Source organism: Pseudomonas soli (assembly GCF_900110655.1).
Taxonomy (GTDB): domain Bacteria; phylum Pseudomonadota; class Gammaproteobacteria; order Pseudomonadales; family Pseudomonadaceae; genus Aquipseudomonas; species Aquipseudomonas soli.
Map to the genome: position 1 here is coordinate 57,672 of NZ_FOEQ01000004.1, position 56,951 is coordinate 114,622.

The following is a 56,951-nucleotide window of genomic DNA, read 5'->3' on the forward strand; positions in this document are numbered from 1 at the left end:
CGGGGCAGCGCCAGGGGCAGGGTGTGCAGGCGCAGGCCGGGGTCGCGCTCGACCGCTTCGATGGCCAGCGAGCGCAGGCAGGTCAGCAGCAGGTCGGTGCCGCGCACCAGACGCGTAGGGGCAATGAAGCTGGACAGGCCGGCCACCACCCGACGTTGCCGACCAACAGCCCGCAGGGCGTGATCGACCCGGCCATCGAGGTCGCCGGTGAGTGTGGTCAGCAGGTGCTCGCAGGCCAGGAACGCCTCCAGGCTCATGCCCTCGGTCAGGTGTGGGTTGTCGGCGGCGGCCAGTACCACGAAGTCCTCACTGAGCAGGCGCTGTTGATGGAAGGTGTCCGGCAAACCGTTGTAGAAACCGGCGATGGCCAGGTCGCAGGTGCCTTTTTCCAGCGCCTCGCGTGGCAGGTTGCCCTGGGTGTTGTGGGTGATCAGGGTCAGGTTCGGTGCCTGGGTGCGCAGGATCGGCAGCAGCCTGGGCAGCAGGGTCTGCTCCAGGTAGTCGGTGCTGTAAAGGTGCACCTGGGTCGGGCGGGAGAGGAAATCATCGCCGTCGCAATCCCTGTAGAAGTCCTGTAGCTGTGCAACCAGCTGCTGTATCCGGGGCGCCAGCTCATGGGCCCTGGGCGTTGGCGTGAGACCACGCGGCGCACGCACGAACAAGGGGTCGCCGAACTGCTGGCGCAGCTTGTTGAGCTTGTGGCTCAGGGCGGGCTGGCTGAGGGCCAGCCGTTGCGCTGCATGGGAGGCATTGCGCTCTTCATAGAGCACCTGGAACAGGTGCAGCAGGTTGAGGTCCTTGTTGCTGATATTCATAAAACGAATCACAGGAATAAGTGCTTTCGAATTATCGAATCATAACGCGATGGTTAGGATGGGCCCAACTTGTTGAGGGAGACGCCCCGTGACCATTGCCATCTTCGCCACTATCCAGCCGCATCCTGAACACCGTGAGGTCACAGAACAGGCCTTGCGCCTGATGGTGGGGCAGACCCGCGCCGAGCCCGGCAACCTGCGCTATGACCTGTTCGTCCGCGAGGGCGAGGTGCTGGCGTTCGAGCTGTTCGAGTTGTATGTCGATGCCGCCGCCGTCGAGGCCCATCGCAACAGTGCCCATTACCAGGCCTATCGCGCCGCCAGCGCCGGCTGGTTGGCCGCACCGACTCAAGTCCAGCTTGCCCACGGGCTGGATATCGCGCCATTCAACTGATCAGGAAGACACCATGAACATGATTGCTCCCGTCGCGCTGGCACTGGCTGGTACTTTGCTGGCCGGCCAGGCCGCCGCCGCTGCGAAGGGTGAGGTACTGGTGCTGTTGTCCAGCGAGAACCAGCTGCAGCTCAAGGACGGCAAACCGTACCCCACCGGTTACTACCTCAACGAATTCGGCGTGCCTGCCGACCAGTTGCTCAAGGCCGGCTACAAGCTGGTGCTGGTGACGCCCAAGGGCAATGCGCCGAGTGTCGATGAGCGCTCGATCGATCCGATGTACTTCGGCGGCGATGCCCGCGAAATGCAGCGTATCCGCCAGGTGGTCGATAGCCTGCCGGATATCGACGACACGCTGTCGGTGAAGGAGGTATTGGCTGGCGATATGGGCCGCTATGCCGGGATCTTCATCCCGGGTGGCCATGCGCCGCTGATCGACCTGGCCAACAACCCCGACGTCGGTGCCCTGTTGCGTCATTTCCACCAGGCCGGCAAGCCCACGGCCGCCATTTGCCACGGCCCGATCACGTTGCTGTCGGCGCAGCAGGACCCGGTCGCCTACCGCGCCGCGCTCGCCCGTGGCGAAACCCCGGCGGCCAGCGACTGGACGTACCGGGGCTATCGCATGACCATTTTCTCCGACCCTGAGGAGCAGGTGTTCGAGGGCTCACTCAAGGAGCAGCGTCTGCAGTTCTATCCCGCCAAGGCCATGGCCGGTGCAGGAGGCGACATGAGTTATGCCCAGGCCTGGCAGCCCCATGTAGTGGTCGATCGCGAGTTGATCACCGGGCAGAATCCGTTTTCCGACAAGGCGTTGGCCAAGGCGTTGCTTGAGCAGTTGGAGAGTGTCGGTAGCCGCAAGAACTGATCGAGTGCAGCTGATTGAGGCCTTGCGGATGCTGGCAGGGCCTCGGTCATTCAGGTGCGCAGGCTTTGTCTCGCTTGGGGCGGCCCGCGGTACGGCCCATTGGCGAGGCGGGATCAGCGTTTGCTCGGCCGGGTAATGCCGTCCACCACCAGCACCGTGGCGCCGGCCATGATGGCGATGTCGGCCAGGTTGAACACGCCGGTGTGCAGGGTGCCGATATTGAGGACCAGGTAATCGACCACGTGGCCGTCGCGAAAGACCCGGTCGATCAAGTTGGACAGCCCGCCCACGGCGATGAACCAGGCCGCGCTGGCCTTGACCGGTGCCGATTGCCAGTGGCGCCAGGCCCAGACCATGGCCCAGGCGCACACCACGCCGACGGCGACCACGAACACCAGTTGCTTGAGCCACGGAGCCAGCCCGGCGCCGAGGCTGAGGAACGCTCCGGGGTTGAGGCTCAGGGCCAGGTCCAGCCAGACGCTCTGGTTGCCATAGACATAGCTGTGATCGTTCAGGGCGACCAGGGCGATCAGTTTTACCCACTGGTCGAGAATGATGAAGGCAACGCCCAGGGTGAGGACGAGGGTACGGCTGGAAAACATGCTGACAGTTCCTTTGGGCATCGCGAATGCGGGTAACGATCTGCCGGTGCGGGGCAAGCCCGCTGCCACAGACAGCTCCTAAACAGAAGGGGCGCCATCTGGCGCCCCTTCGTCGTGCAGCTTAGGCTTCAGCGTCCCACGGACGATCGCCTTTTTCATCCTTGACGCGGGTCGGCAGGCCCATCACGTCCAGCGCCTTGAGGAACGGCTCGGCCGGGAGCTCCTCGACGTTGACCATGCGCCCGGCATCCCACTGGCCACGGGCAACCAGCAGCGCGGCGGCTACCGGAGGCACGCCTGCGGTGTAGGAAATACCTTGGCTGTCGGTCTCGGCGTAGGCTTCCTCGTGGTCGGCCACGTTGTAGATGAACACCTCGCGCGGCTGGCCGTCCTTGGTGCCCTTGACCAGGTCACCGATGCAGGTCTTGCCGGTATAGCCCGGGGCCAGCGAGGCCGGATCCGGCAGCACGGCCTTGACCACTTTCAGCGGTACCACTTCCAGGCCTTCGGCGGTCTTCACCGGCTGCTCGCTGAGCAAGCCGAGGTTCTTCAGCACGGTGAACACATTGATGTAGTGTTCGCCGAAGCTCATCCAGAAACGCACGTTCGGCACGTTCAGGTTCTTCGAGATCGAGTGCACTTCGTCGTGGCCGGTCAGGTACAGGTTCTGCGAACCCACTACCGGCAGATCGTCGGTGCGCTTGACCTCGAACATGGTGTTGCTGGTCCACTGGCTGTTCTGCCAGCTCCAGACTTGCCCGGTGAACTCACGGAAGTTGATTTCCGGGTCGAAGTTGGTGGCGAAGTACTTGCCGTGGGAACCGGCATTCACGTCCAGGATGTCGATCGAGTCGATCTGGTCGAAGTACTGCTGCTGCGCGAGTTTCGCGTAGCTGTTCACCACACCCGGGTCGAAGCCGACGCCGAGAATGGCGGTAATGTTCTTTTGTTGGCACTCTTCGAGGTGTTTCCACTCGTAGTTGCCGTACCACGGCGGGGTCTCGCAGATCTTGCCCGGCTCTTCGTGGATGGCGGTGTCAAGATAAGCGACACCGGTATCGATGCAGGCGCGCAGCACCGACATGTTGAGGAAGGCGGAGCCAACGTTGATCACGATCTGCGATTCGGTCTCGCGGATCAGGGCCTTGGTCGCCTCGACATCGAGGGCGTTGAGCGAGAAGGCCTGGATGTCGGCGGGAACCTTGAGGCTACCCTTGGCCTTGACGCTGTCGATGATGGCCTGGCATTTGGAGATGTTCCGTGACGCAATCGCAATACGACCCAGTTCGTCGTTATGCTGTGCGCACTTGTGGGCCACCACCTTGGCGACACCTCCTGCACCAATGATAAGAACGTTCTTCTTCAATTCAGCTGCTCTCCTTCATGAAAGCCTGTCTTACGACAGGCTCGAAACGTAGTCTTCGAAACCGAACTCGCGCACCACTTCGACGCTGCCGTCGAGTTGCTTGACCGCGATGGAGGGCATTTTCAGACCGTTGAACCAGTTTTTCTTGACCATGGTGTAGCCCGCCGTGTCGATGAACGACAGCCGGTCACCGATGGCCAGTGGCTTGTCGAATTGGTACTCGCCGAAGATGTCGCCGGCCAGGCACGACTTGCCGCAGACCATGTAGGTGTGCGCACCGTCGTTGGGGGCCATCTTGGCGTTGAGGCGGTAGATCAGCAGGTCGAGCAAGTGCGCTTCGATCGAGCTGTCGACCACGGCCAGGTGCTTGCCGTTGTACAGGGTGTCGAGCACGGTCACTTCCAGCGAGGCGCTGTTGGTGATGGCCGCTTCGCCCGGCTCCAGGTAGACCTGCACACCGTAGGTTTCGGCGAACTGCTTCAGGCGCGCGCAGAAGGCGTCCACCGCGTAGTCCTCGCCAGTGAAGTGGATGCCGCCGCCGAGGCTGACCCACTCGACCTTGTGCAGCAGGTGGCCGAAACGTTCCTCGATGTGCGTGAGCATCTTGTCGAACAGGCCGAAGTCGCCGTTCTCGCAGTTGTTGTGGAACATGAAACCGGAGATCTTCTCGATCACCTTCTCGATCTTTTCTGGATCCCACTCGCCGAGGCGGCTGAACGGGCGCGCCGGGTCGGCCAGCAGGTAGTCGGAGCTACTCACCTGCGGGTTGACGCGCAGGCCGCGCACCTTGCCTTCGGACTGCTCGGCGAAGCGCTCGAGCTGGCCGATGGAGTTGAAGATGATCTTGTCGCAGTTTTCGAGCATCTCTTCGACTTCGTCGTCGGCCCAGGCCACGCTGTAGGCATGGGTTTCGCCGGCGAACTTCTGGCGGCCGAGCTTGAGCTCGAACAGCGAAGACGAGGTGGTGCCGTCCATGTACTGCTGCATCAGGTCGAATACCGACCAGGTAGCGAAGCACTTGAGGGCAAGCAGTGCCTTGGCACCGGAGTGTTCGCGCACGTAGGCGATCTTCTCCATGTTGCTCAGCAGCTTGGTTTTGTCGATGAGGTAGTACGGCGTCTTGATCATTTAAAGGCCCCCGGCCAGGCCGGCCAAAAAAAGGACACGCATTGTGCCTTCACTTGCCGCGGTACGAAAGGGCGCGAGGCGCATTTCGTCAGAGTCGTGCCGCGTTTTGCAAGGGAAACCCCACCGGTTCCATGGTCCGGTCCTCGGTGCGAGCTGTACTTGCCGCGGGTCGTGACCAAGTTGACCAGATCAAGATGACCATGCTGGTTGGCGACGAGGCATACCAGGAAGAATCCGATGGACGCGACATGTTGTGCAAACGGTCTACCGACGTCGGTTCAGGGGCTGGCTCGCACACGCCGGTTCAGGGCTGACTGGCGGGCAGCAGGGGCGCTGGTGGAGTAGCTTGCTGATCAGGACGACCCATCATGGTGGAAAAGGTGGGCATGTTGTTATCGTCCAGAAACTTCTGCGCCTCAGCCAGCGTTACCGGTGTTTCATCTACCCATGGCTGTTCCCAGAGGCTGGAAATGTAGAGTTGTGGGGCCCCTGAAGGCTGAAGGCGGCCATCGCTGAAGACGAATGACTGCGTGACATGCAGGTGTTCGCTGACAAAGCTCGCGCTGTCCACGACCCAGGAAAATCGCAGTAACTTGCGCTTGCCTTCGATCTGTACGGCAAAGCCGTTGGCGAACGTGACGGGCGTGGTGTCTCCGCTGATCAGGTCTTTCATGACACCGGTGCTGCGGTAGGCACTGTAGGGTGACAGCGCGCCCGTGCGCAGCCCCTCAACCTCAGGGGGAACGGGCGTGCCACTGAGCAGCCGGCCCCGCGGGTCGACGATCAGGACATTGATCAGCCGGTCATCGTGAAGGGAGTAAAGCTGATTGGTGAGTGTCAGTACCACCTCGGGGATGTCATCGTCATCCAAGTCCAGGACTTGGTATCGGACGTTGGTGGGGATCTGGTGGTAGGTCAATGGGGCGGTGGGTGGATAGTCCCGGAAACGCTGATCCTTTGCGGTATGTGCAACCTCCAGGGTTTTCACCGGCACGCGGTTCAACAGGAGCGTGACCAGGTCAGGTTCCCCCACGAACATCTTGTCCTGCGCTTCCCATTGAGCGCCTGTTGTGCGGCCTGTCTTGATCTCCACTGCAAGGGGTTGCCTGAGTTCGGCGACCTGTTGCCAGTGTTCCATCATGGGTTTGAACAGGTCCTGGAAAAGGCCGGCCCATAAGCTCAGTGCAGAGACGCTCAAGACGATTCCGCCAACGGCGGCGGCGCGATGCCGACTGCACCACGCAATCAAGGCCCTAAGCAGATTCGCGCACATCCGTCTCATTGTTTTCTGTTCCCTTGATCCTGGCCGGTTCTGCTGCTGGTGCTTGAAAGGCGCAGACTATCACAGGGCAACATCGGCTCTATTAGACCTCTGCCCAGGCTCGGCTAGTCTTTCTGCTGGTTCCGTGAAAAGCCGGCGCACAGGCGTGCCCGGCCATAACCGACGAGGGGCAGGCGCGTTTGGCGAACGCCTGATTCAACACCTGGCAGCGCAATGACAACAACGCCCGGAAATCTGAATTGAACCGACCCAAAAGGTAGCAGCAGATGGCGAACGAATCGAAATGCCCGTTTCACCAGACCGCCGGTGGCGGCACCAGCAACCGTGACTGGTGGCCTGACCAACTCAACCTGAAGATCCTCCACCAGCATTCGAGCAAGTCCGACCCGATGGACCCGGACTTTGACTACGCCAAGGCGTTCAAGAGCCTCGACTTCCAGGCACTCAAAGCAGACCTGACAGCCTTGATGACCGACTCCCAGGACTGGTGGCCGGCGGATTTCGGCCACTATGGCCCGCTGTTCATCCGCATGGCCTGGCACAGCGCGGGCACTTATCGCATTGGTGATGGCCGAGGTGGTGCTGGCTCTGGCCAGCAGCGTTTCGCCCCGCTCAACAGCTGGCCGGACAACGTCAGCCTGGACAAGGCCCGGCGCCTGCTGTGGCCGATCAAGCAGAAGTACGGCAACAAGATTTCCTGGGCCGACCTGATCGTGCTTACCGGCAACGTGGCCCTGGAGTCCATGGGCTTCAAGACCTTCGGCTTTTCCGGTGGCCGCGCCGACGTATGGGAGCCGGACGAAGACGTGTACTGGGGCTCGGAAAAGGTCTGGCTGGGTGGCGACACCCGCTACGGCAAGGAACAGGTCAAGGCCCAGCCACCCGGCCAGGGTGACCTGGTAGCCGAGCCTGCCAAGCATGGCGAGGAGCAGAACCGCGACCTGTCGGCCGAGCGCAACCTGGAAAACCCGCTAGCGGCGGTGCAGATGGGCCTGATCTACGTCAACCCGGAAGGACCGGAGGGCGAGCCGGACCCGGTGAAGTCCGGCCAGGACATCCGTGAGACCTTTGGCCGAATGGCCATGAACGATGAGGAGACCGTGGCGCTGATCGCCGGCGGCCATGCCTTCGGCAAGACCCACGGCGCCGGCCCCGCCGACAACGTCGGCGCCGAGCCGGAAGCGGCGGGCCTCGAGCTGCAGGGCCTGGGCTGGAGCAACAAGTTCGGGACCGGCAAGGGCGGCGACACCATCACCAGCGGCCTGGAAGTGACCTGGACCTCGACCCCGACTCGATGGAGCAACGAGTACCTGAACAACCTGTTCAACTTTGAATGGGAGCTGACCAAGAGTCCGGCCGGCGCCCATCAGTGGCGGCCGAAGGATGGCAAGGGCGCCGGCACCGTGCCTGATGCCCATGATCCCGGCAAGAAGCACGCGCCGTCGATGCTCACCTCTGACCTGGCGCTGCGCTTCGACCCGATCTACGAGCCGATCGCCCGGCGTTTCAAGGACAACCCCGACCAGCTCGCCGATGCCTTCGCCCGTGCCTGGTACAAGCTGATCCACCGCGACATGGGCCCGCTGGCGCGCTATCTCGGGCCGGAAATGCCCAACGAGGAGCTGCTGTGGCAGGATCCGTTGCCCAAGGCCGGGCCTCAACCCAGCGACGCCGATATCGCCGCGCTCAAGGCCAAGGTGCTGGCTTCGGGGCTGAGTGTCGGTGAACTGGTGTCCGCCGCCTGGGCCTCGGCCTCGACCTTCCGCGGCTCCGACAAGCGCGGCGGTGCCAACGGCGGTCGCCTGCGCTTGGCACCGCAGAACGGTTGGACGGCAAACCAGGGGCTGGACAAGGTGCTGATGGCGCTGGAGAAGATCCGCAGCGAGGGCGGGAACCAGGTCTCCCTGGCTGACCTGATCGTCCTGGCCGGCAATGCAGCGGTGGAAAAAGCCGCCCAGGATGCCGGGCACAGCATCAGCGTGCCGTTCCACCCGGGGCGTGTGGACGCCTCGCAGGAGCAGACCGATGTCGAGTCGTTCGCCGTGCTCGAGCCCCTGGCCGACGGTTTCCGCAACTTCAGCAAGGCGCGCTACAGCGTCAAGGCCGAGAAATTGCTGCTGGACAAGGCCCAGTTGCTGACGCTCACCGCACCGGAACTGACCGTGCTGATCGGTGGCCTGCGGGTGCTGGGCGCCAACCATGGCGGCAGCAAGGAGGGGGTGTTCACCGACAAGGTCGGCGTGCTCAGCAATGACTTCTTCCGCAACCTGCTGGACATGGGCGTGGAATGGAAACCGACTTCGGCGGACAACGAAGCGTTCGAAGGCCGTGACCGCAAGACCGGCCAGGTGAAATGGACCGCCAGCCGGGTCGACCTGGTGTTCGGCTCCCATGCGCAGCTGCGTGCCTTGAGCGAGGTATACGGCAGCAGCGATGCCAGGGAGAAGTTCGTCAAGGACTTCGTCGCGGCCTGGGTGAAAGTGATGGAGCTGGACAGGTTCGACCTGGCATAACGCCGATCGCGGGGCATGTCGCATCGGCGCTTCGATGCGGCATGCCCCGCGATGTTTGCTAACCCAGGCTTAAAGCCCCTGGGATCCCTGCAACGGGTCGGTGCCAGGGTTTTCCTCATGCAACGAAACCTGCGCGGTCTCCGGCAACGCCAGCCCGCCGATCAATGCCAGCAAGGCAATCACCACCAGGTAGAACGCCGGGGCCAGGCGGCTGCCACTTTGTTCGATCAACCAGGTCGCCACCAGCGGCGCGGTGCCGCCGAACAGGGTATAGGCGACGTTGTAGGTGATCGCCGAGGCGGTGTAGCGGCTGCGGGTGGGGAAGCATTCCGACAGCAGCGCGGCGGTGACCACGCCACTCATCAGCGCGCCGATGGCCAGCAGGATCACTCCCAGCAATGCCCCCGCCAGCGACCCCGAGCTGGCCAGCCAGTAGGCCGGGAACACCGCGACCATTACCCAGAGGCAAGTGAAGCCGATGGTCCGGCGCCGTCCGACACGATCTGAAAAGGCGCCCGCCAGCGGGCAGCCGGCCGCGGCGAACAGCAGCGCCACGGTCGAGACCAGTAGCGCCTGGGCGCGGCTCAGGTGGCCGACCGTCTGCAGGTAGGTGGCGAAGTAGGTGGTGAACATGTAGAACGACAGCGCCGTCAGCGAGATGAACGCGCCAAGGTTGCCGATGGTGCGGCCATGGTGGCGCAGAGTGTCGCCGAGCGGCGAATGGCTGTGCGCCTTGCCTTCGGCGATTGCCTGGCGAAACGCCGGGGTTTCCTCCATGCGCCAGCGCAGGTAAAGGCCGACCAGGCCCAGGGGCGCGGCGACCAGGAACGGAATACGCCAACCCCAGGCGTTCATCGCCTCGGGTGTGAGGCTTGCCTCCAGGCCATAGGCGATGACCGCCGCGCAGGCGAAGGCAGAGAAGGTCGAGACCGGCACGAAGCTGCCGTAGAACGCGCGCCTGCCCCGTGGCGCGTGCTCCATCAGGTAGGCGCAAGCGCCGGCATATTCACCCCCTGCGGAAAACCCCTGCAGGCAGCGGGCGAGGGTGAGCAGCGCCGGGGCCAGCACGCCGATGCTGGCATAGGTCGGCAGCAGGCCGATCAGCGTGGTGGAGCCGGCCATCAGCAGGATGGTCAGCGACAGGATGCGCTTGCGCCCGAGACGGTCGCCCAGCGCACCAAACACGATGCCGCCCAAAGGGCGCAGGGCGAAGGCCACGGCAAATACGGCGAAGGTCTTGAGCAGGGCGACGCTGGCGTCCTCACTGGCGAAGAACTGGCTGGCGATCAGGGTGGCGAGGAAACCGTAGACGGCGAAGTCGAACCATTCGACGAAGTTGCCGATGGCCGAGGCGGCAATCACCCGCCGCAAGGTGGCGGGTGGGACCTCGTGGGCGATGGACATAGGGTGCTCTCCGGGGGTCTTGGCAGCCTGGACGGATGCGCCGCGCTCGGGGCGCGGCGTCGTTGTTCTCGGGCCAGTAGACAAGCGGCAAGGCGAGGGTGCTTTGTCGGGGGCGACATCAGGATGCCTGTTAGCACCGGAAAGCAGGTTCAGTGCAGTGGCATGGGGGTTGGCAGACGAGGCATGAGTACCAGGGGCGCGATCACATCGACATGACCGTCTTCGAACAGGCTGCCGGGAACGGGTGGGTAAGTGGTTCTCCAGCATTCGTGCTCGACCAGTTGCTTCAATTGGCTCAAGGGTGAGGCATTGACCCAGACGGGCAGCAGGCGTTCATGGGCGGGCGAGCTGCGTACGGCCTTGCAGGCGACGGGGCGGTTGCTGCGGTCCAGAGTGAGCTTGAGCGTGACCACGCCGACTAGGGTGCCCTGGTTGGCGGCATTGATTCGGTTGACGAGGGCACTCTGCATGGCCGCCGTGAAACCGGCCAGGGCGGCGGCGTCGACTTTCGCGTTGGCTTCGGGGTTGGCGCTGCAGGCCAAGAGCGTGAGCAGGCCAAGCGCTGCCAGCGGGAGGAGAGTGAACAGCGGGATCTTCGACACGGGAACGTCCTTGGAGGCAAACACCGGTACCTGCGTATACCGGTTTGAAAAGGGGCCGTAGATTAACGTGGCTGCGCCTTATACTTCAGGGGGAAAGCTTTCTCTCACTCACGGTCGCAACGCGCAGGCAGCGGCCAGGTGTGGGGTGGGCGCCGATCTTTGAGGTGCTCAGGCACCTCGATCGGCGGCTCGTCCGGGCCAAGCGCAGTCTCGATCTGGCGGACACTGCGCAAGTACGGGTCGAGGTCTGTGCCCAGATCCACCTGGTGCGGGATCCACCAGGCGATGACCTGGGGCTGTCCGTGTTCATCCTCGGTCAGCAGCACTTTCCAGAACGCCTCGGGCGTGGCGATGCCGTGGGACTGGATGAAGGCATCGTTGTCCAGGGCCGCGCCGGCATGGCCGAACATCACGCCACCGATTACCGTCACCGGGCGCAGGTCGCGATAGCACTCGGTCAGCAGTTCGGTCTGGTACCAGGTGCGGCTATTGTGCGAGGCCAACTGCGGGACGATATTGCTCATCAGGTTGGAGGCGTCCATCGCCGTCCGATCGTCGTCGAAATGATTGTTGGCCGCCAGATGGCCGCGATGGTAGCCCTTGGGTGTCGAGTAAGCCTTGGCCGAGAACTGGCCTTTACAGCCCTCGGGCAGGCTACGGTCGATACGGAAGTTATCGACCCGAGGCAGATGCCCCTGGTCCTTGTCGAGGGTGAAGCTGAAGCGGTGCGGCTCGCCGCGCAGGCAGTCGTACCAAAGCTGGAAGCGCCCGTGGTCGAGCAGGGTCAGTGGCGTGGCGGCAGGCTCGGCAGGTATTGGGGAGGGCAGGCGGGGGGCGCACGAGGTCAGGCTCAGCACCAGCAAGAGGAACAGCAAACGGCGCATGTCGCGTCTTCCTTGAACAGAAGCCCGGGATGTTACAGCAGTCTGCCGGTGCATGGCTTTTTCCACGGCATGGCGGATACACGACAGTAGTGGCGGCGCGAGTTAGGGTCGTTATTTGTGAAATATCCCACTAGGATCGGGTTCATCACTCACCCACCCGCAAGGAAGCTGTACATGGCAGAACGAAGCAACGATCGGCAAATCGACAACATCGAGTTCAATGTGGCCGATATCGCCCGCAGCAAGGCGTTTTATGGCCAATTGTTCGGCTGGACCTTCACTGACTATGGGCCTACCTACACCGAATTCAGGGACGGACGTATCACCGGGGGATTCACCACGGGCGAGCCGGTCTGCCCTGGCGGGCCGCTGGTCATCCTGTATGCCGATGATCTCGAACAGACCCAGCAGCGTATCGAGGCACTTGGCGCTCGCATCAGCCGTGCAGTGTTCGCGTTTCCCGGCGGGCGCCGTTTCCACTTCATCGACCCGGATGGCTATGAGCTGGCGGTGTGGACGGCCAGCGCTGTCTAGAGGTCAGACCGGGTGTTCGATGCACACGCGGTTGCGCCCCTTCTGCTTGGCCCGGTACAGCGCCTGGTCAGCTTTGCGCAGGGTATCGCCAGGCTCGTCACCCGTCAGGGGCTGCCAGTTGGCCACGCCCAGCGATAGGGTAATCCCGCCGACAGGTTCGATAGGGGTGTGCTCGACGGTCAGGCGCAGGTGGCCGGCGATGGCGCTCGCCACCTCCAGCCCTGCACCCGGCAGGAGCATCAGGAACTCTTCGCCGCCAGTGCGGCACAGCAGGTCGCCCTCACGGCAGGTACCACGCATCAGGCCGGCCAGCCGATGCAGGACCAGGTCGCCGATGTCATGGCCGTGGTTGTCGTTGATCCGTTTGAAATGGTCGATGTCCAGCACTACAACGGCGAAGCCGCGTTTTTCAGCCTGCAGCAAGCGCAGTGCCTGCTGCAGCCCACGGCGATTTAACAGCCCCGTGAGCGGGTCGGTCTGGACATCGTGGTTGAGTCGGCCAATACGCTCCTGCAGCAGGTTGAGGCCGAACAACAGGGCGCGCTTGAGCTCCGCGGCCTCGGCATACCAGGCGCGGACCTGGTGGATGCGCTCGGTGGTCTGCTGCTCGCTCGTACCCCGGGCGACCGTGGCCAGTTGCCTGAGCGGGTGAGCGATGACTTGGGTCAGCCAGCACAGCAGCAGCCAGCCGAGCAGGGCCAGCGGTGCGGAAATGGCGATGACATTGAGGATCAGGTGGCGCAGCGGTGCCACGGTCGATTGCAGGGGTTGCTGGGAAACGATGGCCCAGCCGGTGCTGGGCACCGTGGCAAAACCGGCAAGCATCTCCACGCCTTGGCTGTTGATCAGTCGCCGGGTGCCTTGATCCAGGCGAGGCAGTTCGTCGACCAGCGGGTTGTCGCCTACCAGGCTGCCGACCCGCTGGCTGTCGGGGTGGAAAAGCAGCCGACGGTTACGATCGACTACGTAGAGGTACGCGCCGTTCTGGTAGAAGTGCGTGCCCAGCAGGCTGTTGAGCATGTTGCGTTCGCGCAGGTACAGGCTGCCGCCGATATAGCCCTGGTAATGACCGTTGGCGTCGAAGATCGGTTGCGACATGATCACCAGCAGGTTGCCGGCTGCCGACAAGAACGGCGTGGACACCAGCGTGCGGCGCTCGCGCAAGGCTTGCTGGGCGGCATCCGAGCGGGTCAGGGTGCCGGCCAGGTGTTGCAGCGGCGCAGGCGCAAGCGTACGCAATACGCCTTGGGCGTTGACCCGCAAGGTCGAGTTGAACAGGTTGCTTTGCGCTTGCAGGCGGTCGATTTCCGCCTGTACCAGGCTGTCGTCATCGGGGTGCCGGGCACATTGATTGGCACTATAGGCCAGTTGCTGCAGGGCGTTGACGAGGGTGTTCTCGGTCACGGCGGCCACTTTTGCGGCGTACGCCCGGTTGGCTTCCAGGGCGTTGTCGATCAGCAGTTGGCGTTGCACCCGGTAGCTGGCGAAGTAGCTGGCCAGCAGCATCACCAGCGCGGTGACGGCGCATAGCATGAGTATGAGTGAGCGCAGGTCAGGGCGCCGAGCGTAGGGGAACATGAATCGCAATCCTTGGCCTCATGGGATGCAGCAGATGCCTCACCTTACGCGCTAGGCGCGCGTTGCACCATGCAGGTGGGAAATTGCAGGATTGGATGATGGAGAGCACTCCGGCTTCTCACAAGAATCACAGCACCCGCCTCAGCCGCAGTTGTTTCCAGTTCTTTCCTTGTATCAGGGCAGGGCCTGCTCCAGTGCGCTCAGGTCATCCTCGACCTCCTGCATGCGCGCTTGCGCCAGGGCCTGAACCTGAGGGTCGCTGGCGCTCTCGCGCATCAGCCGGGTGAGCTTTTCGCTCAGGCGCTTGCCCTGGTCACTCTGGCCCAGTTCCTTGGCCTTGGCGGGGTCGCGGGTCGCCTGGACGATATTGGCGAACTCGGCGTCGTTGAAGTGTTCCTCGCTGTACAGCTTGAACAAGTCCTGGCGCTGATCCTCGACGGTGAGGTGCTTGCGCAGCACCTCCTTGATCTGCTCCTGCGGCACCTTGGTGTGAGTCATCGCCAACAGTCCGGCCATGCGCTCGATGTTGTGGTCGTAGGCTTCCTGCAAGGGCAGGTTGGCGAGGATCTGTTCCTCGCGGCTGGGCTTCTGGTCACAGGCGGCGAGGGCGCCGAGCAGGAGCACGGGCAACAGCAATCGGGTCAGGCGGGACATGGGCAGCCTTGGGCACGGTAAGGCTTGCGAGTTTACTGCAAACCCATGCGCAAGTTCAGCGTTGCAACGGATTGCGCAGACGTACCCAGACAATCGCCGGCAGGGCCATCAGCAGCCATTTCAGGTAGCGGTTCACTTCGTAGTGCTCGCAGGCGATGCCGATGCTGGTACAGACCACCACCACCGCCACGAACTGGATCATTCTTTCCATCGGCAGGTTTCCATTATTGCTGGGGCCGGGAGGGCCGCGGCGCGCACTTTAGCAGTGGCGCGGGCGCGCAGGCCAGGATGCCATACGGCGTAACACTTTTACGGCGGTTCATGCGCGCGAAGTTGGCTATTGTGCGGCAATCCTGGCCCCCAAGGAAGGCGACCCGATGACTACCTACAAAGGCGGCTGCCTGTGCGGCCGCATCCGTTTCAGGTATCGCTGCTGGGCTTCGAGATTGCCTATCAACGCCCGGAGCGGCGTTTCGCCTACCTTGACCTGCACTGCGCGCAGTTGATGCTCGAGCAGCTCGATGCCGATGATCACTGGCTCACCGGGCCTCTGGAAAAGCCCTTCGGGCGGGGAATCAACCTGCAGATTGATGTCGCTGCGGTCGCGCCGCTGCTCGAACGGCTGGAGCGCCATCGCTGGCCGTTGTTCCAGGCGTGCGAGGAGGTCTGGTATCGCGCAGATGCTGTCGAAGTGGGGTTGCGCCAGTTCCTGGTCCAGGACCCGGATGGCTACCTGTTGAGGCTGGCGCAGAAACTGGGCGAGCGCCCGGTTGCGTTACCCGCGCGTTAGCCCTTGCTACCGGCCCCTGCAGCCGGCGTCTGACAGGCCATCCCGACCGACACCCGCCATGCTCAACACCGTGTTCATTTCCATTCCCGGCGTATTCGCCTACCGTCTCCTTCCACCCCATCACAAGGAGATCACGCATGCCCGAGCTTGCGTTGTACAAGGTGAAACTGCTGGACGAATTCGAGGCTCGCGAGGACGACTGGAGCTTCGGCCACTTCGAGCGCCGGCTGACCCAGGTCAAGCCCGCCGCCAACTATCAGGACGCCAAGGGCATCATCAAGGCTGCCCATCTGGCGAACAACTGGCCGAATACGGTAAAGCGCTATCTGCTGAGCAACTACCGCGCCCACGGTAATGTCAGCAGCGAGCTGACCGAAACCTTCATGCAGGTGCTGGCCAGCCTGACGCCGCAGGAGATGAAGGACTGGCAGCTGCCGCAGGTAAACCAGTCGGCCTGATCGCCGCCAAGTCGATTCCCACAGGATGGCGCATGGTTTCAGGCTGGCGCGGTCGGTGTGGGAGCCGGCTTGCCGGCGATGTGCCGCGTAAGCGGCGCTTTCCATGCCGACTCAGGCACGAAACCGCAAAACCCGCGCCCCATCATACGGATCGACCAGATAGTGCCCCCGCACCCCAAACGTCCCCAGCAACCGCTCCGGCGTCAACACCGCCTCCGGCTTGCCTAGGGCAACCAACCGCCCTTGATCGAGCACGGCCAGCCGATCGCAAGTCAACGCCTGGTTCAGATCATGCAGCGCCACCAGCGTCGTCACCGGCAGCGCCTGCACCTGGCGCAGCAAACCGAGTTGGTGCTGGATATCGAGATGGTTGGTCGGCTCGTCCAGCAACAGCACCTGCGGCCGTTGCGCCAAGGCCCGGGCGATATGCACGCGCTGGCGCTCGCCGCCGGACAGTTCGCCCCATAGCCGTCGGCGCAAGTGGCTGGCGTCGGCGTCGGCCAACGCCTGTTCGACGATGGCGCGGTCATCGTTGCCGAACGGTGCCAGGGCCGAGAGCCAGGGCGTGCGGCCCAGGGCGACGGCGTCGTACACGCTGATGGCGTCCAGGGTGTCGGCCTGTTGCTCGACCAGGGCCAGGCGCTGGGCGACATGCCGGCGCGGCATGCGTTCCAGCGCTTCGCCGAGCAGGCGCACGCGGCCACTGCTAGGCGTGCGCAGGCCGGCGAGCAGCTTGAGCAGGGTGGACTTGCCCGAACCGTTGGGGCCGACCACGCCGAGGGTTTCGCCGGGCAGCACGCTCAGGTCGACCCCCTGCAGCACGTCGCGTCCGCCCAGGCGCAGGCCGAGCCCTTGGCAGGTGAGCGGCGCGTCGGCGATGGTGGTCATCACGCTCATGGGCGCCCCCGGCGGCTGATCAGGATCAGCGCGAACACCGGTGCGCCGATCAAGGCCGTGACCACGCCCACCGGGATCACCTGGCCGGTGATCAGGGTGCGCGAGAGGATGTCGGCGATGATCAGGAACAGCGCACCGCCCAGGGCGCTGGCCGGCAGCAGGCGGCTGTGCCCGGGGCCGAGCAGTAGGCGCAGGGCATGGGGGATGACCAGGCCGACGAAGCCGATGGCGCCGACGATGGACACCATCACCGCGGTGACCAGCGCCGCGCAACTGATCAGCAGCAGTTGTGTACGGCGCACCTGTACGCCCAGCGAGGCCGCCGAGTCGGCGCCGAAGGTGAATGCGTCCAGTGCCCGGCGCTGCCACAGGCATATCGCGAGGCCGAACAGGGCGACCGGCACCGCCAGCCACACCGACGGCCAGCGCACGCCGCTGAGGTTGCCCAGCAGCCAGAATAGGATGCCGCGGGCCTGCTCGGCGGTGGCCGACTTGGTGACGAGGAAGGCGGTGAGGGCGTTGAACAGCTGCGACCCGGCGATGCCGGCGAGGATCACCTGGGCATTGTCATGGCGGCTGCCACTGGCGCGTGACAGCAGCAGCACCAGGGCGAACGCCGCCAGCGCGCCGATGAAGGCGCCGGCCGACAGCGACAGCACCGCGCCGCCCAGGCCGAACAGCCCCACCGCCACGGCGCCGGTCGAGGCGCCGGCAGACAGGCCCAGCAGGTACGGCTCGGCCAACGGGTTGCGCAGCAGCGCCTGGAGGATCACCCCACAGGTCGCCAGCCCCGCGCCGCAGGCGGCGGCGACCAGGGTGCGCGGCAGGCGGTAGTTCCAGACGATGCCGGCGTCGATCGGGTCGACGGCATGGCCGGCCTGCCACAGCTGGTTGGCCAGCACCTGCCAGATCGCCTCGGCGCCGACACGGGTCTCGCCGATGGCAATCCCGGCAAGCATGGCCAGGCACAGGGCGAGTAACGCAAAAAGGCTGATGGGCAGCAGGCGGCTCATGGCTGGGGCGTTTTACCGCTGGCGAAGGCGCTGGACAGCACGTCCAGGCCGCGGAACAGGCGGATGCCTGCCTGCATGGCGTCGGCATCGAGGACGATGATACGGCCGTGCTTGACCGCGTTCATATTGCGCGTGACCGGGTCGCTGCGCAGGAAGTCGAGTTTTTTCTGGTAGTCGTCGGCCGGATAGCGGCGGCGGTCCATGCGCGCGACGATCAGCCAGGTGGGGTTGGCTTTGACCAGGGTCTCCCAGCCCACGGTAGGCCATTCTTCGCTGGACTCGACCACGTTGCGCACGCCGAGGGTCTGCAGCATGTAGTCGGCCACGCCCTGGCGGCCGGCGACATAGGGGTCGGTCTTGAGGTCGGCGCTGGAAAACCAGAACAGCGCGCTGGTGTGCGCCAGGTCCTGGCCGGCCAGGCGCTGCCTGGCCTGTTCCAGCTGGCCCTGAAGCTCGGCATTCAGGCGCGCGCCACGCTCCTGCACGTCGAAGATCTCGGCCAGCTGGCTGACGCTCTTGTAGATGCTCTGCACCTTGAACGGCTGCAGGCGGGTGCCGTCGGCGCCCACCAGGTTGTCCTTGCCCTCGCAGTCCGAGGGCAGCAGGTAGGTGGGGATGCCCAGCTCCTGGAACTGCTCGCGGGTGCCGACCGCGCCCTGGGCGCCGATCATCCATTCGAACTGCGCCGTCACCAGTTGCGGACGTTTGCCGACCACCGCCTCGAAGCTCGGTTCGTTGTCGGCCAGGCGCGGGACCTTGTCGTTCTGCGCCTTGAATTCCGGCAGCACGTTGTTGAACCACAGCGAGGTGCCGGCCAGCCGCTCACCCAGGCCCAGGGCATAGAGCAGCTCGGTGCCGGCCTGGCCGACGGTCACCGCCCGTTGCGGGGCCTGTGTGAAGGTCTGCGGCAAGCCGCAGTTGTCGACGGTCAGCGGGTATTGGGTGGCGCTGGCATGGGCCAGGCATGACAGGGACAGGCCGGCGAGGAGGGCGGCGAGGCGGTACGGCATGGTGGGGCGATCTCCTGGGTGGTGCACGGAATGGCCCACGGACAGGCATCGCCGGGTAGCCGTGCGCAAGCACGCGGCCAGGGGCGGATGACCATCCCGGACACCCCGCCGGTTGGTGAATGCGTGCCGGCAGGTCTCCTGACTGGTGCGTCCAGGCCGGCGCCAGCCTTCCCGGGTCGGCAGACCCAGTGGCATCGATGGCGCAGGCTCGGCACCTACAGTTGCGGGGGCAGTTCCCTTTGGATCGCCAGTGGCGAGCCCGGGATTCCCTTTTGATTCCGTGTGGAAACCGGCGGGCGGCATGGTAGACCATCGGGCTGTCGGGTGAAAACGCTTTTACAGGTACTTGAGCCAGGCGATATCGCGCCGGCGCGCTTTCAGCCGGGCGAACCAGCGCACCGGCAGGTACAGCGCAAGTGGCAGCAGCACGGCGGTCAGCCATACCGCGCCCATGCCATCGAAACCGAAATAGCCGCCCTGGTTCAGGCCAAACAGCGCCACGCACGCCACATACAGCAGCTTGAGCACATACAGGTGCAGCAGGTAGAAGAACATTGGCGCTGCGCCAAACACCGCAAGCGGGCCGATCCAGCGGGCGTCGCCGGCACGCTCGAAGCCGCGCAGCAGGAGCAGGCCGACGCCTAGGGTCAGGGCCAGGAACAGCAACGATGGTGGATACTTGGTGATATTGAAGAAGCTCATCAGCGTCTGCCCTACGCTGGCGTAGAGGCTCCAGGGGGCTTCGCCGTAGCCATTGAGCAGGCGCAGCGCACCGAACCCCAGCAGCAACGCCACGCCGGCCCATAGCAGGCGCTGCTGGCGCTTGCCGGCGTCGCTGCCCCGGGAAAACCACGGCCCGAGCCCATAACCCAGGGCGATCACGCCGATCCACGGTAACAGCGGGTAGGACGTGCGCAGGCGCAGATGTTCGCCCACCTCCAGCCAACTGCGTTCATGCAGGATCGCCCATGGCACATGCAGCGCCGATTCCGGCCCGAAGTGCAGGCCATCGAGCAGGTTGTGACCGGCGACGATCAGCGCGCCGAGGGCGAGCAGCGCCGGGCGCGGCAGCCACACCAGCAGCGACAGGGCGAGCATGCTCAGGCCGATGGCCCAGATCACCTGCAGGTAGATCACGCTCGGTGGCAATTGGAAGGTCCAGGCGAAGTTGACCAGGGTGAATTCCAGCACTACCAGGAACAGACCGCGCTTGAACAGGAACACCGAGACATCGCCACGGCCCTGGTGCTTCTCGCCATACAACCAGGCCGATAGCCCGGTAAGCAGCACGAACACCGGCGCGCACAGGTGCGCCAGGGTGCGGCTGGCGAACAGGCTGGGTTCGGTGGCGTCGATGTTCATCGGGTCACTGACCTGGCGGTGCAGGAAGAACGTTTCGCGCACGTGGTCCAGCAGCATGAACAGGATCACCAGGCCGCGCAGGGCGTCGATGCTTTGCAGGCGTTGGGGGAGTTGGAGGCGGGTCATTGGAAAAGTCGCAAACGGAGGATTTGAGATGTTATCTCATAACAATTTATTGATCCACTGGCCCGCATTTGCATCGACGCCCCCGAAGCTATCGCGGGGCAAGCCCGTTCCTGCAGGTCACGCGCTATTCCTGCAGGCGCGGGCTTGCCCCGAGTTGGCATCGTTCGGCCCCGTGGGACACGCTCTGGCTCTGCCCCTCAGAGATCCAGCACCAACCGCGCCGAGCGCGCCCGCGACACGCACAGCATCATGCTCTGCTGGGCAGCCTTTTCCTCGTCGCTGAGGTATTGGTCGAAATGCTCGGCCTCGCCTTCGAGGATCGCCGTTTCGCAGGTGCCGCACACGCCTTCGCGGCACAGGCACTCGACCTTCGCGGCCTTGGACTTCTCGATGGCCTGGAGGATGGTCATGCCTTCCTCGACTTGCAGTTCGGTGCCCGACCGGGCCAGGACCACGGTGAAGGCCGCACCTGTGGCCGGCGCGGCGGCGGCGAACTGTTCCCAGTGCACCCGCGATTCGGCGATGCCAGCGGCGGCGGCGGTGGCGATCACCGCGTCGATCAGCGGCTTGGGCCCGCACACATAGAGGTGGGCGTCATCGGCCAGGCCCGCGCACAGCGCGGCGAGGTCGAGCTTGCGGTCCAGGCTGTCGATGTAGAACCGTGTGTTGCCGGCATGCGGGCCTTGTTCCAGATCGCCCTGGAAGGCGCCGTGTTCCGGGGCGCGGAAGGCGTAGTGCAGCTCGTAGGGGGTGGCGCCATCTTCCAGCTCGTGCAACTGCGCCAGGAACGGGGTAATGCCGATGCCGCCGGCGATCAGCACATGGCGCCCGGCATCGGCGTCCAGGGCGAACAGGTTGTTGGGGGTGGAGATGGTCAGCTCGCTGCCCACCGCGACCTGGTTGTGCATGAACGCCGAACCGCCCTTGGACTGCTCCTCGAGCCGCACGCCGATCTGGTAGCTGTGCAATTGACGCGGGTCGCTCATCAGCGAATAGGCATTGCTGAACTGGCTGCCGCAGGGCGACTGCATCTGCACGATCACGTGGCTGCCGCCGCTGAAGGCGGGCAGGGGGCCGCCGTCGGCGCGGGCCAGGGTGAAGCGCTTGATCTGCGGCGTGGCCTGTTCCACACCGGTCACGCGCACCTTGAACATCTCGTATTGCTTGGCCATGGCGTACCTCGACAACAAAGCCCCGCGCCAGGCCCTGGCGCGGGGCGGGGGAGCTTGGGTGTGTTCAGTCGTCCAGATGGGCGACCGCGATCAGGTTGTGGAAGTGGGCGATGCCGTGCTCGCTGACGCCGCTGCGCTGGGCGTCGACCATGATCCGGCCCTGGCCACGGTAGCCGCGGGACTTCAGGCCTTTCTGCACGCTCTCGACCAGGCGCAGGTCCTCGGGGCGGAATACTTCACGGTACCAGTCGATCAGCTTGTGCTGCTCTGCGCTGAGTTCCTTGTTGAGGAAGTAGATGTCGTAGTGCTGCAGGGTGGTCTCGGCATCGACCGGGAACTCGTAGATCACGGTCATGAAGTTGGCCCCTGGCGGTACGTTGAACATGGTGCATGGCCAGGCCCAGAAGCCGGCGAAGGACGGGTCTTTCACCGACTCGTCGAAGGTGAATGACTGCTCCGACGGTTTGGCCAGGCCGTATTGCAGGGTCCAGTTGCCGTGCAGGCTGTGGCTGTACTGGCCGACGTCCACCGAATCGGAGAAGCCGGGGTGGGCCGGAGCGCAGTGGTAGCACTCCAGGTAGTTGTCGACGATGGATTTCCAGTTGGCCGGAGTGTCGCTGACGAAGCGCGCGGCCAGATGCAGGTCGTCGATCACCGCGCAGGCTTCGCGCATGCGCTTCTGCATGCCCGGCAGCTGGTCTTCGACGGAGCCTGCGTCGTTGTCCATGTTGATGAAGATGAAGCCGGCGTATTCCTCCACGCGCAGCTGCACCAGGGTTGAATTGTCCTTGTCGAAGTTGGCCACGTTCTCGCAGTTGCGCGCATGGGCCAGCTCGCCGTCGAGCTTGAAGGTCCAGGCGTGGTACGGGCAGGTGATCACGTTCTTGGCCTTGCCGCTGCCTTCGAGCAGTTGGTGGCCGCGGTGCGGGCAGACGTTGTAGAAGGCCCGCAGCACGTCGTCGCGGCCCCGCACGACGATGATGCTCTCGCCGATCACCTGGCGGGTGATGTAGGCGTTCTTCTCGGCGACTTCGCTGCGGTGGCCGACGCAGATCCAGCTGCGGGCGAAGATCGCTTCCTTCTCGTGTTCGAAGACGGCGGCCTGGGTGTAGAACTTGGCCGGGAGGGTGAAGGCCTCCTCGGGGTTGGCGCAGAAGTCGGCGGGCAGGCGTTTGAAATCGTTCATGGCTCTATCTCGGTTCTTATTGGTTAACGCGTATCTGCTGGTTAACAATCTGGGCAAAAAAATTTGCCAGAACGGGGGCGGGCAAGCCCGCCTCCCAGGTTGTATTTCAGTGCACCACGGCAGCGCTACGCGGTGCCTGCGGCTGCGGTTCCTCACCTGCCAGGCGGGTGGCCTCTTCCTCGATGCGGTACGCCGGCACCTGGCCGTAGTCGGCCGCCAGCCACTTGAAGAACCCGTAGATCTTTACCAGCAGGATCACCATGAACGGGATCGCTGTGAGCACCACGGCGGTCTTCATGGTCGACAGCGAGGCCTTGGCGAAGAGCATGGCCAGTGGCACCAGGGTCAGCACCACGCACCAGAACAGGCGCAGGGTGGGGCTTGGGTCTTCACCTTCGCGCAGGTTGCGCGTGCTGGTGGCGGCCACGGCGTAGGCGGCGGCGTCCATGTGCGAGGCGCAGAACACCGCCATGATGAACAGGTACGCGGCGAGGAACAGCGTGCCCCAGGGCAGGGCCAGCAACAGGTCGGTCACCGCGGCTTCGCCGCCCAGCGTGCCGAGCAGCTTGGGTACGTCGATCTGGCCGTTGATGAACTGGTGCATGCTGTAGCTTTCCAGCGCGCCGAAGAAGAACCAGCAACCGAAGCTACCGCCCAGCAGCAGGGCGAACACCACTTCCTTGATCAGTCGGCCACGCGACACGCGGGCGACGAACATCGCCACGCCAGGGGCGTAGGACACCCACCACAGCCAGTAGAACACCGTCCAGTTGCGGGTGAAGGCGCCGTCCCCGGCGGGGTCGGTGAACAGGCTCATCTGCACGTAGTGCTGCAGCATCAGGCCGATGGAATTGGCGGTGTTGTTCAGGGTGAACTGGGTCGGCCCGACCAGCAGGACGATGGCGGCGAACACCAGGGCGCCGATGCAGACCATCTTCGACAGGCGCTGCAGGCCGCCGTCGATACCGATGTACGAGCTCAGCGAGAACAGCAGCGCCACCGCGCCGATCACCAGCAACTGCACGGTGAAGGTGTTGGGGGTGCCGGCCAGGTCGGCAAGGCCGCGGGTCAGGGTCGAGGCGGTGAGCGCCAGCGACACGGTCAGCGCGCCCATCATGGTCAGCAGGAAGATCAGGTCGACGGCGCGGCCGACCGGGCCGGTGGCCTTGAAACCGGTGACTGCCTCGATGATCGAGGCCAGGTTGAGGCCGCTCTTCTTGCGCACATGGAAGTGATAGGCCATGGCCAGCGAGGCCAGGGCGTAGATCGACCAGGCGCTGATGCCCCAGTGGAAGAACGAGTAGCTGACGCTGTATTCCAGGGCCTTGGCCGACATCGGCGCGATGTTCAGGCCTGGGGTCTGGTAGTAGTAGGCCCATTCCATCACGCCCCAGTACAGGGTCGAGGAACCCATGCCGGCGCAGATGAACATGAACACCCAGGTGGCGGTGGAGTATTCGGGCTTACCGGCACCCAGGCGGATGTTGCCGTATTTGCTGAAGGCCAGGTACAGCACGGCCAGGGAACTGCCGAACACCAGTACCTGGACGCTGGTGCCGAAGGTGCGGGTGGCCACTTCGAACAGCTGGTTGGCGAGGGTTTCGGCCTGGGCAGGGAAGGCGGCAAGGCCGATCACGGTGAGCAGCACGGCCAACAGGCTCACGGCGATCAGGAACACGTCGATCTTTTTGTTATTGGGGGACATCAATTGTCTCCTGGAGCATTTTTTTTGTAGTAGGCGTCAGGCGTTGGGAAGTCCGTATCGAGGTTCTGTGTTTCCTTTCTGTTAACTAATAGATAACAAGTATCTTTTGGTTGACAGATTCTGCATTGAATCGAAGTGGGTGGCAATAGGATCGTCGGACAATCCGGATGATTGGGCTGGGTTGGCGATATCGCGGGGCAAGTCGCATCGGCCCCGCGATAACCTGATGCCTAATCAGGCGCCGAGCAGCTCGGCTATGGCCTTGCCCACTTCCTGGGTCGAGCGGCTGCCGCCCATGTCGCGGGTGGTGTCGCCGTTGGCGATCACCGTCTCGATGGCCTTGAGGATGTCGTCGTGGGCCGCCTGGTAGCGGGCATCGTTGTTTTCCTGGCCGAGGAACTCGAGCATCAGCGCGCCGGACCAGATCATCGCGATCGGGTTGGCGATGTTCTTGCCGTAGATGTCCGGCGCCGAGCCATGCACCGGTTCGAACAGCGAGGGGAACTTGCGCTCGGGGTTGAGGTTGGCCGACGGCGCGATGCCGATGGTGCCGGCGCACGCCGGGCCAAGGTCGGAGAGGATGTCACCGAACAGGTTGGAGGCCACCACCACGTCGAAACGCTCCGGCTGCAGCACGAAACGGGCGCAGAGGATGTCGATGTGCTGCTTGTCCCAGCTGATCTCGGGATAGTGGGCGGCCATGGCGGCGGTGCGCTCGTCCCAGTAGGGCATGCTCACGGCCATGCCGTTGGACTTGGTCGCCGAGGTCACGTGCTTGCGCTCGCGGGTCTGCGCCACGTCGAAGGCGTACTTGAGGATGCGGTCGACGCCGCGGCGGGTGAACACCGATTCCTGCAGCACGAACTCGTTGTCGGTGCCTTCGAACATGCGCCCGCCCAGGGAGGAATATTCGCCCTCGGTGTTCTCGCGGATCACCACGAAGTCGATGTCGCCGGGCTGCTTGTTCGCCAGCGGGCAGGGTACTCCGGGGAACAGGCGCACCGGGCGGATGTTCACGTACTGGTCGAAGTCGCGGCGGAACTTGAGCAGGGAGCCCCACAGCGAGATGTGGTCCGGGACTTTGTCGGGCCAGCCGACGGCGCCGAAGTACAGGGCGTCGAAGCCCTTGAGCTGGTCGAACCAGTCGTCGGGCATCATCTTGCCGTGGGCCAGGTAGTAGTCGCAGCTGGCCCATTCGAAGAACTCGAACTGCAGGTCCAGGCCGTGCTTGCGGGCGGCGGCCTCGACCACGCGCAGGCCTTCGGGGAGGACTTCGTTGCCGATGCCGTCACCAGGGATGGCGGCGATCTTGAAGGTCTTGGTCATGGGGCGCATCTCGTGTCCAGGGAAGATGCACGCCATGCTATAAGGCTGTGCTTCGGAGATAATCCGGCAATCCATCAATTCTTGGTACACGAAACGTGAATAATCTGCCGAACCTGGATGACCTCGACATCTTCCTGCAGGTGGCCCGCCGCGCCAGCTTCGCCGCAGTGGCGGACGAGCGCGGCATGTCGGCGGCGTTCATCAGCAAGCGTATTCGCTTGCTGGAGGAAAGCCTCGGCGTGCGCCTGCTGCACCGCACCACCCGGCGGGTCACTGTGAGCGAGGAGGGCGAGCGCGTGTACCAGTGGGCGCAGCAGATCTTCGAGACCCTGCGGCGCATGGACGACGACCTCAACGCCGGCCAGCGCGAGCCGGCGGGGCAGCTGCGCATCGCCAGCAGCCTTGGGCTGGGGCGGCGCTTCGTGGCGCCGGCGCTGTCGGAGCTGGCGGCGCGATACCCAGGGCTGGACATTCGCCTGGATGTGCATGACCGCCTGGTGGACCTGATCGCCGAAGGGGTGGACCTGGACATCCGCGTGGGCAACGTCATCGCCCCGCACCTGATCGCCAAGCCCCTGGCACGCAACCGTCGGGTGCTGTGCGCCGCCCCTGGCTACCTGGCCGCGCATGGCACGCCGCGGGTGCTGGCCGACCTGGCCAGCCATGACTGCCTGGTGATCAAGGAGCGCGACCACCCGTTCGGCCTGTGGCACCTGGAAGGCCCCCAGGGCGAGGAAAGCGTGCGCGTCACCGGCGGGCTTTCCAGCAACCACGGCGAGGTGGCGCACCAATGGTGCCTGGATGGGCAGGGGATCCTGTTGCGCTCCTGGTGGGACGTGCATGACAGCATTGCCGACGGGCGCCTGGTGCAAGTGCTGCCCGAGTACCAGCAGGCGGCGGATATCTGGGCGGTTTATACCGCGCCGTTGGCAGGTTCGGCCAAGGTGCGGGTGGCGGTGGAGTTCTTCCGCCAGTACTTCGCCGAGCGCTATCGCTTGCCCGATTAAACCTTCGCGGCGCCCCGCGACAAGTTGTCTGCTTGACTTGCAGGGTACCCTACGATCGTTAACTTGACTTCATGGTCAGATTTTGTGATCGTGCGCGCCCTTTCAGTTTCTCAAGCAGCAGAAAAAGCATGGGCAACCCAAGAGCTGCCCAGAGGATCAACCATGTCCAACCGTGATATTTCCCGGCGTTCGTTCCTGCAAGGCGGGCTGATCGCCGGTGTCGGCGTGACCATGGCGCCGCTCGGCAGCCAGGCGTTCGCCGCCCTGATGGAGAGCAAGGTCACCACCTCGCCGCAGAAGTGGATGAACCACGACGGCAAGGTGCGTTTGCGAAACGACGCGCTGTCCAAGGTCTGCGGCAACAAGGTGTTCGCCCGCGACATCCGTGCCAAGGACATGCCTGGCTGGCCACAGCAGCAAGGCCACGCCATGCTGCTCAAGGCGACCAAGGCCGACCGTATCTACGCGGGCTACGACCTGTCGCTGCTGGGCGCCGAGCTGCAGCCGGACCGCGTCGTCAGCGCCGATGACCTGAAGAAGGACGGCATCGCCTGGCCCGAGGCCCACTCGCCAGACCCCTTGCTGCCGCCCGGCCAGGTACCGATGTTCATCGGCCACCCGGTGGCGATCCTGATCTGGAACGACTTCGAGCGCTTCCGCAAGGCCAAGCTCAAGCTGCAGTTCAACGACCAGGCGATCCGCTACGGCGCCCAGGCCCCGCTGTACCAGCGCGATCCTTACGGCAGCTTCCGTTTCGTGCGCGTGGCCGGCAAGACGCCGTTCGACGAGGACGAATACTCGAGCCTGAAGAACACCATGCTGTTCCCCACCATCCTGGCGCGCAAGCCGGTATGGACCGCCGAGCCCAAGCAGCATGGCACCCTCACCGAGCAGGGGATGTTCTACGCCCAGCGCATCGACGAGCAGCTCAAGCAGCCGCCGGAAGACTGGCTGCTGTTCGACGAGCGTTACAAGACCCCGTCGATCGAGCCCGCAGCCCTCGAGCCGGACAACGGCAACGGCTGGTTCGACCCGGCCACCGGCACCCTGCATTTCGTCGTCGCCACCCAGTGTCCGTTCGAAGTGGCGCAGGAATGCGTGCACATGATCAAGCCATCGCGTTTCGGCCTGAAGCACCTGAACATGCACCCGGGCTACACCGTCGGCTACGGCTCCAAGGACAACAACATCTTCGTGTTCTACGCCGCCGTCGCCGCCCTGTACGGCGCGGGCGTGCCGATCCGCCTGGCCAACGACCGCTACGAGCAGTTCCAGAGCGGCATCAAGCGCCACCCGTTCGACATCCGCTACCAGCTGGCCGTCGACAAGAAGGACATGAGCTTCAAGATCTTCCGCGCCGACATGACCGTCGACGGCGGCGGGCGCATCAACTACAGCCCGTCAGTGGCCTCGGTGGGCGCTACCGCCGCGCAGTCGATCTACTACATGCCGCAGAACGACCTGTCGGTCACCGCCTACCACTCGCGCGGCGTCGAGGCCGGCTCCATGCGCGGCTACGGCACCCTGCAGAGCATGGCCGCCACCGAGATGATGGTCGACGAGATTGCCGATCGCCTGGGCGTGGATGCCATCGAGCTGCGCCGCAAGAACGCGCTCAAGTCGGGCATGAAGAACACCCAGGGCGCGGTACCCGCCGGTGCCCTGCGCCTGCACGAGATCCTCGACAAGGCCGCGGAACACGACTGGTGGAAGAACCGCCATGCGCGCAAGCAGGCCGAAGACGCCAAGGACCACGACAACTGGTACGGCGTGGGCTTCGCCATCACCCAGAAGGACTTCGGCACCGGCGCCGAAGCGCCGATGGCGGCGGTCGAGTTCACTGCCGATGGCCAGATTACTCTGCGCCATATCGGCACCGAGCTGGGCACCGGCATGTCGACCTCCCAGGCCCTGGTGGTCAGCGACTTCCTCGGCCGCGTCGCCGATCACGTGCAGACCGCCCAGACCGAATGGCCTGAGCTGCAACTGAGCACCAGCGGCAACCCCTACCTGATCAGCCAGGCCGAGCAGGACGCCGCGCTGCGCAACCCGCGCTGGGTCGCCAAGCTGGCTTCGCCGTCGTCGGCGACCAACTCGGCGTTCTACTTCAGCCACGCCACCCGCGAGGCGGCCCGAGTGCTGTTCAACCACGGCCTGTGGCCGGCGGCCATGGCCTTGTGGAGCCAGGGCCCGTTCGGCGGCCAGGCCAATCCGTTGGTGGTGCGCCGCGAGAACGCGGTGTGGGTCAACGGCGCGCTGACCGGCAATGGCCTGGAGCCGATCCCGTTCGCGGAGCTTGCCAAGAAGGCCCACGAGATGGGCCTGATTACCGGCGTCAGCGTACATGGCTTCAACCGCTGGAGCTGGGCCGAGGCCGACTTCGTCATCGACGGCGTGCGCGAGCGCCTGCCGCTCGATGCCCTGGCGGTGAAGTACGGCGACGGTGCGCTGAACGCGAAGAAGGCGCAGATGAACAGCGCCGGCTTCCACCTGCTCGACCGGCAGAACGTCGAGTACCCGGCCACCCAGCTGAACAACGCCATGGTCACCTACTACAGCCCGGTGGCGACCATCGTCGAGGTCAAGGTGAACAAGGGCAGCGGCGAGGTCAGCGTGCTCAACCACCACAGCTGGGTCGAGTGCGGCCGGGTGCTGGTGCCCGAGCTGGTCAAGGGCCAGCTCGAGGGCGGTATCGCCATGGGCATCGGCCATGCGCTGCTGGAGGAGATGCCGCTGTACGAGGGTGGCCCGGGCGAGGGCGACTGGAACTTCAACCGTTACCGCCTGCCGATGGCCCGGCATGTGGCGGTGTGGAAACAGACGTCCGAGATCCTGCCGCCGCTGTCGCCGACCGACCCGTCCAAGGGCATCGCCGAGGTGGTGATGATCCCGGTGGTCGGCGCCATCGGCAACGCCGTGGCCCATGCCATCGGCAAGCGTGTCCGCGACCTGCCCATCACCCCCGCCCGCGTCAAGGAGGCCCTCAATGGCTGACCGCAAGCTGCAACTGACCCTCAACGGTCAATCTGTCGTCACCGAGGTGGTCCCCGATGACCTGGCGATGATCGACTACCTGCACGAGTACCAGAACCTCACCGGCTCGCGCCTGGGCTGCGGGCAGGGCATCTGCCATGCCTGCGTGGTGATCGTCGACAACCCCGACGGCACCAGCGAGGAAGTGCGCACCTGCATCACCGGCGCGCACTATTTCGAGGGCAAGCAAGTGCGCACCATCGAAGGCCACGCCAAGCGCGACGATGCGGGCAACCCCACCGAGTTGAACCCGATCCAGCAGAAGTTCGTCGACCGCTTCGCCTTCCAGTGCAGCTACTGCGCCCCGGGCTTCGTCAACGCCGCCACGGTGCTGGTGGAGAAGGCCCAGCGCAAGCCGCTGAAAAAGAGCGAGCTGGAGCAGGCCATCGAAGCCAGCCTCGGCCACCATGTGTGCCGCTGCACCGGCTATGTGCGCTACTACGAGGCGACCCGCGACGTGCTGGGCGACCTCGGCCTGGTCAAGGAGGGTTGAGCATGACGCGAGTTCTGAGCAGCCTGGCCCTGGCCATTGGCGCGCTGGTCGCCTGCAATGTCCAGGCGGCCGACGAGGCATTGATCAAGCGCGGCGAATACCTCGCCCGCGCCGCCGACTGCATGGCCTGCCACACCGCCGAAGGCGGCGCGCCCTACGCCGGCGGTCTGCCGATCCATTCGCCGTTCGGCACCATCTACGGCACCAACATCACCCCGGACAAGCAGCACGGCATCGGCAACTACAGCAGCGACGAGTTCTTCGCCGCCCTCACCGAGGGCAAGCGCAAGGACGGCGCCAACCTCTATCCGGCCATGCCCTACACCTCGTACCACCTGATCAAGCGTGAGGATTCCGATGCGATCCACGCCTACCTGATGAGCGTGGCGCCAATCAACCGGCCGGCGCCGGAAACCAGCCTGAGCTTCCCGTTCAACGTGCGCACCGGCCTGATGGGCTGGAACCTGCTGTACGGCAAGAGCGTGCAGCTGGAGGAAGGCAAGGGCAACAGCGAGGCATGGAAGCGCGGCCAGTACATGGTCGAAGTGCTCGGCCATTGCGGCGAGTGCCACACCCCGCGCAACCCCATCGGCGCGCTGCAGCAGGACAAACGCCTGACCGGCGGCCTGCTGCTGGGCTACCTGGCGCCGAGCCTGCTGGCCCAGGACCTGGCCGACCGCGGCTGGAACCAGGCCGACCTGGCGACCTTCCTCAAGCACGGTATCAGTGCCCAGGGCAGCATGTTCAACGAGATGTACCCGGTGGTGCACCACAGCACCCAGCACCTTGAAGACAGCGACCTGTCGGCCATGGCCACCTACCTGCTGGGCGACCAGCCGCCGGCGGCCAAGGTGGTGCAGGCGGTGGCCCATGAAACCCTGGGCGAGAGCGCCAAGCGTGGCCGCCAGCAGTACCTCAATGTCTGCGCCGGCTGCCACGGCGGCGATGGCGAGGGCAAGCCGCACATCGCCGTGGCCATGCAGGGCAACACCGTGCTGCGCCAGGCCGACTCGCGCAACCTGGTCAAGGCCATCGTCGACGGCATCCGCGAACAGCAGTTCACCGGCTTCGAGCGCATGCAGCCGATGCCGGGCTTTGCCGACAAGCTCGACGACCAGCAGTTGACCGACATGGTCAACTACCTGCGCGAAGCCTGGGGCGGCCTGCCGGGCGACCTGACCACCCAGCAGCTGGCCCAGCTGAAGGCGGATTGACCCGTGCAGCATCTCGACCTGCAGGTGGTGCGCCAGGCGGCGCAATGGTCGCGCGACGGCCTGCGCGTATGGTTGTGCAGCGTGCTGTGCACCTATGGCTCGGCGCCGCGCGCGCCGGGCTCGCTGCTGGCGGTAAGCGAGGGCGGGCACTGGGTGGGATCGCTGTCGGGCGGCTGCGTCGAGGATGACTTCCTCGAGCGGGTCGCCGCCGGCGAATTCGCCACGGCGGTTGCCGTGGTGCGCTATGGCGACGGCAGCGACACCCGCGGCAACATTCGCTTGCCGTGCGGCGGCATTCTCGACGTGCTGGTGGAGAACCTGCCCGGCGACTGCGCCACCCAGGCGCATCTTGCCGAGCTGGAGAGCGCCTTGCTCGGTCGTCGGCGGCTGTTGCGCGAGGTCGACCTGCGCAGCGGTGAACGGCGGCTGAGCGATGACCTCGGCCAGGGGCCACGGGTGGAGCGTGGCGAGCACTGCGTGCGCCTGCGCATCGGCGCCGCCCAGCGCCTGTTGCTGGCGGGGTATTCGAGCGTCGCGCATTTCTGCGCCGAATTCGGCAAGGGCCTGGGCTTCGAGGTGGTGCTGTGCGACCCTCGCGACGAGGTGATGGACAACGTGGCGCTGGACGGGATAGAAATCCGTCGTGAACTGCCTTCGCTGTTCATCGCCAACGGCGGCTGCCATCGCGACACCGCGGTGGTGGCGCTCACCCACGACCCCAAGATCGACGACCTGGCCATGCTCGAAGCAGTGCGTACCGAAGCGTTCTACATCGGGGTGATGGGTTCACAGGCCACCTCGGCCAAGCGTCGTGAGCGCCTGCGCCGTATCGGTGAGCTGGGTGATGCCGACATGGCGCGCATTCATGCGCCGATCGGCCTGAACCTGGGCAGCAAGACGCCGGCGGAGATCGCCCTGGCGGTACTCGCAGATATCTTGCGGACCCGCAGCGGCATCGCCCGCGAGGCCTTGTGAAGGTCGTCGCCCTGGTGCTCGCGGCCGGGCAGGGCGCGCGCTTCGGCGCGGACAAGCGCCAGGCCCTGCTGGCCGATGGGCGCAGCCTGCTGCAGCACTGCGTCGAGCGCGCCCTGGCGGTGTTCGACGAGGTGCGCGTGGTGCTGCGCGCAGGCGAGCGGGCCGAGGATCTTGGGCTGCCGCCAGCCTGCCGGGTCGTCCACAGCCCCGAGGCGGGCCTGGGCATGGGTCATAGCCTGGCGGCCGGCGCGGCGTCGCTGGGTGACAGCGAGGCGCAGGCAGTGGCGATCCTGCTCGGGGACATGCCGTGGATCGGGGCGGAGACCTTCCGTCGTCTGCTCGCCTCGGCGGCGCCCTCGGTCATCGTGGTGCCGCGTCATCAGGGGCAGAACGGCCACCCGGTGGTGTTCGGCCGGGATTACTGGGCCGAGCTGACGCTGTTGGTTGGTGATGAAGGGGCGCGCTCGGTGCTGCGGCGGCATGCGAGCAGCGTTTTGCTCCTGGAATTGCAGGACAGCGGTGTGCTGCGCGACGTCGATACGCCCTCGGCGCTCGGCTAGACTGCCCGGGGGCCGCTGCGTCACCGACGCCACCATTGAGGGAAAACCCTCATTGCCGCTCATCCGGCGGCCTCCTAGCATGGATCCGGTTACCTACCCCAGGCCACAGGAGCACTACCATGACCAGCCCCAACGACGACAAACGCCCAACCCCCGACCCGGCCGAGGACAACGCCTTCTTCCCTTCGCCGTACTCCCTCAGCCAGTTCACCTCGCGCAAGTCCGACCTCAGCGGCGCCGACTATCCCGACGCCTACCGTGGCGGACGCTGGAAGGTCCTGCTGATCGGCGCCGACGAGCGCTACCTGCTCACCGACAACGGCACGCTGTTCTCCACCGGCAACCACCCGGTGGAAACCCTGCTGCCGATGTACCACCTGGACAAGGCCGGTTTCGCCTTCGACGTCGCGACCTTGTCGGGCAACCCGGTCAAGTTCGAATACTGGGCCATGCCCGGCGAGGACACCGAGGTGCTGGGCCTGTTCGATCGCTACAAGCCAGCGTTCAAGCAGCCGCGCAAGCTCGCCGATGTGCTGGAACAGGCCCTGGGTGAGGACTCGGACTATATCGGTGTGTTCATCCCGGGCGGCCACGGCGCGCTGATCGGCCTGCCGGAAAGCGAGGAAGTCGGGCGAGTGCTGAAATGGGCGGCGGACCACGACAAGTTCGTCATCACCCTGTGCCACGGCCCGGCGGCGCTGCTGGCCGGCGGCAAGCTCTACGACGGCTACAAGATCTGCGCCTTCCCTGACGATCTGGATGCCAAGACCCCGGACATCGGCTACATGCCCGGACACCTGACCTGGAAGTTCGGCGAACGCTTGCAGGCCCAAGGCGTCGAGATCATCAACGAGGGTATCTCCGGTGCCGTCCACCAGGACCGCAAGCTGCTCACCGGCGACAGTCCATTGGCCGGCAATGCCCTGGGCAAGCTGGCCGCCTCGGCGCTGCTCAAGGCAGTCAACGGCGGATGAGGGACCTGCCATTCGACCAGGTGGTGCAAGCCGTCCAGCGGATCGCGCAGGCCACTGACCTCGCGGATATCCAGTCGGCCGTGCGCAATGTCGCCCGGCCGCTGGGCTATGACCGCTTCGTGCTGTTCAGCGCCAGCGCTGCGCGGGACGAGGTGGTCGAGCGTATCCATTGGGTGGAGGGGGACTGGTTCGGCGATGGCCAGGCGGTCGACGCCCAGACCTACGTGCGCCACTGTCCGGTGACCCGTCACCTGCTGGCGGCACGCGAGCCGTTCTTCTGGAGCAAGCGGCTGGACGATGGCAACGAGCGTTATCGCGTGGTGCGGGCGCCGAGCGGGCCGGGTATCCACGGCTTGCAGGTGCCGGTGTTCGGTCCCGCAGGCCTGGAGGGCGCCATGAGTTTCGGTGGAGCGCAGGTCGTGGCGACACCTGCCGCACGCCTGGCCCTGACGCTGCTGGCCCAGGCCGCGTTCGCGGGCGCTCGGCGGCTGCTGGAAGTGCCCAGCGGCCAGGGGCGTTTGTCCGAGCGTGAGCGCCAGGTCCTGGCCTGGACCGCCGCCGGGCAGCGCCAGGCCGATATCGCCGCCACCCTCGGACTATCACTGCGCACGGTGGAAAACCACCTGCGCGCCGCCCGCCGGCGCCTGGGGGTGAGCACCACCGCCCAGGCGATCAGGATCGCCCTGGGCAGCGGTGCGCTCGACTGACTCAGCCCTTGTGCGCGACGTTCAGCACCACCTTGCCGATATGCCGGCCCGACTCCATCAGTTCATGGGCCTGGCTGGCCGCGGCCAGTGGGAAGGTGGCGTGGATCAGCGGCTTGACCGCGCCGCTGCGTACATGGGGCCAGGCCTTGGCTTGCAACTCGCCGAGGATCGCCGCCTTGTCGTCGGCGCTGCGCGCGCGCAGGGTCGAGCCGATATGGGTCAGGCGCTTGGTCAGCAGTGGGAACAGGTCGACCTCGGTGGCCGGGCCCTTGACCACGCCGATCTGCACGATGCGCCCGTCCATGGCGGCGGCCCTGAAGTTCCGCGCCACGTAGTCGCCGGCGATGATGTCGACGATCACATCCACGCCCTTGCCGTCGGTGTGCGCCATGACTTGCTCGACGAAGTCCTCGCGGGTGTAGTCGATGGCCACGTCGGCGCCAAGTTCGAGGCTTGCGGCCTGTTGCCCGGCGCCATTGACCGTGGTGAAGATCTTCGCCGCGCCGAAGGCCCGGGCCAGCTGCGTCGCGGTAGTGCCGATGCCCGACGCGCCGCCATGGATCAGCACGCTTTCACCGGCCTTGAAGCCGCCGCGCTGGAACAGGTTGACCCACACGGTCATGAAGGTTTCCGGCAGCGCCGCGCCCTCGACCATCGACAGGTTTTCCGGCAGGTGCGCGGTGGTGCGTTCGTCGGCCACGGCGTACTCGGCATAACCACCGCCCTGGACCAGCGCGATCACGGCATCGCCGAGGGCAAAGTGACGGACCTGCTCGCCGATGGCCACCACCTTGCCGGCGATCTCCAGGCCCGGGATGGCCGGCGCGCCGGCGGGTGGATCGTACAGGCCCTTGCGCTGCAGCAGGTCGGGGCCGTTGACGCCGGCGGCATGCACCTGCACCAGCACCTCGCGCGGGCCTGGCTGGGGCGTGGCATGGCTGGCAACCTGCAGGACCTCGGGGCCGCCTGGCCGGGTGATGTCGATGGCGCTCATTTGGCTGGGGATGATGTGACGCATGAAGACCTCTGTCATTCTGAAGAAAGGCCGTGTCGGCCCGTTGCATCACAGGGTATGCAAGCCGGGTTGCCCGGTCGCGCGGCGATTTTGCGACGCACCTTTGCAGATTTTCTTCAGCCGGCAGTGGCTGCGCTGAATCAGGAGTAGACCAATGAACTGGGATGATGCGCGCATGCTGCTGGCCTTGAGCCGCGAACAGACCCTGCGCCGCGCCGCCCGCGTGCTGCGGGTCGACCAGGCCACGGTGGGCCGGCGAGTGGCGGCGCTGGAGGCGGACCTGGGCTCGACCCTGTTCCTGCGCACGCCGGCCGGCTACCAGTTGACCGCCATCGGTGAAGTGGCCGTGGAAATGGCGCAGAAGATGGAACAGGCGGCCCTGGAACTGGCCCGCCGAACCCGAGGCGCGGATAACGAGGAGGCCGGCGAAGTGCGCATCGCCACTACCGACTCCCTGGCCCTGGAATTCGTCATCCCGGCACTGCGGCAGGTGCACGAGACCCATCCCGAGGTGCGCGTGGTGCTCAGCGGCAGCTCGGAGATCGTCAACCTGTCGCAACGCGAAACCGACATCGCCATCCGCAATCAGCGCCCGGACAGCCCCGACCTGGTGCTGCGCAAGCTGGCCAGCTGGCAGATGGGCCTGTTCGCCTCGGCGGATTACCTGGCGCGCCGGGGCGTGCCGGAAGAGGGCAGCTTTGCCGGCCACGACCTGGTGGTGTATGAGCCGTATTGGCGCGACCGTGCCGAACCGACCCTGGTGGACGTGCCCATGGGCGAAGGGCGGGTGGTGATGGCGGCCAACGCCAGCATGATGCTGCGCCGCGGCATCGCCGAAGGCCTGGGCCTGGGGGAGATCCCGGTGGAGCTGGGGCAGCGTGACGGCTTGCGGCGAGTCTGGCCCCAGCGTACGCGCAGCCAGCCCTACGAGGTGTGGATGGTCACCCACCAGGACCTGCGCCACACGGCGCGGGTGCGCGCGGTGATCGACCAGTTGGTGCGGGCGTTTGCCGGGCCAGGCGAGTGACGGGCGCTGCAGTCAGCCTGCAACGGCCAAAGGGCTGAACGCGTCTGCGATGAAGGCTTCGAGGGCCTGGGCCTCGATGATCTCGATCGAGAAATGCCCGAAACGCTTGGGCAACCAGATGATGCGGGCTCCGGCAGGCGACTGCAGGTGCTCGCGAGCCAGTGGCTTGCCGTTCTCGTCCTCGGGCTGGATGCCATTGGCCGTCAGTTGGTCATAGGCTTGCTCGATGTCCGGCGTGGAGTAGCAGTGGCGGTAGATCATCCCTTCGCCGTGGGTATCGAGCAGGTCCTTGAGGTTGCCCGCCAGCGGCTGGACCAGCATGAAACGCTCCTGGCCGACCCGGGCGATCGCATAGTGGACGTGCAGGCCGCCGCGTTCCCAGACCAGCGGGCGGGAAATGTCGGCGCCCAGCACTTGTGCGTAATAGCTACAGGCGGCGTCCAGATCGGCGACCAGTACATCCACGTGGCTGAACTTGAGGTCCATCGCATTGCTCGCTCATGCAGAAGGTTCAGGGCTGTGCCGGCGCGACGTCGCTCACCGAGTCTGCTTCGGGCTGGCCGGCCTCGGCCGCCAGTTTCAACCGGTCGGCCTTGGAAATGTAGGGGTTCCTGTTTTTCGGCGCCAACTTGGCACTGGCCTTCTTGGCGTGGGCTTTCAACAGCTGGTTGATCTTTTTACGACGGTTCATGTTATTCCACTTCATTGACGCTGGGTGCGGCCGCAGGGCGAACGATACAGCAAACCGCCACTGACGAATCGTCATATTCGCGCTACACCATCAGCTGACGGGTTTAACCGAGCGACAGGCACGGAGCCTGTCGCACCCGACAAGGAGGTCATCATGCAATGGACGCCACAATCTGCAACCTGCCTGAAAGCGCTGCTCTTTGGCTGCCTGGCAGCCGCCGCCTCGCCTATCTTCGCCGAGCAAATCTGCGCGCTGCCCGACAGCGTCGAGCCTGCGCCGGCCCGCCCGGTGGACTACGTCAACAAGGACCTGCCCACGGATTACCTGGCCCTGGTGCTGTCCTGGTCGCCGGAGCATTGTGAAGCCCAGCGCAACAAGCCCAAGGCGCAACGCGAAAAGCATGCCTTCCAGTGCTTCTCGGGCAATCGTTTCGAATGGGTGGTGCACGGCCTGTGGCCGCAGAATGGCTACGCCAGGTCCAACCAGGACCATCCGCGCAACTGCCAGACAGTCGGTTCGCTACCGGCACCCTTGGTCAGGCAGCACCTGTGCATGATGCCCGGGCCGGACCTGATGCAGAACGAATGGCAGGCCCACGGTACCTGCGGCTGGTCGTCGCCGGAGCGCTACTTTGCCGATATCCAGCGGGTCTACGACTCGCTGCAGCGGCCCTCCCTGCAGGAAATGCTCGGCAGCGAAGCGGGCCCCAACCAATTGGTGGACGCCAAGGTGAGCGACATCAAGCAGGCGTTCCTGGCCCATAACCCGGCGCTGCCTGCGCAGAGCCTGCGGGTATCGGTGGGTTCGGGCAACCGTTTGAAAGAGCTCTGGGTCTGCCTGGACAAGCAGCTCGGGCCGACGCCGTGCCCAGCCGGCGGCACTCCAGACAACCAGCAGATCAAGGTTCGTGCATCCTTCAAGTAGCTTTCCTGCACGGAGCGCACCCAGGCGAGCACCCGCTACTGGCGACTACCTGCGCGTTCGCGCCATCGCCGGCACCCATGTCGTGGTGTTGGTCTGGGCAGTGCTTCATTGGCCCGGAGGCGCGGACACTGGCCAAATGTCGCGCTGGTGTGTAGGTGTTTTCCTTCAAGGTAGGTAGTACATTTTAGGGTGTGCTGTATATCCATCCAGTATTTGTTGGAGGTTCCATGCTTCGGGTACGCCAGGGCCCAAAATGGCTGCGTGGACAATAAATCCAGCTCCGTTAGTTTGAAGGCCTCTCCTTCGGAAAGGGAGAGTTCACAAACCACATGGAGTTACAACGATGAACCAACCAGAAAACCAGAACCCGCTTCGTCACGGTCGTGTCACCTCCCCAGCCTCGCGTGGCGCGGTCGCCATCGACCTCGGCGTGCTGAGTGGCTGGCAGGTCGATGAAATGGAAGGCGGCAAGAACTTCCCGGCCCTGGCCGCCGGTCCGTTCCCGGCGCCGTTCCAGTCGGACAACCCGAGCGTCGCCCCGCCCGCCGATGGCTACATCCTCAGCGGTGGCAAGACCGACGCCCGTGACTGCGTCAACTTCACCGACGAGGAGATGGGCAAGAAGCTCAACCGCGCCTTCACCTGGCCGCTGATCAATGTCGACGCCGGGCAAGTGTTCAAGGTGACCTGGCGCTACACCGCGCCGCATACCACCCGCGGCTATCGCTGGCTGATCACCAAGGACGGCTGGGACCCGAAACAACGCATCACCCGTGCGCAACTGGAAGACAAGCCGTTCGCCGAGGACTTCTACCCGCAGGTGCCGTACTACAGCCACGCCGGCGAGTTGAAGGCCAAGGTCGATCACGAAGTGAAGCTGCCGGCCAACAAAAAGGGCCGTCACGTGATCGTGCTGATGTGGATCGTCGCCAATACCGGCAACGCCTTCTACCAGGCATTCGACGTCGACTTCCAGTAAGTCCGCGGGATCTACACACGTTCTGAAGGATTAGAACATGGCAACGATTGACTTTACCCAACTCAAGGCAGCGCAGGATGACGCTGCATCGCGGATGCCCAGCCTGGCGGGCAAGAAGATCCTCATGGGCTACTGGCACAACTGGCCGGCCGGCCCGGCGGATGGTTACCAACGCGGGCAGTTCGCCAACATGAGCCTGGAGGAGGTGCCGCGCGACTACAACGTGGTGGCGGTGGCCTTCATGAAGGGCAGCGGCATACCGACCTTCAAGCCTTACAACCTGTCCGATGCCGAGTTCCGGCGCCAGGTTGGCGTGCTCAACAGCCAGGGCAGGGCGGTGCTGATGTCCCTGGGCGGCGCCGATGCGCATATCGCCTTGAACCCGGGCCATGAACAGCCGCTGGCCAATGAAATCATCCGCTTGGTGGAGACCTACGGTTTCGACGGGCTGGACATCGACCTTGAACAGAGCGCGATCGATTTCGCCGCCAACAAGACGGTCCTGCCTGCCGCTCTGAAACTGGTGAAGGATCACTACGCCGCCGAGGGCAAGCATTTCATCATCAGCATGGCACCGGAGTTCCCCTACCTGACCAGCGCGGGGCGCTACGTCGACTACCTCAAGGCACTGGAGGGGTACTACGACTTCATCGCCCCGCAGTTCTACAACCAGGGGGGCGACGGACTCTGGGTGCAGGAGGCCAATAATGGCAACGGCGCCTGGATCGCGCAGAACAACGATGCCATGAAGGAGGACTTCCTGTTCTACCTGACCGAGAGCCTGGTTAGTGGCACCCGCGGCTTCACCCGGATCCCGGCCGACAAGTTCGTCATCGGCCTGCCGGCCAACGTCGACGCCGCCGCCACCGGCTATGTGATCAACCCGACGGCAGTGACCAACGCGTTCAAGCGTCTCTACGCCAAGGGCGTGTCGATCAAGGGCCTGATGACCTGGTCGGTCAACTGGGACAGCGGGGTCAACAAGAACCACGTGCCTTACAACCAGGAGTTCAGCCGGCGCTACGGGCCGCTGATCAACAGTGGCAACAAGGCCACGGCGTCCACCGACGCCTGATCGAGCTAGCATCCGGCAGACGTGCCTGATGCCCGACAGTCGAGGCCTGTCGGCTTGATCACCGCATGAAGATCCGATGCCGCAAGGCATCGGATTTTTTGTGCCTGGTCGCTAGTGTGGTGTTTCACAAATAACGACCATAACTCGCGGCGCTTTTTGCGCTCATGCGGTGTTGTCGCTCCTCGCCGTAGCTGGGCTACGACTGGTCGCGACGCCTTGCCTGAGCGCAAAAATCGCTCGCGATTTATTGGTCGTATTTGCAAAACACCACACTAGGGCGCCGGTACGAAAATGGCGAGTCACTGCTACCCACAGGGGCTACCATGTCACCCATGGCCAATATCAACGACACTACCGAAAACGACGCCTGTTACCTGGCACTGAAAGCGCACGATGCGCGCTCGAACGGCTGTGTTGCCCTGGGCTGGCGTCCGCCCTATGACACTGCCGCAATGCTCGGCTTTCTGCGCCTGCGGGCGATACCCGGCGTGGAGCGTGTGGAGGAGGGGATATACACCCGTACGCTGCATCTCATGCAGGACGGTCAGGAACATTGCGGCTGGTTGAGCGTGGCCTTTGACGAGGCGGGCACCCAGGTGCGAGTAAGGATCAGCGATTCCCTGACGGGCGTCGTGCCCACGGTGATCAACCGCGTGCGCGCCGCGCTCGACCTGGATGCCGACCCGCTCGCCATCGACGCCGTGCTGCACAGTGCGTTCCCTTCGGGCGCGGGCCTGCGCGTTCCGGGAACGGTTGACGGTTTCGAGCTGGCCGTGCGCGCCGTGCTGGGCCAACAGATCACCGTGGCCGCTGCGCGCACATTGGGCGCACGCCTGGCCGCGGCTTTCGGGCAACCCATCACAACGCCGCTGGCTGGCATGGACCGTCTGTTCCCCACGCCCGCCGCGCTGATTGCGGCCAGCGGGGATGAACTGGGCCGGCTGGGCATCACGCGCCAACGCCAGGCGGCGCTCAAGGCACTGGCCGAGGCGGTGCTGGAGGGTGGCCTGGTCCTGAGCCCGGGTGTGGACATCGCGGCCACCTGTGCCCGCTTGCGCGCACTGCCGGGGATCGGCGACTGGACCGCGCAATACATCGCCTTGCGTGCGTTGCGCTGGCCCGATGCCTTCCCGGCGGGCGATGTGGCGCTGCAAAAAGCCCTGGGGGTGAGCAGCGCACAGGCGGCAACGCAAGCCGCGCAGGGCTGGCGACCCTGGCGCGGTTATGCAGTGCTGCGCGCCTGGCAAAGCTTGCACTGACAGGGCAGCCACGAACCCATGCCTAGCCTGAGATTAGAACGCTCCGCTGCCAGGGGCAGCATTGGCGTCGTGAGTTTGGCTTCATGAGGAGTTTTTCTGCCGGACCTCAATCCCTGCGAACCCTTTCACATGCCAGCATTCCCAATCCCTTCCTCACTGAGTACACTTGAGACAAGTTCTTATTTGCACCTGGTAATCTTTTTTAGGGAGGCGTGATGTCCACCGTTGTTCCCGATGGCACTGCGCACACCGGCCTGGAAACACTATACCGTGAGCACAGCGGCTGGCTGCACGGCTGGTTGCGCCAGCGTCTGAACAACTCCGCCGATGCCGCGGATCTGGCCCAGGACACCTTCATCCGGGTGCTGTTGGCGCGCACCGCCGGCACCCTCAAGGAGCCGCGGCACTACCTGGCGACCATCGCGCGCGGGCTGACCATCGACCTGTACCGCCGCCGCAGCCTGGAAAGCGCCTACCTTGAAGCCTTGGCGCAGCAGCCGGAGCGTTATGCGCCCTCGGCCGAAACCCACGCCGCGATCCTCGATACCCTGATGGCCATCGACCGTATGCTCGATGGGCTGGGCCCGCGCACGCGGGCTGTGTTTCTTGCCGTGCAACTGGATGGCCTGAGCTACGAGAAGACTGGCGAACGCCTGGGTGTTTCGGTGAGCACCGTGCGCAAGCACCTGGCCCGCGCGCTGATGCATTGCCTGCTGGTCGAGGACGCATGAAGGCCATTCTCAGCGCGGCGGTGGACTGGTACGTGCGCCTGCATGACAGCAATGTCGATGACGCCACCCGCGCCGCATGGCAAGCCTGGTGCACGGCCGACCCTCGCCACGCCGCAGCCTGGGCGCGCCTGGAGCAACTGCAAGGCCGCCTGGGCAGCGCCCCCCGCGGTGCCGCACAGACTCTGGAAATCGCCCGGCGCGACCGGCGCCATGCCGTGAAGGCACTGGCGCTGTTGCTCGGCGTCGGGGCCGTTGGTTGGCAGGGGTACCGGGCTTCGCCCTGGAGTGCCGACTATGCGACACGGATCGGCGAGCGCCGCCGACTGACCCTGGCCGATGGCACGCGCCTGGACCTCAACACCGACAGCCGTGTCGATGTTCGCTACGACGCGGGCCAGCGCCTGATCCAGCTGCAGCGCGGCGAGATCCTGGTGGAAACCGCCAAGGATGCGCGGCCACTCAGCGTGCGCACCGTGGCAGGCGACATCCTGGCCCTGGGTACCCGCTTCAGCGTGCGTCAGGACAACGACGTGAGCCATGTGGCGGTGGCCGCCCATGCCGTGGAGGTGCGGCCCAGCCGGGCGTCGCAGGTGGTGCGTATCGACAGTGGGTACAGCCTGAGTTTTGCCGCCGACCACATCGGCCCCCTGCAACCCTTGGCCCCCGGCGGCCAGGCCTGGGCCGAGGGCATGCTGGTCAGTGTCGACTGGCGCCTGGACGAGGTGGTCCACGAGCTGGCGCGCTACCGCCCCGGTTATCTCGGCTGCGCCGGTGAGGTCGCGGGCTTGCGCCTGTCTGGCGCATTCAACCTGGACGACACCGACGTCGCCCTGGCCAGCCTGGAAGACGCGTTGCCGGTTCGCGCACGGCGCATGACGCGCTACTGGGTGCGCATGGAGCCAATCGGCAAGGGGTAGGGGGCCCACGATCGTGGAGGCCCGAGCCGGGAACCGTGGGTGAAATCTCATCCGCTCTCAAACATTCGAGAATTTTTCGCATTTGGGGTAGCAGATTTCCTTCGCTGCTTCGGCTCTTGAGGGCGCGCGCATCAAGCGTGCCCAAGCCAACCCGAAACAGGAACCCTTTTTCATGTCCGCACGCCGTACCTCGCTAGCCTGCAGTATTCGCCAGGCGACCCTCGCACTGAGCCTTTGCGGCGCCGCGCTGGCGACCTCGACCGCCTGGGCCGCCGCGCAGCGCTACGATATCCCGGCCGGCAGCCTGGCTTCCGCGATCAGCCAGTTCGCCGCCGCCAGCGGCGTGACCATCAGCTTCAGCAATGACGAAACCAGCGGGCTGCATTCCTCGGGGCTGCACGGCAGCTTCGAGCTGGAGCAAGGTTTCTCCGCGTTGCTGCAGGGATCGGGGCTGCGCGTGCAGCAGGTGGGCGACAAGCGCTATGTGCTGAGCAAGGTGCAGAACGACGGCGCCGTCGAGCTTGGCGCTACCAGCGTCGATGCCTTGGGCCTGGGCAGCACCAGCGAAGGCACCGGCAGCTACACCACAGGTTCTGCCAGCACCGCGACCGGCCTGCGCCTGTCGGCACGCGAGACGCCGCAGTCGGTCAGCGTGGTCACCCGTCAGCAGATCGAGGACCAGAACCTGACGGACGTCACCCAGGTGCTCGAGCAGACGCCGGGCGTGGTCGTCGACAGCATGGGGCCGGCCGGCAGCGACGCCAACCATATCTATGTGCGCGGCTTCCAGGTCGGCAGCATCCAGGTCGATGGCGTCAACCGCCCCGATACCTTCGGTTTTCGCGACGACCTGGCCGACATGGTGTCGTACGACCGGGTCGAGGTGGTGCGCGGAGCGACCGGCCTGATGTCGGGGACTGGCGATCCCGGTGCCACCATCAACCTGGTGCGCAAGAAGCCGACCCTCGAGACGCAGCGCAAGCTGACCCTCAAGGCGGGCTCCTGGGACAGCTACCGTACCGAGCTGGACCTGTCCGGCAAACTGTCGGAGAGCGGCCACGTGCGCGGGCGTCTCGTCGCCTCGACCACCGACAGCCAGAGCCATGTCGACCGGCAGTCGCTGGAGCGCCAGGTAGCCTACGGCGTGGTGGAGTGGGACGTCACCGACAACACGATGTTGACCGTGGGCGCCGAGTACCAGGAGATGGACAACGACGGCGCAGGCAACCACGGCTTCCCGATGTTCAATTCCGATGGCAGTCACTTCAAACCGTCGCGATCGTTCAACTCGGCTTCGGACTGGAGCTACCACAAGCGCCGCACGAAAACGCTGTTCACCACGCTGGAACACCAGCTGGACAACGGCTGGCAGTTGAAACTGAATGCCGAGCACAGTCGCCGCAGCTATGACGACACCTTCGCCACTGCCGCCGCCGGTAGCGTCAAGCCCGATGGCAGCGGTATCAGCACCTGGACCGGGCGTTGGGCGGGTGAGCCCCGGCAGACGTCGTTCGACCTGTCCGCCAGCGGCCCGTTCGAGCTGCTTTCTCGCGAGCATCAAGCGTACCTCGGCGCCAGCCACTACCGGGCCTACTACCGTAATCCCGGTTACCAGCTATGGACGAGCCAGCCGATCGACAACATTCATACCTGGGACGGTTCGCTGGCGATTCCGGACGCCATCCACAACAAGTATTCGCAAGATGCGCTGGACGAAACCCAGGACGGCCTGGTGGCGTCGGTGCGTTGGAGCCTGGCCGATGACTTGTCGCTGATCACCGGCGCGCGGGTGATCGATTGGAAACGCGACGAAACCGGGACCACCCTGTCAAGCGGCGCGACCACGCGCACCTCGCGCAGCGAAACCGGGGTTGTCACGCCCTACGTGGGGCTGGTCTACGACTTCGCCGAGAACTGGTCGGCCTACGCCAGCTATACCGCGATCTTCAAGCCGCAGAGCAGACAGGATGCCAGTGGCGGCTACATCGAGCCGCTGGAAGGTGTGAACTACGAGTTGGGTATCAAGAGCGAGTTCTGGGACAAGCGCCTGACCACCGCCTTCAGTGTCTTCGAGGTGCAGCAGGACAACCTGGCCGTGGCTGATGGCGACAAGCTAGCACCGAACGGCGACCAGGCCTACCGCGCCGAATCCGGCACCAAGACCCGTGGTTTCGAGATGGAAATGGCGGGGCAGATCCTGCCTGACTGGCAGGTTTCCGCCAGCTACACCTATGCCCAGGCCGAAGATTCCGATGGCAAGCGTCTGCTCACTGAGGTGCCGCGCGATACCTTCAAGCTGTTCACCAGTTACCAACTGCAGTCCTTGCCACAGTTGAAGATTGGCGGCGGTGTGCGCTGGCAGGGGATGGAGTACAAGAAGAACGCCGGCCCGAACCAGGAGACGTTCAACCAAGGCGCCTACAGTGTGGTCGACCTGATGGCGCAGTACGCGTTCACGCCGCAGACCAGCGTCGCCTTGAACCTCAACAACGTGCTGGATGAGAAGTACTACTCCGCGATCGGTGGGCGCGGGTGGTACGGCACCCCGCGCAGTGCCACGGCGACGTTGGTCTACGCATTCTGATCCACGTCGGGCAGGTCGGGTGGCGCACATGGCTGGGGCCACCCGACATACCGCGATGGACAGGCTCTGCGGCTGCCTGGCGCTACCAGCTTTGTGAATGAGGCTGCGGCCCAGGCAGCGTCGGAAACAATGGCAACACCTCCTCGGCCAGCTCCTGGATGATCTCCTGTGCTGGACGCCTGGCCATCTGCAGTCCCAGCGCGGCGTGGTTCACCCCGGCCTCGCGCCATTCCTCCAGCAGTTCGACCAGCCCATGGCGCCCTGTGCGCAGCACGTAACCACCCTGCAGGGGCGTTTGGGGAAAGTGTGGGTCGTCGTCCAGGTCGATCCATTCATTGGTCATGTGCGGGCGGAAACCGTCACCCGGTATCGCTTCACGCCAGGCGTGGACCTTTGCCGCCAGGCGCAGCGGCCCGTGCCTGTCGTGGGTGGCGTGCGGGTAGGTGAGCCAAAAGCTCGAGTGTCCGCCAGTGCAAGCGTTCATCGTTTGGCTGGGAAGGGAGCTTGTCGGAGACCAGAGCGCAGGGGACTCGTTTTGATAGGTGCGCAAAACCCCACCACTCACCTTATTGCCTGACCGGAGCGACAACATATTTAGGTAACACATGTTTCGTAAATTCACGCTTTTGGTGCAGGCGTAGTCCCAACAACGTGCACTGATGAGTTTTCAAGTATCACATATCAATCGTTATAAAAATGATAACTAAATGATAAATATGTAGAAAACACTTGTTACGAAATTGGCATGTGGTTTGCTCAAGGCTTTCTGCCCGGGTACGCGCCCGGGGTGTCGAACTGACCCTGTCGTCCTCACTCCTGGCATCAGGAATGACCGGCGGCAGCTCAAAGCCTATGAGGACCTTCCAATGAAAGACGTGATTCAGCACCTTTATGGCGGCCATGCCTGCTGCGCAGTAGCCCGGCCGTTGGTGGTGGCGCTCGCGGCCCTGGCCGTCTTCGGCTCGGCCCAGGCTGCCGGGACTGACGCCGGGCAGTTGGGCGGCAAGCTGACCCCCCTGGGCGGCGAGGTGGCGGCCAACGCAGACGGCTCGATCCCGGCCTGGGTGGTCCCCGGCAAACAGGACTCGGGATGGAGCTATGGCCAGGTACGCGGCCAGCACTGGAAGTTCAAGGACGACAAGCCGTTGTTCAGCATCGACGCCGGCAATGTGGCACAACATGCCCAGCAACTGTCGCCCGGCCAGCTCGAGCTGTTCAAGAAGATCCCGGGTTATCGCATGGACGTCTACCCGACGCGGCGCAGCTGCGGCGCGCCGGACTTCGTGGTCGACAACACGCGCAAGAACGTCGGCTTCGCCACTCTCGACCGCGAAGGCCTGGCGTTGCAAGAGGCCCATGTTCCCGGCATTCCGTTCCCTCTGCCCACGACGGGGGCCGAGGTCATGTGGAACATGAAGATGCGCTACCGCGGGGTCGGCTTCGACATGTCCAAGACGGTCTCCGGATTGTCGCCGCGCGAGGCGGGCGGAAGCTGGCTGCGCACTTCCACCGACTGGTTCATGTATACCCCTTGGGGGCAGAAGGGCAGTGCGCTGTTCTCCTCGTTCGACCGCCTGGAAGTGGCCACCTACTTCAACTACTACGAGCCGGCCGCCCTGGCGGGCCAGGCGGGGGTGGTCACCACCAAGGCCGGGGAGCAGGCCAGCACCTTCTACTACTTCCCCGGGCAGCGACGGGTACGGCGCATGCCGTCGTACTCCTACGATGCACCGCAGATCGGCCTGGACAACCAGTACACCATCGACGAGTCGAACATCTTCTTCGGCCCCATGGATCGCTTCGACTGGAAGCTGGTCGGCAAGCAGGAGCTGCTGGTGCCGTACAACGCGTTCGGTGCCTATGACGGTTCGGCGCGCATCGAGGATGTCGCGCAGCAGAGCGCCATCGCGCCCCAGGCACGCCGCTACGAGCTGCACCGGGTCTGGGTGGTGGAGGCCAACGTGCGCCAAGGCATGCGTCACCAGGCGCCCAAGCGGGTGTTCTACATCGACGAGGACAGCTGGAACGGCCTGATGGCGGTCGACTACGACAAACAGGGGCAGATCTGGAAGGTTCGCGAGGGCTACACCATCCCGGTCTACGAGACCGGCACCTGCGACATGGAGGCCCAGGCCCAGTACAACCTGGTCGATGGCCGCTATCTCTACGACATGACCTCCATCGGCGTTGGCAACAAGGATCATCGCTGGCTCACCGAGGATGCCGGTAACCCGCGCCTGAAGCGCGATTTCTACACCTCCGACAACCTGCGGGCCATCAGCGAACGTTGAACCTTCACCTCTAGAGCGCCGTCATGAAAAAAACAATCACAAAAGTTTCAGGCCTTGCTATTGCGTGCATGACCCCCTTGGCAATGGGGTTCACCTTTGAAACCGAATCCGTCAGGGGGGCTTTCGACTCGACGATTTCCTATGGCATGGGCGTACGCACCGAGTCCCGGGGTTGCAACCTGATCAATCAGGGGGCGACGGGCCATCACCCTCCTGCGGGGTGCTTGGCCCAGACTTCAGGTATCGGCGACCAGGGCGATCTCAACTACGACAAGGGCGACCTGTTCACCCACTACCTGAAGGGCACTCACGAGCTGCTGCTCAAGATGCCCGAGGATTTCACCTTCATGGCCCGGGGCAGCTGGATTCGCGACTTCGCCGCCAGCGACACGACGGGTGCGCTGTCCTTCAACACACCGGCGGACGTGGGTAGCGACGGCCTGACCCGTTCGGCACGTGATGACCTCGAGTTCAAGGCGCGCCTGCTCGACCTGTGGGTGAGCAAGGGCTTCGACGTGGGCGATCAGCGCGTACGCGCCCGGCTGGGCAACCAGGTGATCAACTGGGGCGAAAGCCTGTTCGTGCAGGGTGGTATCAACAACACCAACGCCTACGATGTGCAGGCCTTGTCGCGCCCGGGCGTGCAGCTCAAGGAAGCCGTGCTGCCGGCGCCGATGCTCAGCGTCGCCTCTGGGCTGGGGGCCGGGATCAACGTCGAGGCCTATTACCAGTTCGCCTGGAACAAGAGCGAACTGCCGCCGGTGGGCAGCTACTGGTCGTACACCACCGCGCTCGGCAAGGGCATGAAGTCGTACGGTTTCGACGACAAGAACGCCCGCGACAGCGGCCAGTGGGGGCTTTCGCTGCGCTGGCAGCCCCAGGACAGCGACCTCAACGTGGGCGTGTACGTGATGCGCTACCACGACAAGCTGCCTTCGCTGACCACTCGGTTGCTTGATCCGGACACCTTCGCCGTGTCGCAGAACTGGGTCTATCCCGAAGACCGGATGATGTATGGCATCAGTGCCAACCTGCCGCTCGGCGACTGGGCGGTGGGCACCGAGCTGTCCTACCGACCGAAGGATGCCGTTGCCCTGAACCCGGTGCTCGACCTGTGCGCGAACAACGGGGGCAAGTGCTGGAAGGACGAGAAGAAGTTCCAGTGGCACCTCACCGGGCTGTACAGCATGACGCCCTCCAACTCGCCGCGGCTGCTGGACCTGACAGGGGCAAGCACCGGCACCCTGCTGACCGAGCTGGTGGTCATCAAGTACCCGGGGCTGCACGACAGCTACGACGGCGAGGTGATCGCCGCCGGGGCCAACACCTGGCAGCTAGACCCGACCAGCACACCCAAGGCCCACGGCGACAAGACTTCTTCGGGGATCAACCTGGACTTCAGCCTGACCTACGACGGCACCCTGCTGCCCGGTTGGCAGGTGACCCCGGGCATCTTCTATGCGCGCTCGCTGGGCGGGCGCACGCCCAACCTGGCGGCAACCTTCACCGAAGACGCCAGCAGCCTGAACCTGTACCTCAACTTCGTGCGCAACCCCGCCAGTTGGCAGCTGTCGTTCAACTATGCCAAGTTCATGGGGGGCGACACGGCCTACGACCAACTGCTGCGTGACCGCGACTATGTCGGCGTGGTTCTGTCGCGCACTCTGTGAGGCCTGCCGTGAACATGTCTATCGATGTATCGAAGCAATCGCTGCGCGGCGTCCTGCCGCGCATCGAGGCCGGTCTGTTCGGGCACCGGCGTGTGGTGCTGCTTATCCTGGCCTTGTTCACCACGGTGATGGCCTGGTTCGCGGTGCATTTGCGCATGGATGCCGGGTTCGAGAAACAGCTGCCGATCGGCCACGAGTACGTGGAAACCTTCAGGCAGTATCGTGGCGACTTGCTCGGTGCGAACCGTCTGACCCTGGTGGTCAGGGCCCGCGAAGGCAGTATCTGGAGCGAGGCGGGCCTGCGTCGTCTGTACGATGTGACCCAGGCGGTGACGTTCCTGCCAGGCATCTCTCGCAGCAGCGTGCGCTCGCTGTGGACGCCCAACGCGTTCGTCAACGAGATCACCGAGGAGGGGTTTCGGGCCGACCCGCTGGTACCCGGGACGGTGACGCCCGAGCGGTTGGACAGCGCCACCATCGCCCGGATCGCCGACTCCACCGCCCAGGGCGGCTTCATCGGTACCCTGGTTTCCCGTGACCAGCGCAGCGCGATGATTACCGCCGAACTCAACGAGCGTGACGCCAAGGGCGAGCGCCTGGATTACGTGGCCTATAACCGGGTGCTGGAGGAGCAGATCCGCCAACGGTTCGAGGATGCGCAGTTCGAGGTGCAGATCATCGGCTTCGCCAAGCAGATTGGCGATATCGCCGATGGCGCGGCGGCGGTGCTGGAGTTCTGCCTGCTGGCCCTGTTGCTGACTGCGGTGGCGGTGTACTGGTACTGCCATTCGCTGCGCTTCACCTTGCTGGCGCTGGGCTGTTCGCTGACATCGCTGGTCTGGCAGTTTGGCAGCTTGCGCCTGTTGGGCTACGGACTAGACCCACTGGCGGTTTTGGTGCCGTTCCTGGTGTTCGCCATCGGTGTCTCCCACGGGGTGCAGCAGATCAACTACATCGTCCGCGAGATCGCCGCCGGCAGCACGGTCGCGGTGGCGGCGCGCTCGAGCTTCCGCGGGTTGCTGGTGCCGGGCACCTTGGCGTTGGTGACGGCCTTCGTGTCGTTCATCACCTTGTTGCTGATCCCCATCCCCATGGTGCGCGAGCTGGCGATCACCGCGGCGCTCGGTGTGGCCTTCAAGATCGTCACCAACCTGGTCATGTTGCCGCTGGTGGCCTCGATGCTGAAGGTCGATGGCCGTTACGCGGCCCGCGAGGAGTCCGCCCGCGAGCGTCGCGCCGCACGCCTGGCGTGGCTGGCCGCGCTGGCCGAATGGCGCAATGCGCGCTGGGTCATGCTGGTGGCCTTGCTGGTGTTCGCCACGGCCGTCTGGCAGAGCCACGACCGCGTGGTTGGTTCGCTGCAGGCCGGGGCACCGGAGCTGCGCGAAGACGCGCGCTTCAACCGCGATGCGCTGGCCATCGCCAGCCACTACGACATCGGCCTCGACTGGCTCAGCGTGGTCTTCGAAGTGCAGCCCGGGCGGCTGGGTGACGCAGGTGGCAACGCCTGCGAGGACGTCGAGCTTGGGCAATACCAGGACCGCTTCGCGTGGGCGATGGAAGGGGTGCCGGGGGTGCTGTCGGTGGCGTCGTTCTCCTCGGCCATGCGTCAGTTCAACGAAGGCTACAACGAGGGCAACCCGAAGATGAGCGCGGTGCCGATCGATGCGATGAACTATTCGTCGTTGGCCGCTGAAGTGGCACGCAGCCCAGGCCTGATGCGCAACGATTGCAGCATGACCGCGGTGCACCTGTACCTGGCGGACCACAAGGCCACCACCATCGGCCGGGTGATCGAGGCGGCCAAGACGTTTCGCGCCGAGCAGCCGTTGCCCGGCGTTGCCGTACGCCTGGCTGCCGGCAATGCCGGGGTGATCGCCGCCATCAACGAGGAGGTGGAGAAGAGTGAGACGCCGATGCTGCTCTATGTCTATGCCGCCATCGCCTTGCTGGTGCTGGTGGTGTATCGCGACTGGCGCGCCGTGCTGGTGTGCTGCTTGCCGTTGACCATCGGCACCTTCATTGGCTACTGGTTCATGAAGACGCTGCAGATAGGCCTGACCATCGCCACGCTGCCGGTGATGGTGCTCGCGGTAGGTATCGGGGTGGATTACGCCTTCTACATCTACAACCGCATCCAGCTGCACCAGGCCGATGGCCAGCCGGTGGGGGTAGCGGTGGCGCTGTCGCTGCGCGAGGTGGGCATGGCGACCATCTTCACTGCAATCACCCTGGCGGTCGGCGTGGCCACCTGGGCGTTTTCCGCGCTCAAGTTCCAGGCGGACATGGGCAAGCTGCTGGCCTTCATGTTCATGGTCAACATGGTGATGGCCATGACCGTATTGCCGGCGTTCGCGGTCTGGCTGGAACGGATCTTCCCACGCAAGCGCCCGGTGCGCAGGATCGGCGCGCTGGCGCATTGAGGAGAGCGGTATGGGATACCTGAAAACACTGTTGGGCGTCACCCTGGCGACCGCCTCCTGTTTGGCAAGCGCCCTCGAAGCGGTGCCGGCGGCACCTGTCGCGCACGCTACCCAGGCCATGTTGCTGGGGGCGGCCTGGGCGCAGAAGCGGGTGGTCGCGGTGGGCGATCACGGCGTCGTGCTGCTCTCCGATGACAGCGGGCGCAACTATCACCAGGCCCGCTCCGTGCCGGTCTCCAGCAGCCTGACCGGCGTCAGTTTCGCCGATGCCAGGCATGGCTGGGCGGTGGGCCATTGGGGGGCGATTCTTGCCAGCGACGATGGCGGCGAGCATTGGCAGGTCCAGCGCCTGACCCCTGACCAGGACAGGCCGCTGTTCGCCGTGCATTTCTTCGACAACCTGCGGGGCGTGGCGGTGGGGCTGTGGTCGCTGGTGCTGACCACCGACGATGGCGGGGCGACCTGGACCGAGCGCAACTTGCCGGCACCTGCGGGCGCCGGCCGCGCGGACCTCAACCTGATGAGCCTGTTCGTCGATGATCGTCATCACAGGCTCTATGCCACGGCCGAACGCGGGCAGCTGTTGCGCTCCGACGACCGAGGGCAGACCTGGCGATACCTGGACACCGGCTACGACGGCACGCTCTGGACGGGCGCTGTGTTGCCCGATGGCGGGCTGCTGGTGGGTGGGCAGCGTGGCACCTTGTTGCGCGGGACGCCTGACGGCGCGTCGTGGCAGCGCATTGCGCTGGACAGTCGCAGTTCGATCACCTCGATCGTGGTGGACGGCCAGCAAGTGGTCGCGGTGGGGCTCGATGGCCTGCAGGCGCGCAGCGAGGACGTTGGGCGCACGTTCACGCTGTCACGCCGCAAGGACGGCGTGTCGCTGACCGCCGCGCTGGCCGGTGGCGAGGATGGGCCGTTGCTGTTTTCCCGGCGTGGACCGGGGAAAGCTTTGCCCTGAAGTGTGTGCCGGCTGTGGCATCAAGCGGCACAAGCGCATCGTCCTGAACCTGTGCACACCCCTGGCGATCCTGGGCAAGGATGCTCTTTATTAAAATACATAACACTAGTTGCGTTAAATCAATCAGCGCAGTAGAGTCGAAAAAACACAACAACAAGCCGCAGGAGGATCGTCATGTGTGCCAGCCGCTTCTCGAGCGCCTGCCGCACAGCGGTTTTACCGCTGCCTGGAGAGCGTGCATGAATACTTTCAGCGATACATCGCAGCCCAACCCCGGTTCACAGCGGTTCCGCCTGCTGGGCGGCTGGGTCGAGCGCCCGGACGATCTGCAGCCAGCGCTGGAGGGCGATGTCAGTGCCGATGTGGTCATCATCGGCGCAGGTTTCGCCGGCCTGTCCACGGCACTGGAGCTGACTGCGCTGGGTGCCAGCGTGGTGGTCCTGGAACAGGATTTTGCAGGCTTCGGCGCCAGTGGCCGCAACGCTGGATACCTGGCCGGCAGCATGGGCGTGGAGTTCGAGCTGTTCCACAAACGGGTGGGCGTGGAGCAGGCGCGGAAAATAGTCGCGTTCTACGATGAAGGTGTCAGCTACGTGGAACGGCGTCTGGGTGAACTGGCCATCGACTGCGACTACAACCCCTCCGGCATCATCCGCGCCGCGGTGCACCCGTCCCAGGAGAAGAAGCTGCGCCACGGCATGGCACTGGGGCAGCAGTTGGGCTCTGTCACGCGCTTCGTCGAACCCGATGAAATGCGCGCCCGCGGGATCCCGCCAGCGTTCCTGTTCGGCTGCACGCAGCACGGCGGCACGCTCGATCCCGGCAAGTACGTCATGGGGCTGCGCCGCGCCGCCCTGCGGGCCGGGGTGCGACTGTTCGAGCAGACCCGGCTGTTGTCCTATCAGGAAGGCGCAACCGTCATCTGCCGCAGCGAACGCGGCAGTGCCAGCGCGCCATTCATGGTTTTGGCCACCAATGCCTACACGCCGCAGTTGGGGCTGCTGCGCGACAAGGTGGTGCCGCTGCGGGTTTCGGCGATCGAGACCGCGCCGTTGTCCAAGGCGCAGCTACAGACCCTGGGATGGCAGGGCAGAGAAGGGATCGTCACCCCGCACTGGACTATGGAGAGTCATCGCCTGACGGCGCGTGACACCTTGTTGGTCACCACCAAGCAACTTGGCTATGCCTACGGCTCGGCCACGCCCAACCAGCCGGATGTGTCCGCCTACAAAGCCTTGCAGCAGGCTTTGGGCGAACGTTTCCCAACGCTTCGTGGCACCCCCATCCATGCTTGCTGGAGCGGTTATATCAGCCTGGCCTACGACGCCTTACCCGTGGTCGGCGCCACAGGTGCCCGCGACAACATTCTCTATAGCGCCGGTTGTTCCGGCCATGGCGTCGGTACCCAGTCGCTAATTGGCCACCTATTGGCCGAACGCATCGGCGGTATCGAGCACCCGCTGCTGGCGGCGCTACGCCACAAGACACCTTCGACCCTGCCCGAACCGCTGCAGTGGTGCGCCATGCAGGCCGCTCTGGCGGGTGTGAACGTGCTCGACCGCCAACTGAACCGCAAAGCCCGGGCCTTCCAGGCCCAGTAACTTTCTCTACTGCGCAGGCCAGCCCGCCTGAGGCCGGCCCGCGCTCGCAACCTTGGAGCACGCATGAACAGCAATTCCAACGAGGCCGTCCGAGTGACGGCCTGGGCTGCGATCCTGGGCGGTCTGTTTGCCTACCTGAACGTCGGCTTCATGCTGATGGTGACGCACGGCGACATGACGGTGACCCTGGATGGCGCGCAAATGCTGAGTTTGCCGGAGCAGCTGCGGCAGTACTTCAGGCTGTCGATGTTCGCCGACCTGTTGGGTTTCTACCTGCCGTTGCTGGTGATCGGCGGCTACCTCTGGCGGGCGTTCCGTGACCAGGCCGGCGCATTGGGTGACGTGGCCGCCCTGGCCATTGCCACGTACGTGGTCCTGGGCGTGGTGGGCGCCGGCTTGCAACTGTCGGTGCTCAATACCCTCGCGGCGCTTCACCAGAGCGGCTCACCGGCGGTGCAGGCCGCCGCCGAAGTCACCTGGACCAGCATTGCGGTGGGCAGCCAACGCGGGCTGTGGTGGTGCGAGGGGCCGGTCGTGCTGTTCTGGGGGCTGGTGGTCGGCAGCCAGTTGAAGCATGCCGGATGGGGGGCTTCGATCCTGTTGCCGCTGAAGATCGTCGGCTGGTGCTTCGGCCTGTACTTCATCGCGGGGTTTTTCCCGCAGCTCGATGCCCTGACCAATGTCCTGCTGGTCATCGTGGTGCTGATCTTCCCGTTCTGGATGATGCTGTTCGGCGTGCAGTTGCGCCGACGCTCGCTGCGCCTTGCGCTTGGCGCGTGACCCGCAGGTTCGCCAGCCGTACCACGCGCTGCCCGAAGGCGCGTGCTCAAACTACAACCGTGCGAGGTATGCGAAATGGCTGAAAAGCCCCCCTCCAATTCATTCGATCTCAAGCGTCGGCAATTGCTGAAGTTCGCCGGCGCCACGGCGGCCGTCGGTGGCCTGGGCCTGCACGCGTTGCCGGCAAGCGCCGAAGGCACGGCCCGCGTTCGCGACAGCGATGATGGCGTGCTCGACGTCGCGATCATCGGTGCCGGCATGGCAGGGCTGACCGCCGCACGCGACCTGCACAACGCAGGCTGCCAGTCATTCGTGGTGCTGGAGGCACGCAATCGTGTCGGCGGCCGGGTGCTGAACCATGACCTGGGCGGGGGCCAGATCTCCGAGGCCGGCGGCCAGTGGATCGGGCCTGGGCAAACTGCGGTGGCCGACCTGGCGCGTGAGCTCCAGATAGATACTTTCCCGACCTACTACCAGGGCAAGACCGTAGTGCTTGGCGGGGAAGGGCGGCTCGAGGTTGACCTGCACGGCACCTTCGGCACGGACGAGCGCATCGGCGCCAAGCTCAGCGAACTGTCCAAGGTCGTGCCCTCTGGCGCCCCCTGGACTTCGTCAAGGGTTGCGGAGCTGGACAAACTCTCGGTGGGCGAGTGGCTGGCCCGGCAAGGCATCAAGCCTGAAGATCGATCGGGGTGGGACACCAGTCTGACCCTCACCGGTGGCGTGCCACCGGCCAGGATGGGGTTGTTGCATTTCCTGTCGATGATCAACTCGGCGAGTTGCGACTACATGAAGCTCGACTCGATCAAGGACAGTGCGCAGGGCACACGTTTCGTCGGCGGCTCGCAGCTGTTGTGCACACGCATGGCCGAGGCGCTGGGTGACAAGCTACGCCTGGCCTGCCCGGTGCGCGAGATCGCCGACTGGGACCGCGAGGTGGTGAGGTTGGTCACCGACCAGGGCGAGGTCCGCGCACGCCGGGTCATCGTGGCGATCCATCCTGCGCTGTGCAACCAGGTACGCTTCCAGCCCGCACTGCCCGAAGGCCGGGCCGCGCTGCAACGTGCCTGGCCCGCCCACAGCCCGGCACGCAAGACCGCCATGGTCTACAAGCGGCCGTTCTGGCGCGACAAGGGGCTCAATGGCCACACCGTAGAGGTGAAGGGGCAGGTGCTGTGGGCGTGGGACAACTCGCCGCCCAATGGCGAAATCGGCGTAATCAACGCTTTTATCGTCAACGCCATGGTGCCGTCCGAACCTGCCGCGGCTCAGCGTGTGCTGGCGCAAATCTACGCACGATCCCTGGGTGACGAAGCGCTGAACCCAATCGGCTATCACGACCATGACTGGGGGCAGGCCGACCCCTGGAGCATCACCTGCGTATCGGC

The 56,951-nt window shown here is 64.9% G+C and carries 50 protein-coding genes, 2 pseudogenes and 1 riboswitch (2 of these 53 cut by a window edge); of the genes and pseudogenes, 29 read left to right on the forward strand and 23 right to left on the reverse strand.

What is annotated here, in order from left to right:
* On the reverse strand, nt 1-815 hold the 5' portion of the coding sequence (locus BMY03_RS11295; protein WP_038705901.1) for a LysR family transcriptional regulator. The gene continues 112 nt to the left of window position 1, outside the view; the window shows 815 of its 927 coding nt (coding positions 1-815); it begins with the start codon at nt 813-815; its stop codon lies beyond the left edge, outside the window.
* Between the two features lie 88 nt (nt 816-903).
* Between BMY03_RS11295 and BMY03_RS11300 the strand changes: the two genes are divergently transcribed.
* Together BMY03_RS11300 and BMY03_RS11305 are read left to right on the forward strand one after the other, a co-directional pair.
* Entirely contained in the window at nt 904-1,209 is a 306-nt protein-coding gene (locus BMY03_RS11300) for a putative quinol monooxygenase (protein WP_094011086.1), read from the forward strand.
* 13 nt (nt 1,210-1,222) lie between these two features.
* Nucleotides 1,223-2,077, forward strand: coding sequence for a type 1 glutamine amidotransferase domain-containing protein (locus tag BMY03_RS11305; RefSeq protein WP_094011087.1), 855 nt, complete (start codon nt 1,223-1,225; stop codon nt 2,075-2,077).
* 113 nt (nt 2,078-2,190) lie between these two features.
* On the opposite strand, the gene BMY03_RS11310 is transcribed toward BMY03_RS11305, so the two are convergent.
* The 4 genes from BMY03_RS11310 to BMY03_RS11330 all read right to left on the reverse strand — a co-directional run bounded on the left by BMY03_RS11310 (nt 2,191) and on the right by BMY03_RS11330 (nt 6,371).
* Complete coding sequence (locus BMY03_RS11310) at nt 2,191-2,679, reverse strand: signal peptidase II (RefSeq protein WP_094011088.1); 489 nt, start codon at nt 2,677-2,679, stop codon at nt 2,191-2,193.
* Between the two features lie 121 nt (nt 2,680-2,800).
* On the reverse strand, nt 2,801-4,045 hold the full coding sequence (locus BMY03_RS11315) for a saccharopine dehydrogenase family protein (protein WP_038705903.1): 1,245 nt from the start codon (nt 4,043-4,045) through the stop codon (nt 2,801-2,803).
* Nucleotides 4,046-4,075: 30 nt separating this feature from the next.
* A complete protein-coding gene (locus tag BMY03_RS11320; protein WP_094011089.1) occupies nt 4,076-5,173 on the reverse strand; it encodes a carboxynorspermidine decarboxylase in 1,098 nt (365 codons plus the stop codon).
* 304 nt (nt 5,174-5,477) lie between these two features.
* Nucleotides 5,478-6,371 carry a hypothetical protein gene (locus BMY03_RS11330; RefSeq protein ID WP_143067542.1) on the reverse strand — a complete coding sequence of 298 codons (894 nt, stop codon included), beginning with the start codon at nt 6,369-6,371 and terminating at the stop codon, nt 5,478-5,480.
* Between the two features lie 350 nt (nt 6,372-6,721).
* Here BMY03_RS11330 and katG point away from each other — a divergent pair, with 350 nt between their 5' ends.
* The gene (gene katG, locus BMY03_RS11335; RefSeq protein ID WP_094011092.1) at nt 6,722-8,968 is read left to right on the forward strand and encodes a catalase/peroxidase HPI; all 2,247 of its coding nucleotides are present in this window, start codon (nt 6,722-6,724) and stop codon (nt 8,966-8,968) included.
* Between the two features lie 69 nt (nt 8,969-9,037).
* On the opposite strand, the gene BMY03_RS11340 is transcribed toward katG, so the two are convergent.
* From BMY03_RS11340 to BMY03_RS11350, 3 genes are all read right to left on the reverse strand, one after another.
* Nucleotides 9,038-10,372 (reverse strand): MFS transporter, encoded by a 1,335-nt coding sequence (locus BMY03_RS11340; protein WP_038705906.1) that lies wholly within the window; start codon nt 10,370-10,372, stop codon nt 9,038-9,040.
* 149 nt (nt 10,373-10,521) lie between these two features.
* Nucleotides 10,522-10,974, reverse strand: a complete 453-nt coding sequence (locus BMY03_RS11345) for a hypothetical protein (protein WP_023631222.1) — start codon at nt 10,972-10,974, stop codon at nt 10,522-10,524.
* Between the two features lie 104 nt (nt 10,975-11,078).
* Nucleotides 11,079-11,858: a DNA/RNA non-specific endonuclease gene (locus BMY03_RS11350; RefSeq protein ID WP_023631223.1), complete on the reverse strand. Its 780-nt coding sequence runs from the start codon at nt 11,856-11,858 to the stop codon at nt 11,079-11,081.
* A 174-nt stretch (nt 11,859-12,032) separates the two neighbouring features.
* Here BMY03_RS11350 and BMY03_RS11355 point away from each other — a divergent pair, with 174 nt between their 5' ends.
* Nucleotides 12,033-12,392 (forward strand): VOC family protein, encoded by a 360-nt coding sequence (locus BMY03_RS11355; protein WP_094011093.1) that lies wholly within the window; start codon nt 12,033-12,035, stop codon nt 12,390-12,392.
* A 3-nt stretch (nt 12,393-12,395) separates the two neighbouring features.
* Here the strand turns inward: BMY03_RS11355 and BMY03_RS11360 are convergent, their stop codons facing one another.
* The 3 genes from BMY03_RS11360 to BMY03_RS26345 all read right to left on the reverse strand — a co-directional run bounded on the left by BMY03_RS11360 (nt 12,396) and on the right by BMY03_RS26345 (nt 14,835).
* On the reverse strand, nt 12,396-13,970 hold the full coding sequence (locus BMY03_RS11360) for a GGDEF domain-containing protein (RefSeq protein WP_023631224.1): 1,575 nt from the start codon (nt 13,968-13,970) through the stop codon (nt 12,396-12,398).
* Nucleotides 13,971-14,144: 174 nt separating this feature from the next.
* Complete coding sequence (locus BMY03_RS11365) at nt 14,145-14,624, reverse strand: hypothetical protein (protein WP_023631225.1); 480 nt, start codon at nt 14,622-14,624, stop codon at nt 14,145-14,147.
* Between the two features lie 55 nt (nt 14,625-14,679).
* Nucleotides 14,680-14,835, reverse strand: a complete 156-nt coding sequence (locus BMY03_RS26345) for a hypothetical protein (RefSeq protein ID WP_156177603.1) — start codon at nt 14,833-14,835, stop codon at nt 14,680-14,682.
* Nucleotides 14,836-15,027: 192 nt separating this feature from the next.
* On the opposite strand from BMY03_RS26345, the gene BMY03_RS11370 reads away from it, so the two are divergent.
* Both BMY03_RS11370 and BMY03_RS11375 read left to right on the forward strand, forming a co-directional pair.
* The gene (locus BMY03_RS11370; protein ID WP_177182904.1) at nt 15,028-15,414 is read left to right on the forward strand and encodes a VOC family protein; all 387 of its coding nucleotides are present in this window, start codon (nt 15,028-15,030) and stop codon (nt 15,412-15,414) included.
* A gap of 137 nt (nt 15,415-15,551) precedes the next feature.
* Nucleotides 15,552-15,872, forward strand: a complete 321-nt coding sequence (locus BMY03_RS11375) for a hypothetical protein (protein ID WP_023631229.1) — start codon at nt 15,552-15,554, stop codon at nt 15,870-15,872.
* A 111-nt stretch (nt 15,873-15,983) separates the two neighbouring features.
* Here the strand turns inward: BMY03_RS11375 and BMY03_RS11380 are convergent, their stop codons facing one another.
* The 8 genes from BMY03_RS11380 to BMY03_RS11415 all read right to left on the reverse strand — a co-directional run bounded on the left by BMY03_RS11380 (nt 15,984) and on the right by BMY03_RS11415 (nt 25,669).
* Nucleotides 15,984-16,769, reverse strand: coding sequence for an ABC transporter ATP-binding protein (locus tag BMY03_RS11380; RefSeq protein ID WP_094011094.1), 786 nt, complete (start codon nt 16,767-16,769; stop codon nt 15,984-15,986).
* Nucleotides 16,766-17,782, reverse strand: coding sequence for a FecCD family ABC transporter permease (locus tag BMY03_RS11385; RefSeq protein ID WP_094011095.1), 1,017 nt, complete (start codon nt 17,780-17,782; stop codon nt 16,766-16,768). The genes BMY03_RS11380 and BMY03_RS11385 overlap by 4 nt, the downstream gene beginning before the upstream one ends.
* Entirely contained in the window at nt 17,779-18,792 is a 1,014-nt protein-coding gene (locus tag BMY03_RS11390; protein ID WP_094011096.1) for an ABC transporter substrate-binding protein, read from the reverse strand. The genes BMY03_RS11385 and BMY03_RS11390 overlap by 4 nt, the downstream gene beginning before the upstream one ends.
* Nucleotides 18,793-18,903: 111 nt before the next feature.
* Nucleotides 18,904-19,101, reverse strand: a riboswitch (cobalamin riboswitch).
* Between the two features lie 27 nt (nt 19,102-19,128).
* Nucleotides 19,129-20,280, reverse strand: a complete 1,152-nt coding sequence (locus BMY03_RS11395; RefSeq protein WP_094011097.1) for an acetyltransferase domain-containing protein — start codon at nt 20,278-20,280, stop codon at nt 19,129-19,131.
* Nucleotides 20,281-20,477: 197 nt separating this feature from the next.
* The gene (locus tag BMY03_RS11400; RefSeq protein WP_094011098.1) at nt 20,478-21,452 is read right to left on the reverse strand and encodes a PDR/VanB family oxidoreductase; all 975 of its coding nucleotides are present in this window, start codon (nt 21,450-21,452) and stop codon (nt 20,478-20,480) included.
* 64 nt (nt 21,453-21,516) lie between these two features.
* Entirely contained in the window at nt 21,517-22,638 is a 1,122-nt protein-coding gene (locus BMY03_RS11405; protein ID WP_094011099.1) for an aromatic ring-hydroxylating oxygenase subunit alpha, read from the reverse strand.
* Nucleotides 22,639-22,744: 106 nt separating this feature from the next.
* Nucleotides 22,745-24,343, reverse strand: coding sequence for a BCCT family transporter (locus tag BMY03_RS11410; RefSeq protein WP_094011100.1), 1,599 nt, complete (start codon nt 24,341-24,343; stop codon nt 22,745-22,747).
* Between the two features lie 234 nt (nt 24,344-24,577).
* Nucleotides 24,578-25,669 (reverse strand): tartrate dehydrogenase, encoded by a 1,092-nt coding sequence (locus BMY03_RS11415; protein ID WP_038705913.1) that lies wholly within the window; start codon nt 25,667-25,669, stop codon nt 24,578-24,580.
* A gap of 95 nt (nt 25,670-25,764) precedes the next feature.
* Between BMY03_RS11415 and BMY03_RS11420 the strand changes: the two genes are divergently transcribed.
* The 8 genes from BMY03_RS11420 (at nt 25,765) to BMY03_RS11455 (ending at nt 34,632) form a co-directional block, all read left to right on the forward strand.
* A complete protein-coding gene (locus BMY03_RS11420) occupies nt 25,765-26,676 on the forward strand; it encodes a LysR substrate-binding domain-containing protein (protein ID WP_038705914.1) in 912 nt (303 codons plus the stop codon).
* A gap of 162 nt (nt 26,677-26,838) precedes the next feature.
* Complete coding sequence (locus BMY03_RS11425; RefSeq protein WP_094011101.1) at nt 26,839-29,670, forward strand: xanthine dehydrogenase family protein molybdopterin-binding subunit; 2,832 nt, start codon at nt 26,839-26,841, stop codon at nt 29,668-29,670.
* The gene (locus BMY03_RS11430; RefSeq protein ID WP_094011102.1) at nt 29,663-30,202 is read left to right on the forward strand and encodes a (2Fe-2S)-binding protein; all 540 of its coding nucleotides are present in this window, start codon (nt 29,663-29,665) and stop codon (nt 30,200-30,202) included. The genes BMY03_RS11425 and BMY03_RS11430 overlap by 8 nt, the downstream gene beginning before the upstream one ends.
* Before the next feature lie 2 nt (nt 30,203-30,204).
* Entirely contained in the window at nt 30,205-31,416 is a 1,212-nt protein-coding gene (locus BMY03_RS11435) for a cytochrome c (protein ID WP_038705916.1), read from the forward strand.
* Between the two features lie 3 nt (nt 31,417-31,419).
* Nucleotides 31,420-32,391: an XdhC family protein gene (locus tag BMY03_RS11440; protein ID WP_094011103.1), complete on the forward strand. Its 972-nt coding sequence runs from the start codon at nt 31,420-31,422 to the stop codon at nt 32,389-32,391.
* Complete coding sequence (locus BMY03_RS11445; protein ID WP_094011104.1) at nt 32,388-32,951, forward strand: nucleotidyltransferase family protein; 564 nt, start codon at nt 32,388-32,390, stop codon at nt 32,949-32,951. Before BMY03_RS11440 ends, BMY03_RS11445 begins: the two co-directional genes overlap by 4 nt.
* A 119-nt stretch (nt 32,952-33,070) precedes the next feature.
* Nucleotides 33,071-33,925, forward strand: a complete 855-nt coding sequence (gene hchA / locus BMY03_RS11450) for a glyoxalase III HchA (protein WP_094011105.1) — start codon at nt 33,071-33,073, stop codon at nt 33,923-33,925.
* On the forward strand, nt 33,922-34,632 hold the full coding sequence (locus BMY03_RS11455; protein ID WP_094011106.1) for a PA1136 family autoinducer-binding transcriptional regulator: 711 nt from the start codon (nt 33,922-33,924) through the stop codon (nt 34,630-34,632). Before hchA ends, BMY03_RS11455 begins: the two co-directional genes overlap by 4 nt.
* 1 nt (nt 34,633) lies before the next feature.
* On the opposite strand, the gene BMY03_RS11460 is transcribed toward BMY03_RS11455, so the two are convergent.
* The gene (locus BMY03_RS11460) at nt 34,634-35,626 is read right to left on the reverse strand and encodes an NAD(P)H-quinone oxidoreductase (RefSeq protein ID WP_177182907.1); all 993 of its coding nucleotides are present in this window, start codon (nt 35,624-35,626) and stop codon (nt 34,634-34,636) included.
* 175 nt (nt 35,627-35,801) lie between these two features.
* Here BMY03_RS11460 and BMY03_RS11465 point away from each other — a divergent pair, with 175 nt between their 5' ends.
* Nucleotides 35,802-36,674 (forward strand): LysR family transcriptional regulator, encoded by an 873-nt coding sequence (locus BMY03_RS11465; RefSeq protein WP_038705920.1) that lies wholly within the window; start codon nt 35,802-35,804, stop codon nt 36,672-36,674.
* A 12-nt stretch (nt 36,675-36,686) separates the two neighbouring features.
* Here BMY03_RS11465 and BMY03_RS11470 read toward each other — a convergent pair whose 3' ends face one another.
* Both BMY03_RS11470 and BMY03_RS11475 read right to left on the reverse strand, forming a co-directional pair.
* The gene (locus BMY03_RS11470; protein ID WP_094011108.1) at nt 36,687-37,160 is read right to left on the reverse strand and encodes a VOC family protein; all 474 of its coding nucleotides are present in this window, start codon (nt 37,158-37,160) and stop codon (nt 36,687-36,689) included.
* Nucleotides 37,161-37,185: 25 nt separating this feature from the next.
* Nucleotides 37,186-37,365: a DUF2986 domain-containing protein gene (locus BMY03_RS11475; protein ID WP_046855970.1), complete on the reverse strand. Its 180-nt coding sequence runs from the start codon at nt 37,363-37,365 to the stop codon at nt 37,186-37,188.
* Nucleotides 37,366-37,518: 153 nt separating this feature from the next.
* On the opposite strand from BMY03_RS11475, the gene BMY03_RS11480 reads away from it, so the two are divergent.
* From BMY03_RS11480 to BMY03_RS11510, 7 genes and pseudogenes are all read left to right on the forward strand, one after another.
* Nucleotides 37,519-38,289, forward strand: coding sequence for a ribonuclease T2 family protein (locus BMY03_RS11480; protein WP_094011109.1), 771 nt, complete (start codon nt 37,519-37,521; stop codon nt 38,287-38,289).
* 343 nt (nt 38,290-38,632) lie between these two features.
* Nucleotides 38,633-39,268, forward strand: coding sequence for a lytic polysaccharide monooxygenase auxiliary activity family 9 protein (locus tag BMY03_RS11485; RefSeq protein ID WP_023630096.1), 636 nt, complete (start codon nt 38,633-38,635; stop codon nt 39,266-39,268).
* A gap of 37 nt (nt 39,269-39,305) precedes the next feature.
* Nucleotides 39,306-40,313 (forward strand): annotated as a pseudogene (locus BMY03_RS11490) (chitinase); the annotation flags it as partial.
* Between the two features lie 353 nt (nt 40,314-40,666).
* Nucleotides 40,667-41,602, forward strand: coding sequence for a DNA-3-methyladenine glycosylase family protein (locus BMY03_RS11495; RefSeq protein ID WP_094011110.1), 936 nt, complete (start codon nt 40,667-40,669; stop codon nt 41,600-41,602).
* Nucleotides 41,603-41,817: 215 nt separating this feature from the next.
* Complete coding sequence (locus tag BMY03_RS11500) at nt 41,818-42,333, forward strand: sigma-70 family RNA polymerase sigma factor (protein ID WP_023630684.1); 516 nt, start codon at nt 41,818-41,820, stop codon at nt 42,331-42,333.
* Nucleotides 42,330-43,250, forward strand: a complete 921-nt coding sequence (locus BMY03_RS11505) for a FecR domain-containing protein (protein ID WP_094011111.1) — start codon at nt 42,330-42,332, stop codon at nt 43,248-43,250. Before BMY03_RS11500 ends, BMY03_RS11505 begins: the two co-directional genes overlap by 4 nt.
* Before the next feature lie 172 nt (nt 43,251-43,422).
* A complete protein-coding gene (locus BMY03_RS11510) occupies nt 43,423-45,834 on the forward strand; it encodes a TonB-dependent siderophore receptor (RefSeq protein WP_094011112.1) in 2,412 nt (803 codons plus the stop codon).
* A gap of 82 nt (nt 45,835-45,916) precedes the next feature.
* Here BMY03_RS11510 and BMY03_RS11515 read toward each other — a convergent pair.
* Nucleotides 45,917-46,285, reverse strand: a pseudogene (locus BMY03_RS11515) (LLM class flavin-dependent oxidoreductase); the annotation flags it as partial.
* 415 nt (nt 46,286-46,700) lie between these two features.
* Between BMY03_RS11515 and BMY03_RS11520 the strand changes: the two are divergent.
* The 7 genes from BMY03_RS11520 to BMY03_RS11550 all read left to right on the forward strand — a co-directional run.
* Nucleotides 46,701-48,125, forward strand: coding sequence for a DUF1329 domain-containing protein (locus BMY03_RS11520; RefSeq protein WP_094011113.1), 1,425 nt, complete (start codon nt 46,701-46,703; stop codon nt 48,123-48,125).
* A 23-nt stretch (nt 48,126-48,148) separates the two neighbouring features.
* On the forward strand, nt 48,149-49,795 hold the full coding sequence (locus BMY03_RS11525) for a DUF1302 domain-containing protein (protein ID WP_323873483.1): 1,647 nt from the start codon (nt 48,149-48,151) through the stop codon (nt 49,793-49,795).
* A 14-nt stretch (nt 49,796-49,809) separates the two neighbouring features.
* Nucleotides 49,810-52,218 (forward strand): efflux RND transporter permease subunit, encoded by a 2,409-nt coding sequence (locus BMY03_RS11530; RefSeq protein WP_177182905.1) that lies wholly within the window; start codon nt 49,810-49,812, stop codon nt 52,216-52,218.
* A 10-nt stretch (nt 52,219-52,228) separates the two neighbouring features.
* Nucleotides 52,229-53,182 (forward strand): WD40/YVTN/BNR-like repeat-containing protein, encoded by a 954-nt coding sequence (locus tag BMY03_RS11535; protein ID WP_094011116.1) that lies wholly within the window; start codon nt 52,229-52,231, stop codon nt 53,180-53,182.
* A 239-nt stretch (nt 53,183-53,421) separates the two neighbouring features.
* Nucleotides 53,422-54,783 (forward strand): NAD(P)/FAD-dependent oxidoreductase, encoded by a 1,362-nt coding sequence (locus BMY03_RS11540; RefSeq protein WP_094011117.1) that lies wholly within the window; start codon nt 53,422-53,424, stop codon nt 54,781-54,783.
* Nucleotides 54,784-54,846: 63 nt separating this feature from the next.
* The gene (locus BMY03_RS11545) at nt 54,847-55,563 is read left to right on the forward strand and encodes a hypothetical protein (RefSeq protein WP_094011118.1); all 717 of its coding nucleotides are present in this window, start codon (nt 54,847-54,849) and stop codon (nt 55,561-55,563) included.
* A 75-nt stretch (nt 55,564-55,638) separates the two neighbouring features.
* Nucleotides 55,639-56,951 carry the 5' portion of a flavin monoamine oxidase family protein gene (locus BMY03_RS11550; protein ID WP_094011119.1) on the forward strand. Its footprint extends 172 nt past the window's final position, so only the first 1,313 of its 1,485 coding nucleotides appear in the window; the start codon lies at nt 55,639-55,641; its stop codon lies off the right edge, out of view.

What these genes read in the sequence shown, in the direction of transcription:
- BMY03_RS11410 (WP_094011100.1), bottom strand. Translation starts at nt 24,343, where the DNA reads ATGTCCCCCAATAACAAAAAGATCGACGTGTTCCTGATCGCCGTGAGC.
- BMY03_RS11425 (WP_094011101.1), top strand. Translation starts at nt 26,839, where the DNA reads ATGTCCAACCGTGATATTTCCCGGCGTTCGTTCCTGCAAGGCGGGCTG.
- BMY03_RS11385 (WP_094011095.1), bottom strand. Translation starts at nt 17,782, where the DNA reads ATGAGCCGCCTGCTGCCCATCAGCCTTTTTGCGTTACTCGCCCTGTGC.
- BMY03_RS11305 (WP_094011087.1), top strand. Translation starts at nt 1,223, where the DNA reads ATGAACATGATTGCTCCCGTCGCGCTGGCACTGGCTGGTACTTTGCTG.
- BMY03_RS11320 (WP_094011089.1), bottom strand. Translation starts at nt 5,173, where the DNA reads ATGATCAAGACGCCGTACTACCTCATCGACAAAACCAAGCTGCTGAGC.
- BMY03_RS11400 (WP_094011098.1), bottom strand. Translation starts at nt 21,452, where the DNA reads ATGGCCAAGCAATACGAGATGTTCAAGGTGCGCGTGACCGGTGTGGAA.
- BMY03_RS11540 (WP_094011117.1), top strand. Translation starts at nt 53,422, where the DNA reads ATGAATACTTTCAGCGATACATCGCAGCCCAACCCCGGTTCACAGCGG.
- BMY03_RS11415 (WP_038705913.1), bottom strand. Translation starts at nt 25,669, where the DNA reads ATGACCAAGACCTTCAAGATCGCCGCCATCCCTGGTGACGGCATCGGC.
- BMY03_RS11495 (WP_094011110.1), top strand. Translation starts at nt 40,667, where the DNA reads ATGTCACCCATGGCCAATATCAACGACACTACCGAAAACGACGCCTGT.
- hchA (WP_094011105.1), top strand. Translation starts at nt 33,071, where the DNA reads ATGACCAGCCCCAACGACGACAAACGCCCAACCCCCGACCCGGCCGAG.
- BMY03_RS11545 (WP_094011118.1), top strand. Translation starts at nt 54,847, where the DNA reads ATGAACAGCAATTCCAACGAGGCCGTCCGAGTGACGGCCTGGGCTGCG.
- BMY03_RS11365 (WP_023631225.1), bottom strand. Translation starts at nt 14,624, where the DNA reads ATGTCCCGCCTGACCCGATTGCTGTTGCCCGTGCTCCTGCTCGGCGCC.
- BMY03_RS11500 (WP_023630684.1), top strand. Translation starts at nt 41,818, where the DNA reads ATGTCCACCGTTGTTCCCGATGGCACTGCGCACACCGGCCTGGAAACA.
- BMY03_RS11470 (WP_094011108.1), bottom strand. Translation starts at nt 37,160, where the DNA reads ATGGACCTCAAGTTCAGCCACGTGGATGTACTGGTCGCCGATCTGGAC.
- BMY03_RS11405 (WP_094011099.1), bottom strand. Translation starts at nt 22,638, where the DNA reads ATGAACGATTTCAAACGCCTGCCCGCCGACTTCTGCGCCAACCCCGAG.
- BMY03_RS11435 (WP_038705916.1), top strand. Translation starts at nt 30,205, where the DNA reads ATGACGCGAGTTCTGAGCAGCCTGGCCCTGGCCATTGGCGCGCTGGTC.
- BMY03_RS11375 (WP_023631229.1), top strand. Translation starts at nt 15,552, where the DNA reads ATGCCCGAGCTTGCGTTGTACAAGGTGAAACTGCTGGACGAATTCGAG.
- BMY03_RS11460 (WP_177182907.1), bottom strand. Translation starts at nt 35,626, where the DNA reads ATGAGCGCCATCGACATCACCCGGCCAGGCGGCCCCGAGGTCCTGCAG.
- BMY03_RS11380 (WP_094011094.1), bottom strand. Translation starts at nt 16,769, where the DNA reads ATGAGCGTGATGACCACCATCGCCGACGCGCCGCTCACCTGCCAAGGG.
- BMY03_RS11530 (WP_177182905.1), top strand. Translation starts at nt 49,810, where the DNA reads ATGTCTATCGATGTATCGAAGCAATCGCTGCGCGGCGTCCTGCCGCGC.
- BMY03_RS11525 (WP_323873483.1), top strand. Translation starts at nt 48,149, where the DNA reads ATGAAAAAAACAATCACAAAAGTTTCAGGCCTTGCTATTGCGTGCATG.
- BMY03_RS11310 (WP_094011088.1), bottom strand. Translation starts at nt 2,679, where the DNA reads ATGTTTTCCAGCCGTACCCTCGTCCTCACCCTGGGCGTTGCCTTCATC.
- BMY03_RS11430 (WP_094011102.1), top strand. Translation starts at nt 29,663, where the DNA reads ATGGCTGACCGCAAGCTGCAACTGACCCTCAACGGTCAATCTGTCGTC.
- BMY03_RS11340 (WP_038705906.1), bottom strand. Translation starts at nt 10,372, where the DNA reads ATGTCCATCGCCCACGAGGTCCCACCCGCCACCTTGCGGCGGGTGATT.
- katG (WP_094011092.1), top strand. Translation starts at nt 6,722, where the DNA reads ATGGCGAACGAATCGAAATGCCCGTTTCACCAGACCGCCGGTGGCGGC.
- BMY03_RS11475 (WP_046855970.1), bottom strand. Translation starts at nt 37,365, where the DNA reads ATGAACCGTCGTAAAAAGATCAACCAGCTGTTGAAAGCCCACGCCAAG.
- BMY03_RS11505 (WP_094011111.1), top strand. Translation starts at nt 42,330, where the DNA reads ATGAAGGCCATTCTCAGCGCGGCGGTGGACTGGTACGTGCGCCTGCAT.
- BMY03_RS11350 (WP_023631223.1), bottom strand. Translation starts at nt 11,858, where the DNA reads ATGCGCCGTTTGCTGTTCCTCTTGCTGGTGCTGAGCCTGACCTCGTGC.
- BMY03_RS11520 (WP_094011113.1), top strand. Translation starts at nt 46,701, where the DNA reads ATGAAAGACGTGATTCAGCACCTTTATGGCGGCCATGCCTGCTGCGCA.
- BMY03_RS11360 (WP_023631224.1), bottom strand. Translation starts at nt 13,970, where the DNA reads ATGTTCCCCTACGCTCGGCGCCCTGACCTGCGCTCACTCATACTCATG.
- BMY03_RS11480 (WP_094011109.1), top strand. Translation starts at nt 37,519, where the DNA reads ATGCAATGGACGCCACAATCTGCAACCTGCCTGAAAGCGCTGCTCTTT.
- BMY03_RS11535 (WP_094011116.1), top strand. Translation starts at nt 52,229, where the DNA reads ATGGGATACCTGAAAACACTGTTGGGCGTCACCCTGGCGACCGCCTCC.
- BMY03_RS11485 (WP_023630096.1), top strand. Translation starts at nt 38,633, where the DNA reads ATGAACCAACCAGAAAACCAGAACCCGCTTCGTCACGGTCGTGTCACC.
- BMY03_RS11510 (WP_094011112.1), top strand. Translation starts at nt 43,423, where the DNA reads ATGTCCGCACGCCGTACCTCGCTAGCCTGCAGTATTCGCCAGGCGACC.
- BMY03_RS11395 (WP_094011097.1), bottom strand. Translation starts at nt 20,280, where the DNA reads ATGACCCGCCTCCAACTCCCCCAACGCCTGCAAAGCATCGACGCCCTG.
- BMY03_RS11465 (WP_038705920.1), top strand. Translation starts at nt 35,802, where the DNA reads ATGAACTGGGATGATGCGCGCATGCTGCTGGCCTTGAGCCGCGAACAG.
- BMY03_RS11455 (WP_094011106.1), top strand. Translation starts at nt 33,922, where the DNA reads ATGAGGGACCTGCCATTCGACCAGGTGGTGCAAGCCGTCCAGCGGATC.
- BMY03_RS11390 (WP_094011096.1), bottom strand. Translation starts at nt 18,792, where the DNA reads ATGCCGTACCGCCTCGCCGCCCTCCTCGCCGGCCTGTCCCTGTCATGC.
- BMY03_RS11355 (WP_094011093.1), top strand. Translation starts at nt 12,033, where the DNA reads ATGGCAGAACGAAGCAACGATCGGCAAATCGACAACATCGAGTTCAAT.
- BMY03_RS26345 (WP_156177603.1), bottom strand. Translation starts at nt 14,835, where the DNA reads ATGGAAAGAATGATCCAGTTCGTGGCGGTGGTGGTGGTCTGTACCAGC.